The sequence below is a fragment of the Amycolatopsis sp. NPDC000009 genome (genome assembly GCF_055563465.1).
This window is the reverse complement of record NZ_JBVHDI010000036.1, coordinates 1-44,165: the sequence shown is the minus strand read 5'-3', so window position 1 is coordinate 44,165 and position 44,165 is coordinate 1. Positions and strand designations below refer to the sequence as shown.

The 44,165-nt window shown below is 70.4% G+C and carries 33 protein-coding genes; 20 read left to right on the top strand and 13 right to left on the bottom strand.

All coding sequences use genetic code 11. The annotated features are described in order from the left end of the window. Nucleotides 1–109: 109 nt before the first annotated feature. Both ACZ3HL_RS43900 and ACZ3HL_RS43895 read right to left on the bottom strand, forming a co-directional pair. Complete coding sequence (locus tag ACZ3HL_RS43900) at nucleotides 110–1,051, bottom strand: pseudouridine synthase (protein WP_465537857.1); 942 nt, start codon at nucleotides 1,049–1,051, stop codon at nucleotides 110–112. Nucleotides 1,052–1,223: 172 nt separating this feature from the next. Continuing rightward, nucleotides 1,224–1,622: a DUF5313 domain-containing protein gene (locus ACZ3HL_RS43895; protein ID WP_465537856.1), complete on the bottom strand. Its 399-nt coding sequence runs from the start codon at nucleotides 1,620–1,622 to the stop codon at nucleotides 1,224–1,226. 104 nt (nucleotides 1,623–1,726) lie between these two features. Here ACZ3HL_RS43895 and ACZ3HL_RS43890 point away from each other — a divergent pair, with 104 nt between their 5' ends. Continuing rightward, complete coding sequence (locus ACZ3HL_RS43890; RefSeq protein ID WP_465412532.1) at nucleotides 1,727–2,170, top strand: MarR family winged helix-turn-helix transcriptional regulator; 444 nt, start codon at nucleotides 1,727–1,729, stop codon at nucleotides 2,168–2,170. Nucleotides 2,171–2,270: 100 nt separating this feature from the next. Then, entirely contained in the window at nucleotides 2,271–2,702 is a 432-nt protein-coding gene (locus ACZ3HL_RS43885) for a DUF6292 family protein (protein ID WP_257487614.1), read from the top strand. Here the strand turns inward: ACZ3HL_RS43885 and ACZ3HL_RS43880 are convergent, their stop codons facing one another. Together ACZ3HL_RS43880 and ACZ3HL_RS43875 are read right to left on the bottom strand one after the other, a co-directional pair. Beyond that, nucleotides 2,703–3,215, bottom strand: a complete 513-nt coding sequence (locus ACZ3HL_RS43880) for a YceI family protein (RefSeq protein ID WP_465537854.1) — start codon at nucleotides 3,213–3,215, stop codon at nucleotides 2,703–2,705. Continuing rightward, nucleotides 3,212–3,808, bottom strand: a complete 597-nt coding sequence (locus ACZ3HL_RS43875; protein WP_465412464.1) for a hypothetical protein — start codon at nucleotides 3,806–3,808, stop codon at nucleotides 3,212–3,214. Before ACZ3HL_RS43875 ends, ACZ3HL_RS43880 begins: the two co-directional genes overlap by 4 nt. Before the next feature lie 111 nt (nucleotides 3,809–3,919). On the opposite strand from ACZ3HL_RS43875, the gene ACZ3HL_RS43870 reads away from it, so the two are divergent. Beyond that, nucleotides 3,920–6,631 carry an ATP-binding protein gene (locus ACZ3HL_RS43870; RefSeq protein ID WP_465537852.1) on the top strand — a complete coding sequence of 904 codons (2,712 nt, stop codon included), beginning with the start codon at nucleotides 3,920–3,922 and terminating at the stop codon, nucleotides 6,629–6,631. On the opposite strand, the gene ACZ3HL_RS43865 is transcribed toward ACZ3HL_RS43870, so the two are convergent. Continuing rightward, nucleotides 6,621–7,367 carry a thioesterase II family protein gene (locus tag ACZ3HL_RS43865; RefSeq protein ID WP_465537850.1) on the bottom strand — a complete coding sequence of 249 codons (747 nt, stop codon included), beginning with the start codon at nucleotides 7,365–7,367 and terminating at the stop codon, nucleotides 6,621–6,623. The genes ACZ3HL_RS43870 and ACZ3HL_RS43865 overlap by 11 nt on opposite strands. A gap of 121 nt (nucleotides 7,368–7,488) precedes the next feature. On the opposite strand from ACZ3HL_RS43865, the gene ACZ3HL_RS43860 reads away from it, so the two are divergent. Further along, complete coding sequence (locus tag ACZ3HL_RS43860; protein WP_465537848.1) at nucleotides 7,489–8,379, top strand: TIGR03854 family LLM class F420-dependent oxidoreductase; 891 nt, start codon at nucleotides 7,489–7,491, stop codon at nucleotides 8,377–8,379. Nucleotides 8,380–8,385: 6 nt separating this feature from the next. Here the strand turns inward: ACZ3HL_RS43860 and ACZ3HL_RS43855 are convergent, their stop codons facing one another. After that, entirely contained in the window at nucleotides 8,386–9,906 is a 1,521-nt protein-coding gene (locus tag ACZ3HL_RS43855) for an MDR family MFS transporter (protein WP_465412468.1), read from the bottom strand. Between the two features lie 111 nt (nucleotides 9,907–10,017). On the opposite strand from ACZ3HL_RS43855, the gene ACZ3HL_RS43850 reads away from it, so the two are divergent. The 3 genes from ACZ3HL_RS43850 to ligD are packed head-to-tail and all read left to right on the top strand — an operon-like array spanning nucleotide 10,018 to nucleotide 13,293. Beyond that, entirely contained in the window at nucleotides 10,018–11,169 is a 1,152-nt protein-coding gene (locus tag ACZ3HL_RS43850; RefSeq protein ID WP_465537847.1) for a DUF1015 family protein, read from the top strand. A 40-nt stretch (nucleotides 11,170–11,209) separates the two neighbouring features. Further along, nucleotides 11,210–12,289, top strand: coding sequence for an ATP-dependent DNA ligase (locus tag ACZ3HL_RS43845; RefSeq protein ID WP_465537845.1), 1,080 nt, complete (start codon nucleotides 11,210–11,212; stop codon nucleotides 12,287–12,289). Then, nucleotides 12,286–13,293, top strand: coding sequence for a non-homologous end-joining DNA ligase (ligD, locus tag ACZ3HL_RS43840; protein WP_465537843.1), 1,008 nt, complete (start codon nucleotides 12,286–12,288; stop codon nucleotides 13,291–13,293). The genes ACZ3HL_RS43845 and ligD overlap by 4 nt, the downstream gene beginning before the upstream one ends. A 60-nt stretch (nucleotides 13,294–13,353) precedes the next feature. Here ligD and ACZ3HL_RS43835 read toward each other — a convergent pair whose 3' ends face one another. Further along, a complete protein-coding gene (locus tag ACZ3HL_RS43835; RefSeq protein ID WP_465412472.1) occupies nucleotides 13,354–13,620 on the bottom strand; it encodes a hypothetical protein in 267 nt (88 codons plus the stop codon). A 146-nt stretch (nucleotides 13,621–13,766) separates the two neighbouring features. Continuing rightward, a complete protein-coding gene (locus tag ACZ3HL_RS43830) occupies nucleotides 13,767–14,783 on the bottom strand; it encodes a CobW family GTP-binding protein (RefSeq protein WP_465537842.1) in 1,017 nt (338 codons plus the stop codon). A gap of 378 nt (nucleotides 14,784–15,161) precedes the next feature. Here ACZ3HL_RS43830 and ACZ3HL_RS43825 point away from each other — a divergent pair, with 378 nt between their 5' ends. From ACZ3HL_RS43825 to ACZ3HL_RS43805, 5 genes are all read left to right on the top strand, one after another. Further along, nucleotides 15,162–16,370: a nitric oxide synthase oxygenase gene (locus tag ACZ3HL_RS43825; RefSeq protein ID WP_465537840.1), complete on the top strand. Its 1,209-nt coding sequence runs from the start codon at nucleotides 15,162–15,164 to the stop codon at nucleotides 16,368–16,370. A gap of 88 nt (nucleotides 16,371–16,458) precedes the next feature. After that, complete coding sequence (locus ACZ3HL_RS43820) at nucleotides 16,459–16,965, top strand: flavodoxin domain-containing protein (RefSeq protein ID WP_465537863.1); 507 nt, start codon at nucleotides 16,459–16,461, stop codon at nucleotides 16,963–16,965. A gap of 38 nt (nucleotides 16,966–17,003) precedes the next feature. After that, nucleotides 17,004–17,273: a DUF1905 domain-containing protein gene (locus ACZ3HL_RS43815; RefSeq protein WP_034322891.1), complete on the top strand. Its 270-nt coding sequence runs from the start codon at nucleotides 17,004–17,006 to the stop codon at nucleotides 17,271–17,273. Then, nucleotides 17,274–17,741 (top strand): hypothetical protein, encoded by a 468-nt coding sequence (locus tag ACZ3HL_RS43810; RefSeq protein WP_465412475.1) that lies wholly within the window; start codon nucleotides 17,274–17,276, stop codon nucleotides 17,739–17,741. Nucleotides 17,742–17,822: 81 nt separating this feature from the next. Beyond that, nucleotides 17,823–19,232, top strand: a complete 1,410-nt coding sequence (locus tag ACZ3HL_RS43805) for a DHA2 family efflux MFS transporter permease subunit (protein WP_465412476.1) — start codon at nucleotides 17,823–17,825, stop codon at nucleotides 19,230–19,232. Between the two features lie 201 nt (nucleotides 19,233–19,433). Here ACZ3HL_RS43805 and ACZ3HL_RS43800 read toward each other — a convergent pair whose 3' ends face one another. Continuing rightward, on the bottom strand, nucleotides 19,434–20,954 hold the full coding sequence (locus ACZ3HL_RS43800; RefSeq protein ID WP_465537839.1) for a sialidase family protein: 1,521 nt from the start codon (nucleotides 20,952–20,954) through the stop codon (nucleotides 19,434–19,436). A 341-nt stretch (nucleotides 20,955–21,295) separates the two neighbouring features. On the opposite strand from ACZ3HL_RS43800, the gene ACZ3HL_RS43795 reads away from it, so the two are divergent. Beyond that, nucleotides 21,296–21,856 carry a hypothetical protein gene (locus tag ACZ3HL_RS43795; protein WP_465537837.1) on the top strand — a complete coding sequence of 187 codons (561 nt, stop codon included), beginning with the start codon at nucleotides 21,296–21,298 and terminating at the stop codon, nucleotides 21,854–21,856. On the opposite strand, the gene ACZ3HL_RS43790 is transcribed toward ACZ3HL_RS43795, so the two are convergent. Next, a complete protein-coding gene (locus tag ACZ3HL_RS43790; RefSeq protein ID WP_465412479.1) occupies nucleotides 21,828–22,526 on the bottom strand; it encodes a Crp/Fnr family transcriptional regulator in 699 nt (232 codons plus the stop codon). The two genes, ACZ3HL_RS43795 and ACZ3HL_RS43790, sit on opposite strands and share 29 nt — an antisense overlap. Nucleotides 22,527–22,563: 37 nt before the next feature. After that, complete coding sequence (locus ACZ3HL_RS43785; RefSeq protein WP_465537835.1) at nucleotides 22,564–23,988, bottom strand: aminotransferase-like domain-containing protein; 1,425 nt, start codon at nucleotides 23,986–23,988, stop codon at nucleotides 22,564–22,566. Here ACZ3HL_RS43785 and ACZ3HL_RS43780 point away from each other — a divergent pair. Together ACZ3HL_RS43780 and ACZ3HL_RS43775 are read left to right on the top strand one after the other, a co-directional pair. After that, on the top strand, nucleotides 23,987–24,883 hold the full coding sequence (locus tag ACZ3HL_RS43780) for a DMT family transporter (protein ID WP_465412481.1): 897 nt from the start codon (nucleotides 23,987–23,989) through the stop codon (nucleotides 24,881–24,883). The two genes, ACZ3HL_RS43785 and ACZ3HL_RS43780, sit on opposite strands and share 2 nt — an antisense overlap. Nucleotides 24,884–24,939: 56 nt before the next feature. Beyond that, nucleotides 24,940–26,115, top strand: coding sequence for an MFS transporter (locus ACZ3HL_RS43775; protein WP_465537834.1), 1,176 nt, complete (start codon nucleotides 24,940–24,942; stop codon nucleotides 26,113–26,115). On the opposite strand, the gene ACZ3HL_RS43770 is transcribed toward ACZ3HL_RS43775, so the two are convergent. Then, the gene (locus tag ACZ3HL_RS43770) at nucleotides 26,093–27,082 is read right to left on the bottom strand and encodes a YeiH family protein (protein ID WP_465537832.1); all 990 of its coding nucleotides are present in this window, start codon (nucleotides 27,080–27,082) and stop codon (nucleotides 26,093–26,095) included. The genes ACZ3HL_RS43775 and ACZ3HL_RS43770 overlap by 23 nt on opposite strands. A 71-nt stretch (nucleotides 27,083–27,153) precedes the next feature. On the opposite strand from ACZ3HL_RS43770, the gene ACZ3HL_RS43765 reads away from it, so the two are divergent. The 5 genes from ACZ3HL_RS43765 (at nucleotide 27,154) to ACZ3HL_RS43745 (ending at nucleotide 36,896) form a co-directional block, all read left to right on the top strand. After that, nucleotides 27,154–28,059, top strand: a complete 906-nt coding sequence (locus ACZ3HL_RS43765; protein ID WP_465537830.1) for a LysR family transcriptional regulator — start codon at nucleotides 27,154–27,156, stop codon at nucleotides 28,057–28,059. Between the two features lie 431 nt (nucleotides 28,060–28,490). Then, nucleotides 28,491–30,068, top strand: coding sequence for an SDR family NAD(P)-dependent oxidoreductase (locus tag ACZ3HL_RS43760; protein WP_465537828.1), 1,578 nt, complete (start codon nucleotides 28,491–28,493; stop codon nucleotides 30,066–30,068). A 36-nt stretch (nucleotides 30,069–30,104) separates the two neighbouring features. Continuing rightward, entirely contained in the window at nucleotides 30,105–34,196 is a 4,092-nt protein-coding gene (locus tag ACZ3HL_RS43755; protein WP_465537861.1) for a beta-ketoacyl synthase N-terminal-like domain-containing protein, read from the top strand. A 385-nt stretch (nucleotides 34,197–34,581) separates the two neighbouring features. Then, complete coding sequence (ctaD, locus tag ACZ3HL_RS43750; RefSeq protein ID WP_465537859.1) at nucleotides 34,582–36,339, top strand: aa3-type cytochrome oxidase subunit I; 1,758 nt, start codon at nucleotides 34,582–34,584, stop codon at nucleotides 36,337–36,339. A gap of 23 nt (nucleotides 36,340–36,362) precedes the next feature. Further along, nucleotides 36,363–36,896, top strand: a complete 534-nt coding sequence (locus tag ACZ3HL_RS43745; RefSeq protein ID WP_465412487.1) for a bifunctional nuclease family protein — start codon at nucleotides 36,363–36,365, stop codon at nucleotides 36,894–36,896. A 50-nt stretch (nucleotides 36,897–36,946) separates the two neighbouring features. Here the strand turns inward: ACZ3HL_RS43745 and ACZ3HL_RS43740 are convergent, their stop codons facing one another. Further along, nucleotides 36,947–42,442, bottom strand: a complete 5,496-nt coding sequence (locus ACZ3HL_RS43740) for an ATP-binding protein (protein WP_465537827.1) — start codon at nucleotides 42,440–42,442, stop codon at nucleotides 36,947–36,949. Between the last annotated feature and the right edge of the window lie 1,723 nt (nucleotides 42,443–44,165).

Sequence of the window (44,165 nt, the reverse complement as noted above, 5' to 3'; positions counted from 1 at the left end):
CTCGCACAACCCAGGCCTCACGAGTGCTCACCCACCAGCAGCCACCACATCCAAGCCTGCCAAACCAGCCTGAACACAACCCATTAGGCCTCCTTCACTCAGGAGGCCTTCACGGCTGGGGCCCGCGGCGCCACGCGTCGGGGTCCGTCCACGCTTGTAGTGTCTGCCTGCTCTCGAACCGGCGGCGTTCCCCGGTGACCGGATCGGTGAACTCGAGGACCTTCGCCAGCAGTTGCAAGGGTTCGGTGAAGTCGTCGAGCGGGGTTTCGGTCAGCTCCGGGTAGAAGTCGTCGCCGAGGATCGGCAACCCGAGACCGCTCATGTGCAACCTGAGCTGGTGGGTGCGTCCGGTCGCGGGGATCAGGCGGTACCGGCCGAGGCCGTCGCGGTGCTCGATCAGCTCGACGCGCGTTTCGGCGTTGGGCGGCCCGTCGACCTCCTGTGCGGCGATGACCCCGCGTTCCTTGACGATGCGGCTGCTGATCTCACGCGGCAGCACGACATCGGGGTCGTATCGGGCGATCGCCTCGTATTCCTTGCGCACCAGGCGATCCCGGAACATCGTCTGGTACTTGCCCCGGACTTCGGGGGTGATCACGAACAGGACGAGCCCCGCGGTGACCCGGTCGAGCCGGTGGGCGGGGCTGAGCCGAGGAAGGTCGAGTTCGCGGCGCAGACGGACCAGCGCGGTCTGCAGAATGTGCCGACCGCGCGGGATCGTCGCGAGGAAATGCGGTTTGTCGGCGATCAGGAAATGCTCGTCGCGGTGCACGACCGAGACCTCGAACGGCACGTCGACCTCGTCGGGCAGGTCGCGATGGAACCAGATGAACGAATCCGGCACGAACGGGGAATCGACGCCCAGTGGTCCGTCGAGGCCGACGATGCGTTCCTCCCGGAGCATCTCCTCGATCCGCTCGGGCGCGACGCGGGGGAGCCGCTCGACGAGGTGCTCGCGCAACGTCGTCCACGGTCCCTCGGCGGGCATCTTGAGCCTCGCCGGGTCGAGCCCGTGACGGGGCGGGAGCGGCGGGCGGAGCTTGCGTCTCATCACCGCGCACTCTAGCCGCGAGGGCTCGTCTGTCCTGGTCGCGGGCGGCTTCCGCCGGGTGGTGTCTGGTGTCCCGGGCGTTGCGAAAGCCACTTTCGCAACCTTCAACGTTGCGAAAGTGGCTTTCGCAACGTTGGACGGCGGGCGAAGGAGGGCAAAGTGGCGGCAGGTGTCAGGAACCGGCCTGGTTCCGGTACCGCGCGAGGTACCGCTCGGTCACCTCGGCTTCCGCGACTGCGACGGCCTCCGCGCGCGTCCGGCGCCCGATACCCGGCGGGAAGCCGTTTTTCGCGAGCCGGTGCTCGATGCTCTCCTCCATGTACGCCATCGAGTAGAAGTACGCGACGAGCGCCGCCATCAGCACGATCGCCAGCCGCAGGGGGAGCGGGCCGGGCAGGAGCAGCCACACGGCGCAGAGCGGGGCGATCATCACCGTGCTGCGGGCGACGTGCCGCCAGCGCCAGCTTCCCGTGGTCGCGTCGTGGAGGATCCAGTCGTGGTAGCGCTCGGGCAGCCTGCCGCCGAGTGAGTACCACAGCCAGCGGAACAGGTCCGGGCGCTTGCGGGGCATCGGGCGACTCCTTCCGTCGATGTCGCCACAGTACACTAACGATTAGTACGCTAAACATTAGCGTCGCGGCTAGGATCGACGGCATGAACTCGAAGGGGCCGGAGATGAAGGCGATCGATCTGGGCGAGGATCCGCTCGCGCTGGAGCGTCAGGTGTGTTTCGCGCTGTCGGTCGCTTCGCGCAGTGTCATCGCCATCTACCGTCCGCTGCTGGAACCCCACGGGCTCACCCACCCGCAGTATCTCGTCATGCTGGCGCTGTGGGAGCGCGGTCCGCAGGCCGTCAAGGACCTGAGTGTCGCTCTGCGCGCCGAGCCCGCGACGCTGTCACCGCTGCTCAAGCGCCTGGAGACGATCGGGTACGTCACCCGCAGGCGCAGCTCCGAGGACGAGCGGCTGCTGACGGTCGAGCTGACGGAATCCGGTCGCGCGTTGCGCGCGGAGGCGGAAAAGATCCCGTACCGCGTCGTGGAGAAGCTCGGCATGGAGGTCTCCGAACTGGAGGCGCTGCACAAGGCACTGACCCGCGTCATCGAAGCCACGGCTTGAGCGAACCGAAACCGTGGTGTGACGAAATGAGGGTGTGAAGCCGCTCCGGGGTGGGTAATTCCCGTCACGCCAACTCAATGTGACAGGAAGATGAGGGACCGTGACCACCTCGACCCCCGCGCCCACGGAAGCAGGTCTGGAGCTCAAGACCAGGCTGAACGCCTACCTGGAGGACGTGGCCGCGGCACTGGGGATACGGATGGAGGCGTCCACGGTCGACCTCACCGGTCCGGTCACCGCCAGGATGAGGCTCAACTGGCGTCTTCCCGGCTTCCCCGAGCGCGACGTCGACCTGATGTGGCACGAGGAGCACGGCTGGTCGGCCGCCGTGGCGACCCATTCGGACGACGATCACCACGTCGTCGTCGCCTATCTCGGCGGCCGGACGGTGGCGTCGCAGCCGCGGCTGGTCGCCAGGTTCGCCGAAACCCTCCGCACCGGCGACCACCAGGACTGCTGGCCCGGCGCGCCGACGTTGCGCACCGCCGGCGGGCCGTCCGCGCTCGCCAAGGAACTTTCCGCCTGGGCCTGATCACCCTGGCGGCGCGAGGACGACGTCGAGCGCGATCGTGATCTCCCTGCCGATCAGGAACCTCGGCGCGCGGAGGCCGATCGCCCTCCGGTCGAAGACGGCGCCCGCGATCACCCGCCAGGTGCCGTCGCCGTTGTGCGCCGGCCCGCTCCCGGTCACGGTCACGGGACACGACTCGCCGCGCGCGCCGAGGGAGCCGTGGACCGACCACTCGTCCGGGCCGCCCTCGACGCGGTCGGCCGCGAAGGTCAGCACGGGATGCGCGTCGATCGCCAGCAGACCGGGTTTGCGCAGGTCGGCGTCGCGTTTGGCGTTACCGGTGTCGATGCCGTCGAGGTCGAGTGCGGCTTCGACGGCGGCCACACCGTCAGTGGAGACCCGCACCGAACCCAGGCTGACCGGGATCGAGCCGTGGACCACGCGGACGCCGAAGTTCCGGACGGTGAACGTGGCCGAGGTCCGGTCGACGAGCACGGTCCAGGTGCCGACGCGCGCGGACGTCCCGGCGGTCATCGCGGCTCACCCACCAGGCCGAGCGAGGGCAGGGACGTATGGAGCACGCGGTGGACGTCGATCCGGTCCGGGCCGGGCAGCAGCGCGGGATCCTCGCCGGGCAGCAGTTCCGTGCTCATGATCGTCTTCTGGACGGTTTCCATCGCCTCGATCGACTCCGTGAAGCCGAGGATGAGCATGGACCGGTCCTCGGCGGTCAGGACGTAGAAGCCGCCGAGCCCGTCGAGTCCCCGGACCGCGGGCCGGATCCGCTCGCGCCCGCCGAACCGCGCGGCGTCGGCCTGTGCCTGGGTGAGCGGCCGGTCGAACCAGGTCGCCTGGGCGATTTCGGGCTCGGCCGCGCCGCTTTCGACGTCGGAGACTTCGAAGACGCGGGCGTCGAAGGTGCCGGGGGTGCGGCGATCGGCGGCGGCGAGCGCGGATCCGCGGTCGCGCCACAACGCGACGACGAGCCCGGTCAGGCCGCCGATCTGGGCGAGGGTGCAGGTCCCCGGCGATCCGGTGCCGGGGTGGAGTTCGGCGGCGAGGGCGTGACCCCAGCCCGCGGACTCGCCGGCGTGCGAACGCCGGAACTGGTGGACGGTGGCGTACATGGGCTTTCCTTTCCGTCGGACACGCCGACTCTGCGCCCTCGGCCGCCGCCGGACATCAGTGCCAGTACGCAGTGCGGTACGGAATCGGGCCCGCGGAGCGATACTCCTTTCGTGAACCGGGAACCTTTCCTGGGCCGGGTGGCCGAACTGACGAGCCTGCGCGACAGGCTCGCCGACGCCGCCGCGGGTTCCGGTGGGCTCGTGCTCGTCTCGGGACCGCCCGGGATCGGCAAGACCCGGCTGGTCGAGGAGGCCGTGTCCGACGCGACCGCGGTCGTGTGGGGCCGGTGCGCCGACGATCCGGGAGCGCCGCCGCTGTGGCCGTGGCGGCGCGTCGTCGAGGCGCTGCCGTCGGTCGATTCGGCGGTCACGGCCGCGTTCGCCGAGACCGAGGGCGTGGCCGACGTCCAGGCCGCCCGGTTCCGGCTGGTCGCGGCCGCGTCGGACGCGCTGGTGGCCGCCGCCGAACCGGCGGGTCTGGTCGTCGTCCTGGAGGATCTGCACTGGGCCGACGAGGCGTCCCTGCGACTGCTGCGGCATCTGGCGGGGGAGCTGCGGCGCTCGAAGCTGGCCGTGATCGCGACACATCGGGACACCGGGCACACGCCCGCGCTGGACGCGGCCCTGCCGGATCTCCTGCGCCGTCCGGGCGCGCGGAGCATCTCCCTGCCGCCGTTGGCCGAGCCCGAGGCACGGAAGCTCCTCACCGGACTGGCGGAGGAGGAAGCGCGCGAGGCGTATCGCCGTTCCGGCGGGAATCCGCTCTATCTCGGCGCGATCGCGCGTTCGGCGGGCGGGGCGGAACTCGGCCACCTCGTGCGCGCCACGGTGGCGGCCCTCGGGCCGGAGGTGCGGCGGCTGCTCGCCATCGCGGCGGTGCTCGGCGAGGACGTCGAAGCGGCCCTCCTCGCGGAGGTGTCCGGCCTGCCGCTCGCAGAGGTGGCCGCCGGGCTCGATCAAGCCACGAAGGCCGGGGTGCTGGGCGACGGCCGGTTCGCGCACGCCGTCGTCCGCGACGGGATCTACGCGGATCTGGGGCAAGCCGAACGGGAGGCGTTGCACGGTCGCGCCGCGGCCGTGCTCGAAGAGCATGCCCGGCGCGATCCCGCGCTCGCCGGGACGGTCGCGGGGCACTGGCTGCGCTCGGCGACCGCGCCGGGGAAGACGGCGGAGTGGGCGGCGATCGCGGCCGCGGAAGCGAACCGGGCGCTGGCCTTCGACGAGGCCGCGCGCTTCCTCGCGATCGCGCTGGACGCCCGCGCGAAGGCCGGACTGTCCGAAGTGGACCGTGCCGGTCTGCTGCTCGACCTCGCCGTCGCCGAGTACCGGACCGGCCGGTTCGCCCGAAGTCTCGACCACGCCCGGCGCGCCGCCGACGCCGGGCTGCTCGCCCGCGCCGCGCTGGTGGTCCGCGATGTCGCGGCGCCGGATCTCCTGCCCGGCATCCGCGATCTGGCCGCCCGCGCGCTCGCGGCGGACGGCGTCGACCGGGCGACGCGGGCGCGTCTGCTGGCGCACAGCGCGTCGGTGGAAGCCGACTACGGCCGGTTCGCCGAAGCGGGGAAGCTCGCCGACGAGGCCTTCGTGCTCGCCGAGGAATCAGGTGATCCCGAAGCGCTGGTCGACGCCGTCCGCGCCCGGATGAAGGTCGCGCCCGAAAAGCTGCCGTTACCCGAAAGGCTGCGGCTCGGAGCGCTGGCGGCCGAACTGGGGGTCCGCACCGGGCAGCCGCTGGTTTCCTTGTGGGGGCACAAATGGCGGATCGACGCGGCACTGGAGGACGGGCGGATGGCGCTCGTCGACGACGAACTCGTCGCGGTGACGGCGCTGGCACGGCTGACGAGGCTGCCGCTGGTCCGCTGGCACGACCTGCGGCTGCGCAGTTCGGTGCTGGCGTTGCGCGGAGATCTGGCCGAGGCGCGCGAGCTCGACCTCGCGGCGGAGGAACTGGCGGACACCGAACTCGCGGACGACTTCTCCGCGAAAGGGATGTCCTACGCCTTCCGCACCCAGCTGGTGCTGCTCACGGGTGATCCCGGCGACCTCCGAGGGGATTACGCGAGTCTGCTCGAGCGGGCCCCGCATCTGCCGGTCACGCTGGTCTCGCGTCCGTTGCTGAGCCTGCTCATGGGTGATCTCGACGAGGCCCGGGTCCGGTACGAGCAGCTCGTCCCGCTGGTGCGGAGCCCGGAATTCGCCTTGCACACCACCGGCGCGCTGCCCAACCTGGTACCGCTGGTCGAAGCCTTCCACGACACCGAGATGGCGGAATACCTGTTGCGACGCCTCGAAGAAGTGCGGCCGATCGTGTCCGGCGGCGCCGGCGTCTTCTGTACCGGCTCGACCCTGGAGCAGCCTGCCCGCCTCAACGCCGTCCTGGGCCGCCACGACGAGGCTGTGCGGTTGTACGAGCGGACGATCGCCGTCAACGAAGGCATCGGCGCCCGGCCCGGCGTCGCCCAGGCGAGGTTGCTGCTCGCCGAAACGCTGGTCGCCCGGGGCGATCTCCTTCGCGCGCAAGGGATCGCGCGCGACGCGCTCGACGAGTTCCGGCGCCTGGCCCTGCCGGTACCGCTCGCGCGGGCCGCGGCGCTGCTCGACCGGATCCGCGCCGGACGCCGCGCCGCCGACCCGCTCACCGGGCGGGAGCGCGAGATCGTCGCCCTGCTCGCCGACGCGCTGAGCAACCGCCGGATCGCCGAGAAGCTGGTGCTTTCCGAACGCACGGTGGAAAGCCACGTCCGGAGCATCCTGGCGAAACTGGGCCTGACGAACCGGACCGAGGTCGTCGCTTGGGCGAGCAGGGAAGGCCTCAGGGACTGACGGTCAGCTTGCCGAGGATGCGCGCGGCGACGGCGTCGAGGTTGGCTTCGAGGAAGAAGTGACCGCCCTCGAACACCTCCATCTCGAACGAGCCGGTGGTGTGTTCGCGCCAGTTTTCGACGTCCGGCAAATGCAGGACCGGATCCGCGTTCCCGGCGAGTGCCACGATCGGGCAGCTCACGTCGGGGCCGGGCCGGTAGCGATAGGTCTCGACGGCCTTGTAGTCGCCGCGCAGCGCGGGCAACGCGAGCGCGCGGATGTCCGGGTCGGCGAAGATCGAGGGGTCCGTGCCGCCGAGACGGCTGACCTCGTCGAGGAAGGTGTCGTCGTCGGCGAGGTGGAGCGACTTCTCCTTCTGGATATCGGGACCACGGCGGGCCGAGACGAACAGCGCCGCCGGGACGATCCCGCGTGCTTCGAGCCGCCGGGCGACCTCGAAGCCGACGATCGCGCCCATGCTGTGCCCGAAGAGGGCGAAGGGTTCCGGGAACGCGGCGGCGACGTCCACCAGGTGCTCGGCCAGGACGTGGACGTCGTCGACGACCGGCTCGCCCATCCGGTCCTGCCGTCCCGGGTACTGGGCGATGTGCACCTCGATCGTGGGCGAGAGGGCCGCCGAAAACGCGCGGTACGCGCTCGCCGATCCGCCCGCGTGCGGGAAGGCGAGGAGCCGCATCCCGGCCGACGGTGCCCGGTGGAAGCAACGCGTCCAGCTGCTCGGAGCCTGTCCTGCCATCGAAAATCCCCCAATCCGTGCGGGAACGGCCCGCACGACACTGGAATGTACGGGGGTTCCGCGGAATGAGTCCATGCTTGTGCGGGGTTGTTCACGCTGGGAGCACGGGAAGGGAGCGAATGTGGCGGAGGACCTGAAGATCAGGATCGGTGCCGGGCTGGGGACCGGGACGGCACCAGGGGAGTTCGGGGCCGCGGTCGATCTGCTGGAGCGGGCGGGCATCGACTCGCTCTGGCTGCCCGAGGCGGTGTACTCGCCGAGGATCGACCCGGTCGTCGGGCTGACACACGCGCTCGCCCGTACCACGAAACTGAAGGTCGGCACCGGGGTGATGGTGCTGCCCGGTCGTGACCCCGTCCTGGTCGCCAAACAACTCGCCTCCCTCGCCGCGCTGGCGCCGAAGCGGGTCTTGCCGGTCTTCGGGCTGAAGCCCGCGCGCGACGCGGAACTGCCGTTGTTCCCGGTGCCGCCGGGCCGCCGGGCCGCGGTGTTCGACGAGTCGATACGGCTGATCAGGGCGTTGCTGGAACAGGAAGAGGTGACCTTCGAGGGCGAGTTCTTCCGCGTCGAGGGCACGGGTCTCGGCATGCCACCGGTCAAGCGGCTCGACCTCTGGCTCGGCGGGAAGGCGCCGGGCGCGCTGCGGCGGGTCGGCAGGCTCGCGGACGGCTGGCTGGCCAGTTTCCTCACGCCGGAGGAGGCGCGGGCCGGTCGCGAGGCGATCCAGGAGGCCGCGGCCGGGGCGGGCCGGGAAATCGAGGCCGACCATTTCGGCATCGGCATCCTCGTCGCGGAGGACGGGATCCCGGACGCCCTCGCGGCTTCGATCGCGGCCCGGTCCGGCTCGGACCCGTCCCGGCTGATCGCGGGCGGCTGGCGCGCCGCCCGCGACCTGATCGCCGAGTACGTCGACGCCGGGCTGAGCAAGTTCGTGCTGTACCCGGCCGGGCCGGAGCCGATCGAGCGGTTCGTCGAGAACTTCGTCGAGCACGCCGTCCCGCTGCAGAACTGAGCGGGTCTAGTCGAACTTCAGCTCTTCGGTGCGCCGCGGCATCAGCAACAGTGCGCCGACGCTGAGCACGGCGACCACCAGCATCGCCAGGAAGACGTGGTGCGTGGCGTCCGCGAGGGCGCCGCGCACGAACGTCGTCGTCGGGGTGTCCGGGCCGTGGCCCTCCAGGACGACACTGGTCGCGTCGACCCCGGACGGCAGCCCGGCGACCCCGGCGGGCGGGCTGGCGAAGCGGCTCGCCAGCGTGGCGTTCGCGATCGCGCCGAAGATCGCCACGCCCACGGCGCTGCCCAGCGACCGGCTGAACATGTTCGTCGCGGTGACGACGCCACGGCGTTCCCACCCGATCGTGGACTGCACGGCGATCAGCGTCGGGCTCGACGCCAGCCCCAGTCCCAGCCCGAGGACGAACGCGGCCGAGGCGGCCAGCCAGATCGACGACCCCGCGGTCAGGAACACCGTGAGCGCCGCGCCCGCGATGACGATCCCGCTGCCGATCAGTGCGGTGTCCCGGAACCCGATCCGCATGTAGACCCGGCCCGCCAGCGACGCCGAGATCGGCCAGCCGACGGTCAGCGCCGCCAGCGCGAATCCGGCGACGAGTGCGCCGGTGCCGAGCACGCCTTGGGAGAAGGTCGGCAGATACGAGGTAAGCCCCATCAGCAGCATGCCGACGACGACGGCGACCAGGTTCCCGCCGATCAGGGTCCGTTTGGTGAAGATCCACAGCGGCAGCACCGGCTCGTCGGCCTTGCGCTCCACGAACACGAACGCCACCAGCAGCACCACCGCGCCGCCGAAGATCGCCAGGCTCGGCGCGGACGCCCAGCCCCAGGCGACCCCGCCCTCCAGGAGGCCGAGGATCAGCAGCGAACAGCCGAGGGTGAGCAGCGTGGCGCCGAGGTAGTCGATGCGGTGCGAGCGGCGTTCGACGCGTTCGCGGAAGTTCCGGACCAGCATCCACGCCGCCAGCGCGCCGAGCGGCAGGTTGATGAAGAAGATCCAGCGCCAGTCGAGGTACTCGGCGAACACACCGCCCAGCGTCGGCCCGACCACCGACGAGATGGCCCACACGCTGGCGAGGTAGCCCTGCACCCTGGCGCGTTCCTCGACCGTGTACATGTCGCCGACCATGGTCAGCGCGATCGGCTGGATGGCGCCCGCCCCGATGCCCTGCACCGCGCGGGCGGCGATCAGCACCGGCATGCTCCAGGCCGCGCCGCAGAGCACCGAGCCCAGCAGGAACGCCGCGATCCCGAAGAACATCACCGGCCGCCTGCCGAGGACGTCGGCGAACTTGCCGTACAGCGGGACGGTGACCGCCTGGGTCAGCAGATAGATCGAGAACAGCCACGGGAACTGTGAGAACCCGCCCAGATCGGCGACCACCGACGGCACCGCCGTGGCGATGATGGTCGAGTCCAGCGCGATCAGGCCGGAACACAGCATCACGGCGATCAGGACGGGGCCGCGTTCGGACCGGAAACCGACCCCTTCCTTCGCGGTGACCGGGGCCGGGGTCGTCATCTGTGGCGGTCTCCTCAGGCTCATGAACGACGTCAACTACTTCGCATGGGTAAGCATTCCACGGAGACACCCGGTCATGGGACCGATTTTTTCCGTGAGCTATCCCGCAAAATGGATCGGATGAGCACCTGGATCCGCCCGATCGGCCGTGGCTGGGCCGTCCGCGACAACGTCCCGGGGCCCGACGTCGACGAGTTCGCCGACCCGGGCCGCGTCGAGGCCGCGCTCGCCGGAGCGCACGGCGACAGCCTGCTGGCGGTCCAGCATCCGGCGAGAACCCCGGCCGCGCTCGCGGGCGGCCTCTCGATCGAGGCGGCGTTACCACAGGCCAGGGCCACTTTCGAGCGGATCCGGGAGCGGCACTACCGCCCGGTCGCCGACGTCGTCGCGCCGTATCGCATCGACGGGCCGGACGGGGTCGCGCTGGGTGTGCTGTGCCTGGTCGATCCGGCCGCGGTCCGGGACGACGGGGTGACCCGGGTGCGGCACACCGAGGACGTCTATCCGGACGTCGTCGCGGAGCGGGCGGCGATGCTGGCCGGGCTCGGTGTCGCGACGAGTGCCGCGATGCTGGTCCCCGCGACCGGCGGCCGGGAGCTGACCGCGCTGATCGAACGGATCTGCCGGGGGCAGGTACCCAGCCTGTCCACAGTGGACGGCGTGGGGCGCAAGCACGAACTGTGGCTCGTCGGTCCCGGCGGGAACCAGGACGAACTGCTGACGACCCTGGACGGGCTGGATCTCCTGGTCGCGGACGGCAACCACCGGGTCGCGGCCGCCGCGGCTTCGGGACGCGGCGGGTTGCTCGCGCTGGTCACGGGCGGGCCGGGGCTGCGGATCGGGCCCATCCACCGGGTGCTCGCCGGCACCGGTCTCGCCCCGGCCACCCTGCTCCGGCGCTGGACGGAGGCGGGGTTCGACGTCCACCCCGGCCCGCCGGGACCGCCCGCCGAGCCGGGCGAGGTGACCGTGCTGGCGGGTGAGTCGGCGTTCCGGGTGCCGCTCGGCAAGGCGGGTGGCGACCACGCGGTGGTGGAGCAGGAGCTGCTTCGCGGGGCGCTCGGCGTCGATCCGGAAGGGCCGAACGTGCGTCCCTTGCTGCCGGGCACGCCGGTGCCCGAGGACGCGGACGCGGTAGTGCTGCTGGCCCCGGTCCCGTACGCGGAAGTACTCGCCGTGCACGCGGCCGGGTCGAGGATGCCGAGGAAGGCCACCTATTTCACGCCGAAACCGCGGAGCGGGCTCCTGCTGGCCGAGCTTTGACGTCGCGCTTTTGTCGGTGCCGCGGCCTAGGATCGGCGTCGTGGAACTGCCCGTGATGCCACCCGTCAAGCCGATGCTGGCCAAGGCCGTGCACGAACTGCCCCGCACGCCCGGGCTGTTGTACGAGCCGAAATGGGACGGCTTCCGGTGCGTGGTCTTCCGCGACGGCGACGAGGTCGTGCTGGGCTCGCGCAACGACAGGCCGCTCACGAGGTACTTCCCCGAGCTGGTCGAGCTGCTGAAGGACGCGCTGCCCGAGCGTTGTGTCGTCGACGGCGAGATCGTGCTGGTCACCGAGGGCGGGCTCGACTTCGAGACACTCCAGCTGCGCCTGCACCCGGCGGCGTCCCGGGTGAACAAGCTGGCCGCGGAGACGCCCGCCAGTTTCGTGGTGTTCGACCTGCTCGCGCTGGACGACCGGGATCTGACGCCCGAGCCGTTCGCGGAGCGGCGGAAGCTGCTCGAAGGCGTCGTCGACACGAAGCTCGCCCGGGTCCACCTCACCCCGCTGTCCGAGGATCCCGACGTCGCCCAGGACTGGTTCACCCGGTTCGAGGGCGCGGGTTTCGACGGTGTGATGGCCAAACCCGCCGACGCCCCGTACGAACAGGACAAGCGGGTGATGTGGAAGGTCAAGCACCAGCGGACGGCGGACTGCGTCGTCGCCGGATTCCGGTGGCACAAGGACGGTGCCGGGGTCGGGTCGCTGCTGCTCGGGCTCTACAACGAAGAAGGCGTCCTGCACAGTGTCGGCGTGGCCAGCAGTTTCACCGCCGCGCGGCGGCGGGAGCTGGTGGACGAGCTCGCGCCGCTGCGGGAGAACGCGCTGGAGAACCATCCGTGGCGCGAGTGGGCCGAGACCCACGAGGAGGCGGGCGGGCGCATGCCGGGCGCGGGAAGCCGATGGGCGCCGCAGAAGGACCTGAGCTGGGAGCCGCTCCGCGTCGAATGGGTCGCCGAAGTCCGCTATGAGCATGTCGAGGGCACGAGGTTCCGCCACGGCGGCAGGCTGGTGCGCTTCCGCCCCGACCGCGAACCCGCATCGTGCACGTACGCGCAGCTCGAAGAGGTTCCGCCCGCCGAGCTGGCCACCTTGTTCACCGAGCTGGGGGAAACATGAAGGCAGAGCCGGTCACTCTGGACCTCGACGGCGTCGAGTTCACGGTGTCCAATCCGGGCAAGGTCTACTTCCCGGAGAACGGCGAGACAAAGCTGGACCTCGTCGAGTACTACCGCGCCGTCTCGGTCCCGCTGCTGGCGCAACTCGGCGGCAGACCCCTGTTGCTGGAACGCTATCCCGACGGCGCGGGAGGGAAGTCGTGGTTCCAGAAGCGGGTCCCGAAGAACGCGCCCGCCTGGCTGACCACCACGGTGGTCTCCACCCCGAACGGCACCACCTCGGACGCGCTCGTGGCGAAGGACCTCGCGCACATCATCTGGGCGGTGAACCAGGGCTGCCTCGGTTTCCACGTCTGGCCGAACCGGGCCGACGCGCTGGACATCAGCGACCAGCTCCGCATCGACCTCGATCCGTCGCCGGGGATCGGGTTCCCCGAGTTGCGGCACGGCGCCGTCCTGTCGAAGGCGTTGCTCGAAGAGCTGGGCATCACCGCGCAGCTGAAGACCTCGGGCTCGCGAGGCCTGCATCTCTACGTGCCGCTGGAACCGAAGTGGGACGGCTACGAGGTCCGCGCGGCCGCCGTCGCGCTCGCCCGCGAGCTCGAACGCCGCCACCCGGACGAGATGACGGCACAGTGGTGGAAGGAAGAACGCGGCTCCCGCGTGTTCGTCGACTTCAACCAGAACGCGCCGCACCGGACGGTGTTCGGCGCGTGGTGTGTGCGGCCGCGGGTCGGCGGGCAGGTGTCGACGCCGATCGGGTGGGACGAACTGGAGACCGTCGAGCCGGACAAGCTCACCCTGTCCACTGTGCCCGCTCTGCTCGCCGAACGCGGGGACCCTTGGGAGGGAACGGAACCCCAGTCCATCGAGCCGCTGCTCGAAATGTCCAGAAAGGACATGGCGAACGGGCTGATGGACGCGCCCTGGCCGCCCGTCTACCCGAAGATGCCGAACGAGCCGCCCCGGGTCGCGCCGAGCCGCGCCAAGAAAGAAGGCATTTAGTCCTCTGAATGCGGTCCTTGCCCGCGCAACTACCGCATTCAGAGGACTAAATGCGGGGAGTCAGAGCGGCAGGTCGAAAGCGAGTTGCGTGTTCACGGCGGGTTCGGCCTTGCGGGTGGACCGGTGTCCGGGGAGGGTCGCGGCGCAACGGGGGCAGGGCGCGACGTCGGTGGTGGTGAGATCCACCGGCGTCCACAGCCGGGCTTCCTTGTCCCCGCAGGCGGAACGCCGGTAGCGGAGGTCTTCGGAGCGGGTCATCAGATGCGCGGCGGGGGAGTCCTCCGGCAGCGCGCCGACCAGGTACCAGCGTCCGGCGGTGTTCGTCATGGAACTGTCCTCCCGATACAGGTGGTCCAGCTCGAGATTCCTTCCGCAGGCCAGTGTCGGCGAGACACGCCGCGATTCCCGGTATTTCGGCCGTTCGGCGTGTCAAAGTAGGTCTGGACACGCGAGATCGGTTCTTGAGCGGCGCGTCAGTCCTGAATGAACCGCAGCACGCGCAACATGCCCCGGTCGTCGACGACTTCGGGATCGTCCGCGACGCATTCTTCGAGGCGCGCGGTGACGGCCTCGGTGTCGATCCCCGAACCGATCAGCACCAGTTCGCTCCGGCGCGGCAGGCCGGCGGGCCACGCCGAGCGCTCCAGCTGGATGAAGGAGCCGACGGTGTGCAGGCCGAACCGGGACCGCGGGCCGTTCGGGCCGAAGTCGAGGAAACCCTTGATCCGGTACAGGCCGCCGGGACGCTGTTCGAGGAAGTCCATCAGCCGTCGCGGGTCCAGCGGCCGTTCGGTGGTGAAGGCGACGCTGTCGTACGCGGTGTGGAAGTGGTGCTCGTGGTCGTGCTCCTCCTCGCGGAGGTCGTCGAACGACAGCTGGCCCACCCGTTCGCGCGGCCGGGCGTCGAAGAACAGGGTGGGGTCGATCCGGCCGTGGGAGGTCGCGATCACCGGCGTGCCGGGCGCGATCTCGTCGATCGTGCCGCGCAGTTTGGCCAGGGTGTCCCCGTCGGCGCGGTCGGTCTTGTTGAGCACGACCAGGTCGGCGAACCCGAGGTGCTCGTCCAGCTCCGGGTGCCGTTTCCTGGTCGACTCGAACTCGGCGGCGTCGACGAGCTCGACCAGGCCGCCGTAGGCGATGGCGGGGTTCTCGCTGGCGATCATCAGACGGATGAGGTCACGCGGTTCGGCGAGCCCGCTGGCTTCGATCACGATGACGTCGATCCCGGCCTCGGCCTCGGAGAGCTTCGCGAGCATGGCGTCGAGCCCGCTCGCGTCGACGGCGCAGCACAGGCAGCCGTTGCCGAACGACATCATGGTGTCGACCTGGCCGGAGACGGCCATCGCGTCGACCGCGATGCTGCCGAAGTCGTTGACCACGACCCCGATCCGCGCGCCCTGCCGGTTGGCCAGCAGGTGGTTGAGCAGGGTGGTCTTGCCGGAGCCGAGGAAGCCCGCGATCAGGATGACCGGAATCCGCCTGTCGACCACGATTTTCCTTTCCGCCGGGAGCTCCCCGCACTCTAGCGACGGCGGGAGCGGGCCAATACACCGGCACGGGGAAAGAGCAGAAGGGTTCGCCGTCGAATACGCTCGAAAGAGTGATTATGGGGCGATCATAAAGTGATCTTGGCCGCGTGTGATCATTTCGCGCGATCCATTTCGGTGAATATCCCGCGAAGTCTTACGCAATTCCAAATATTGTCGTCCGCAAGCTTTCTGCCTGCGAAAATGTCAGCGAGCGGGCGGCTTCTGCCATTTGGAGGATCGCGGCCGTCTTTTCGTGGGGTATCGTCTTTCGTCTGGTCAGGACCCGGCCGTCTCGCCGATCAGGCATGATCTCTCCGGGCATTTCCGAGTGCAGGAGGAATGGTGATCGTTCCCGCCGCCGGTGCCGGTGTCGAATTCGGAGAGTGGGAAGCCGAGGTGGCGACGGCCTCCATGCGGGTGACGGATATCCCTCGCTTGCCCCCGGAGACGGCGCCGCGGGAACGGAGCGTCGACGTGGCCGAGGCGGAGGACTTCTTCCGGCTCTTCCACGCCGAAACGGACGGTGGGCCCACGCGACCGCGCGAGCGGCTCGACCGGGTCCGCACCGAGATCGGTGAGACCGGCACGTACCGGCACACGACGGCCGAGGTCGAGTTCGGCGCGCGGGTGGCCTGGCGGAACTCCGCCCGGTGCATCGGCAGGCTGTACTGGCAGGGGCTGCGGGTGCGGGACCGGCGTGACGTCGTCGGAGCCGCCGCCATCGCCGAGGAGTGCGTCGCCCATTTGCGGGAGGCGACCAGGGGCGGCCGGATCCGCCCGACCATCACCGTGTTCGCGCCGGACGGTCCGGCGGGGCCCGGTCCGAAGATCCACAACGACCAGCTCGTCCGGTACGCCGGCTACCGGCTGAGCGACGGCTCGGTGCTGGGCGATCCGCGCTACGCCGGCTTCACCGAGACCGTCCAGGAGCACGGCTGGCGCCCGCCCGAGCGCAAGGGGTCCTTCGACGTCCTCCCGTTGCTCATCGAATCCAAGCCGGGGGAGCGGCGCCTGTTCCGGCTGCCGCCGGACGCCGTGCTGGAGGTCCCGTTGTCGCATCCCGACCACCGCTGGTTCGCCGGGCTCGGACTGCGCTGGCACGCGGTACCGGCGATCAGCGACATGCGGCTGGTCATCGGCGGGATCACCTATCCGGCCGCACCGTTCAACGGCTGGTATCTCGGCACCGAGATCGGCGCGCGCAACCTGGCCGACGCCGACCGCTACGACCTGCTGCCGGTGATCGCGGACCTGATGGGCCTGTCGACGAAGTCGGAACGCACCCTGTGGCGCGACCGCGCGCTCGTCGAACTGACGCTGGCCGTCCAGCACTCCTTCGACGCGGCGGGCGTGACCGTCGCCGACCACCACACCGAATCGCGGCGGTTCCTCGCGCATATCGCCAAGGAGGAGCGCGCGGGACGCCGTTGCCAGGCCGAGTGGAGCTGGATAGTCCCGCCGCTGTCCGGCGGCCAGACCGCCGTGTTCCATCGCTACTACGACGAACCCGATCCGGCGGCGAGACCGGCGTTCCTGCCTCCCGGGTAGCGCTCCGACGGGTGAAGGGGTGAGCCGAATGCGGCGTGTCGACGGGCCGGACGGTGGCGCGGCGGGCGGCCGCGCGGACAATGGCGGCATGACCGCAGTGCTCGTCGCCCACGCCGGCAGATCCGGCGGGACAAGGGAGATCGCCGAGGTGATCGCCGCCGAGCTGCGGGAGGGCGGGCTGACGGCCGATCTGCTGGACGCGGCCGAAGTCGAGGACGTCGAGCCGTACGGCGCGGTGATCGTCGGAAGCGCGCTGTACCACCGGCGCTGGCGCCCGGAGGCGGTGCGCCTGCTCACCGAGCACGAGGAAGCGCTCCGGAGCCGGCCGGTCTGGTTGTTCCACAGCGGGCCGTGCGGGCCACTCGCCGCGGGCAAACGGGTGAGTCTCCCGGCGGGTGTCGCCCTGCAGGCCGCGCGGATCGACGCCGAGCGCACGGCCACCTTCGGCGGCAGGCTCGTCCCGGCCACCGCCAGCGGCCTGTTCTGGAAGATCATGGCCGCGGGCCCGTGGGCGGGCGACTTCCGGGACTGGCCGTCGATCCGGGCCTGGGCCCGCGACGTCGGCCGCCGCGTCCGCACCCGCGTCGCACTCTGAAGGACCGTTTTGTCGGTGCCCTGCCGTAAGGTGCCCCCATGGACAAACGGTTCACTGCGACGCTGGTCAAGAGCCCGGAGAAGGGCGGCTGGACGTACGTGGTCATGCCCGGCTCGGCCGAATTCTTCGGCACCAAGGGGCTGGTGAAGGTCCGCGGCACCGTCGACGGGCACCCGTTCCGGAGCTCGTTCATGGCGCTGGGCGACGGCACCCACAAGCTCCCGGTGAAGGCCGACGTGCGCAAGGCGATCGGCAAGGAGGAGGGCGACACGGTGGAGGTCGTCCTGCTCGAACGGCTGGAGGGCTGAGTGGCCGCGGGCTGGAAGCCGTCCCCGGTCATCAAGATCTACGAGGCACTCGGCGCGGTCGCCGACGGCCGGGTCGAGGTCGACGGTGACACCGCGCGGGTCGCGTCGTCGGACAGGGCGAAGACGTACGACGTCCGCCACGATCCGGCGGCAGGATCGATCACGGCCAACGACAACGGGTCCTACTGGCAGGGCTATCTCGGGTACCCGGGCATCGCGTACCTGATGGAGTGCGGCGTGCTCGCCTACGACAGCGGTCTCACCGCCGGGCTGGCCGGTGTGCCGTGGAAGGAACTCGCCACCGAGTACCGCAACGACTGGGCGAAGGTCGAGAAGCACGTCCGCGAAGACCTGGCCGCCAAGGGAGTGGACCTGGACCGGTTCGACGCGGGGATCGCGGAGATCTCGAGCGGGCTGGAGAAGCTGGCGCTCACCAAGCTCTCCCCCCGGCAGCGCCCGCCGAAGTGATCTTCTCTTGACCTTGAGTTAAGTCGAGGTCTTAGCGTGAGCCAGGTCTAGATCCCTGGGGCACGTGAGGAGAACACTTCGATGGCTGTTTCGCTGGAACGGCGGGCGAAAGCGGTCCCGCCGCCGGACAAGGTTCCGGCCGAGGCCTGGCGGATGGCCTGGGTGATCGTGCTCGGCGCCTTCATGACCATGTTGGACACCACGGTCCTCGCGGTCGGAGCCGAGACGCTCACCCGTGAACTCGGCGCCGGAATCGCTTCCGTGCAATGGGTTTTCACCGCGTACCTGGTCGCGCTGGCGGTCGCGTTGCCGTTGTGCGGCTGGCTCAGCCGCCGGTTTGGCTCGGGCCGGGTCTGGCTGGCGTCGCTGGCGGCCTTCACCGTGGCTTCGGCGCTGTGCGCGCTCGCCGGGAACGTGGGCTGGCTGATCGGGCTGCGGGTGCTGCAGGGCCTCGCCGCCGGACTGCTCCTGCCCGCCGGGCAGACGGTGCTCGGCCAGGCGGTCGGGCCCGCCCGGCTCGGCCGCGTCATGGGGACGCTGGGCATCGTGATGAGCGTCGGCCCGACGTTCGGCCCGGTCCTCGGCGGTGTCCTGCTGCGCGGTCTCTCGTGGGAGTGGCTGTTCCTGATCAACATCCCGGTCGGCGTGATCGCGCTGGTACTCGGGCTGCGTTTGGTGCCTCGTGGCGAGAAGGGTGCGGCGACCCGGCCGGACTGGTTCGGCTTCGTCCTGGTGAGCGCGGGAATCCCGGCCCTGTTGTACGGGCTCACCACCTGGGGTGAAGGCGGTGAAGAGTTCGGTGCCGGGGTGCTGGTGCCGCTCGTCGCGGGGGTCGTGCTGCTGGCGCTGTTCGTCCGGCGGTCGTGGGGCAGGGAGAACCCGGTCATGGACCTGACGTTGCTCCGGAGCCGCGTCTACACCGCGGCGGTCGCGTTGTCCTTCTTCGCGGCGCCCGCGTTGTTCGGTGCGCTTTTCCTGCTGCCGCTGTACTTCCAGGTACTGGGTGGGAGCGGGGTCGTCGAAACGGGGCTGCTGCTGATGGGGCTCGGGGTCGGCACGGCGATCGCGTTGCCGATCTCCGGAAAGCTCACCGACCGCTACGGCGCGGGCCTGATCGCCGCCTGGGGGAGCGTCGCGACGCTCGCCACCACCGTCCCCTTCGCCATCGGCGGGTTCCCGCCCGACGGCGTCGTCGTGCAGATCCTGTTGGTGGCCAGGGGAATCGCCGTGGCGTTCCTGCTGATGCCCGCGACGACGGCCGGGTACGCGGCCGTCACCAAGGAACAGTTGCCCGACGCCGCCGCGCAGATCAACATCGTCAGCCGCGTCGGCGGCGCGGCCGGGACGGCCCTGTTCGCCGTCGTGCTGGCCAACCTGTTGCCCGCGGGCGCGGACGCGGCCTTCCGGGCGACGTTCTGGTGGCTCACCGCCGCGGCGGCGATCGCCGCGGTGCTGGGCGCGAGGCTCTGGTGGGTGACGCGCCGCCGGTGACGGTGTGCGGGCGGCGGTTTCGTGTGACTGACCGGACGACACACGTGATTGGACGGACGACACACGTGATTGGACGGACGACACGCGGCGGAGCCCCATCCGCGCGGTCGTGTCGTCCGGTCGGTCACGTGTGTCGTCCGGTTGGGTCTCGTGAGTGGTAAGGACGGTTCTAACCGTCCTTACCACTCACGAGCCCAGCGCTCAGCCGCAGTGTTCCGACGGGCTGTTGTACGACTTCCCGCCCGCGGAACCGCCCCACTTCACGCATTTGCCCGCCGCGGCCGCCCGCACCGGGCCGGCGAACCACGAGAACGACCCGGAGTCGGTGATCCGGGACGACCCCGCCACCTCGAGGTAGGCCGACGTCGCGGTCGCGGTGCCCACGGACTCGCTCTTCATCGTGCTGACACAGTTCTGCCCATTGGAAGCGTTGTAGGACAGGTAAACCGTGCCCGCCGTCCCGAGCGGGGCCGAGTCGATCACGCCGTATCCGCCGCCGCACACCGGGGCGCCGAGGGTCGTCTCGGTGACGGTCGAGAAGCGGATGGTCTCGTTGGCGTTCCCCGCCGGGCCCGCTTCGTACAGCACGCCGACCGAGCCCGAGGACAGCTGGACCATGTCGGAGTACGCGGCGTCACCGCTCCACACCAGCGTTCCGGCGGGCTTGCCCTGCCAGTTCGCGCCCTCGTCGAACGACGATCGCACGACGAGTTCCTTGCGGCGGTCGCAGACCGACGGCGCGGCGAACAGGATCCGGTTGTACTTGCCCGCCTTGTCGGTCGCGGTCATCCGTGCGGTCGAGGCCTGCACCACGGGGGTGATCAGATCCTCCTCGAAGGTGAATCTGGTGGAGAAGCTCGCCCCGCCGTCGGAGCTGATGGCGTAGGCACGGTTCTTGGCGCCACCGCTGAGACATTTGTCGTCGTTGTTGGCCTGGTTGCGCGCCGCGGCGTAGACCCGGCCGTCGAGCAGTTCGGTGACGCTGATCTCCTGCGGGTTCAGCCCGGCCGACGCCGCCGGGGTGTCGGTGGCGCCACGCTTCCACGTGACACCTTGGTCGTCGCTGTAGACGAGCGCGCCGCTGTTCTTGCCGTCGATGGTGTAACTCATCCCGGCGACGAGGCGGCCCGCGTGCGCGCCACGGGTCAGCACGATGCCGTGCGACGGCCCGGTCGCGAGCCAGCCGGGCGCGGTGCCGAACCCGAGCTGCGTGGTGAGCACCTTGGGCGCGGTCCAGGTCTTGCCGTGGTCGTCACTGATCGACACGCGCGGAATCCGGTTGCAGTCGGGGTTCTTGACGCATTCCATCACCGAGAGCAGCACGATCCGCCCGGTGGACGGGATCACGATCGGTGTCGGGTTTCCTTTGGTGTCACCGAAACCTTCGATGACGATCTTCGGGGCGCTCCAGGTTTTGCCGTTGTCGGCGGAGCGTTTCACGACGAGGTCGATGTCGCCGCGGTCGTTGCAGAAGCTGGCGCCGCCGTTGCGGCCTTCGGCGAACGCGAGCAGTTCACCGTTGTTCGCCTTGACGATGGCGGGGATTCTGAAACAGTCGTAACCTTCTGTTTTCTGTTTGTACACCAACGTGTTCCCGACCGCGGCGGCCGAGAACTGGTCGCCGGTGGCCGGCGCGGCGAGGGAGGTGGCCGGCGCTGCGCCGACCGCCGCGGTGGCGACGAGGGCCGCGAACAGGCCCTGTGCGACGCGGGAGATCTTCACGGGAGTGACTCCGTCCTGGATTCGGTTCAGGTGACGGGACATGAGAGTCCTTCCGGCTCGTACAAGACGCGTACAACCCGGTTTCGCGCTTTGTGTCAGGTGACACAGAACGACGAGGTGATCCCTGCCAGGCTCGTTCCCGCCGGACACGGCGCGAGATCGGAAGGGAGGGCCGATGACGGTGATCGATCCGGAGCGGGTGAGGGGCGGTCGGTCACCGGTTCGCGTCGTGGCGCCGGTGGGTCCGGCCAGGGGCGGGACCCACCGGCGGTTGCCGGCCGGGGGGAACGGCATCGGCCGCCGCTTCGTCGGAGAGCTGCACACCGATGAGGGGAAACGCGATGCGAGTGACCGACGCCGAGGGCGGGGAGTGGTTGATCGTGCGCCGGTTCGCGCCCTGGCTGCGCCGGATCCGCCCGCTCGCGATCGTCACCGAAAGCGAGCGCTACCGCGAAGTGTCGTTCACCCGGCACCGCGGCAGGTCCGCGGGGGAAGAACGCCTGGGCTTCGAGGACTGGCTGATGCTGGGAATCGCCGTCGGGCAGGCCGCCGGGGTGGCGCTGATCCTGTCGCCCGTCCTCCTGGCGGAACTGGTGGCCTGGACGATGACGGGCGCCGTTCTCCGGCTCCTGAGGCTGACCGGCGTGGTCCGTGCCCGGGTCGACCTCATCGCGCCACCGCCCGCGGTGCGCAGCCTCGCGCCGGTGCGGGTGCTGCTGGTGCCCGGGAAGTCCGTAGCCGGGCTCGTCCGCGAACTCGCGACGCTGATCGAGACCACACCGGACTTCGATCCGGAGAACGAGCCGCGGGTGCGGAAATTGTTCCTGTCCACCGGAGCGCGCGTGGAACGGCACTTCGGTCTGCCGTGGCGGCTCAGTGGTCGTCGGGCGCGAGCTGCCTGAGATCGTTCACGCTCCGCACCACCAGCCGCTGGCGGCCGGTGCTGAGCAACCCGTCGGCACGCAGGGTCCGCAGCGTCCTCGCGACGGCTTCCCGCGACGCGGACGCGAGCCCGGCCAGGTCGCGCTGGCTGATCCGCAGGGCGATCAGGGTGCCGTCGGCGACGGGCACGCCGTACCGCTCGGCGAGGTCGACGAGGATCGCGGCGATCCGTTCGGCCGCGGTGCTGTCCCCGAATTCGGTGCGGCGCGAGTTGGCGTAGCGCAGGCGGGAGGTGATGATGCGGAGCAGGACCACCGAGATGCCGGGATGCTCGCGGAGCACGGCGTTGAACGCGCGCGAGGACAGCCAAAGGCCGGTGACGGGCTCGACGGCGATCGCGGTGGCCGAGCGCAGGCTGCCGTCCATCGACGCCATCTCGCCGATGATGTCGCCCGGATCCCGGACGGCCAGCACGGCGTCGTAACCACCGGTGGACACCGACGTGATCTTGACCCGGCCGGTCATCAGGATCAGCACCCAGTCCGACCGGTCACCCTCGCGGATGATCACCGTGCCCGCCGGATACCGGCGCAGTTCGGCCTCGGCACGCAGCGCCTTGCGCTGGCCGTCGTCGAGCAGCTCCCAGAGCCTGCCGGGTGGATCGTGCGGCGCCGCCGCCGGCTGTGTCATCCCTTTTCGTCGCCTCCGTGCGCGATCGTACGAGATGTCAGCCGGGGATCTCCTGGTACGCCTGGGAAAGGCGCTGGACTCCTTCGCGCAGCTGCGTGCCGGTCGCGGCGCTGACGTAGCTCAGGCGCAGATACGGCCCCGGGGCCTCGGCCGCGAAGTACATCCTGCCGGGGGTGACCGCTACTCCGGCGCGGAAAGCGGCGCTGGTCAGCGCCACCTCGTCGACGAAGCCGGGGAGCGGCTGCCACAGGTGGTAACCGCCGGTCGGGACCGGGACGGCGGTCCAGGTGGGCAGGAACTCGCGCAGCGCCGAGACGGCGACGTCGCGGCGCTCCCGCAATGAGGCCGCGAGGCTCCGCAGGTGGCGGCCCCAGGCGGGAGAACTCACCAGTTCGAGGGCGGTTTCCTGCAGCGGGCGCGGCACGAAGAAGCTCTCGACGGCGTGGAGCCCGCGTAGGCGTTCCAGTGCCGGGCCACGCGCGGCCAGCGCGCTGATCCGCAGGCTCGGTGACGCCGGCTTCGTGAGCGAGCGGACGTGCACCACGACGCCGTCGGGGTCGTCCGCCACGAGCGGCGGCGGGGGAGCGGGGCTGCCGGGATGCGCCATCAGCCGGGCGAAATCGTCCTCGATGACGAAAGCGCCCGCGTCACGGGCGATCCGCAGGACCTCGGCGCGGCGTTCGGCGCACAGCACCGCGCCGGTCGGGTTCTGGAACGCGGGCTGGCAGACGAACAACCGGGCGCCGGTGTCACGGAAGGCGTCCGCGAGCAGCTCGGGCCGGACGCCGTCGCGGTCGATCGGCACCGGGACCGGCCGCAGCCCCGACGCCCGCGCGATGGCGAGCATCCCCGGATACGTCGGGGATTCCACCAGCACCGGCGCGCCGGGAGCGCCGAGCGCGCGCAGGGCCGTGGTCAGCGCGCTCTGCCCGCCCGAGGTGACCAGCACGTTCTCGACGTTCACGGGGCTGCCGATGTCGCGGGCGAACCAGGCCCGCAGTTCGGGCAGGCCGCAGATCGGGGGCCGTGTCCACGCGCCGGGGCGGCGTCCGGCGCGGGCCGACGCCGCCGCGAGTTCGCGTTCCGGCTGGAGGCTCGGATGCGTGTAGCCGCCGTTGAGGTCGATGACGCCCGAAGGCGGATCGCTCAGCGCCGTGAGCACGCCGGTCGCGTCGATCGCGCGGGTACCGGACTGCGAGCTCAGCGCCACCTCCTGCCACGACACGTCACCGGACACCGCCGCTTCACGAGGTGGCGGCGCGCGGAAGACACCGGCGCCAGGGCGGGTGATCACCAGTCCTTCGGCGGCCAGTGCGGCGATGGCGCGCGACACCGTCACCGGGCTCACCTTCAGCTCGCGGACCAGCTCCCGGCTGGACGGGAGCTTTCCATCGATCGGATAGCGCTCCAGAGTGGACCGCAGCTGTATGACCAGGCTGGTGACGCTGCTACCATCGGACATGAGACTGGATGATAGCGCTATCGCGGACCGGGCAGTAGCGGTCCGCTCCGGGACCGCGTTGGCGGCGTTGGGTGTCCTCGCCTTCTCGTTCACGTTCCCCGCCACCGTGTGGGCGCTCAAGGGTTTCGACCCGTGGACCGCCACCGGGCTGCGCAGCGTCCTGGCCGCGCTGGTCGCCGGCACCTGTCTTCGTGTCTTCCGGGTCCCGCTGCCGAGGCGCGACCAGTGGCGGGGCCTGGCCGTGGTCTCCCTCGGCTGCGTCCTCGCGTTCCCGATCCTCACCACGCTCGCGCTGACGACCTCGTCGACCGCGCATTCCGCGGTGGTGATCGGGCTGCTGCCGCTGGCCACCGCCGTCATCTCCTCGAAGCTGACCGGGAACCGGCCGTCCCGCCGGTTCTGGCTCGCGGCGGCGGTCGGCGCGAGCGCCGTCGTCGTGTTCACCGTGGCGCAGAGCGGCGGCGGACTGTCCACAGCGGACCTGTTCCTGTTCGGCGCGCTCGTGTTGTGCGCGTTCGGGTACGCCGAGGGCGGCAGGCTGGCCAGGGAGATGGCGGGCTGGCACGTGATCGCCTGGGCGCTGGTGATGGCGCTGCCGGTCACCGGAGCGTTCGCCGTCTTCGGGCTCGCGACCGAACCGCTGCACATCACCGGCGAGGGGATCGCCGGCCTGCTGTACGTCGCGCTCATCTCGCAGTTCGGCGGGTTTTTCGCCTGGTACCGGGGAATGGCCGAGATCGGTGTCGCGCGGGCGAGTCAGTTGCAGCTCGCCCAGCCGCTGCTGACCCTGGTCTGGGCGGTGCTGCTGCTCGGCGAGCATCTCCCGGCCGCCGCGCCGGTGACCGCGCTGATCGTCGTCGCCTGCATCGTGGTGACCCAGCGGTCCCGGACCTAGATCGACGTCGCGAATCCGCCAGACCGCGGTGCCCGCGCGGTGATGGGCTGAAGCACATGACCGCTTCGACCCTCGACACCTCCGCGCGGACCCCGCTGAAGGGATGGCTCGCCGTCCTCGCGGTGACGCTCGGGATCTTTTCCCTCGTCACCACGGAGATCCTGCCGATCGGCCTCCTGACCCCGATCGGCGAGGACTTCCGGATCACGCCGGGGACGGCGGGCCTGACCATGACCCTCCCCGGCTTCCTCGCCGCGCTCGCGGCCCCGGCCGTCACCGTCGCCGCCGGACGGCTCGACCGCCGGATCCTGCTGTGCGCGCTGATGGCGGTGCTGGCCTCGGCCGACGTCCTCGCGGCGACCGCGCCGGCGTACTGGGCGTTGCTGGTCTCGCGAGTCCTGGTCGGGCTGGTGATCGGCGCCTTCTGGGCGATCGGCTCCGGCCTCGCCGAACGGCTCGTCGGTCCGGACCGTGCGGGCAGGGCGACCGCGGTGATCTTCTCCGCCGTCCCGCTCGGCTCGGTGCTCGGGGTGCCGGCGGGAACGTTCCTCGGCGAACTCTTCGGCTGGCGGGCGGCTTTCGCCGTGATGGCGGTCTTCACGGTTGGCGTCCTCGCCGCGCTGGCGTGGGCGTTGCCTCCACTGCCGTCGGCAGGCGCGACCCGGCTCGGCGTCCTCCGCGGGATGACCCGCGAGCGGGCGACGCGGCTCGGCCTGCTCGTCACGGTGCTGGTCGTGCTCGCCCACTTCGGGACCTACACCTATGTCACGCCGCTCCTGCGCCAGCTGACACAGGTGAGCCCGGAACAGATCACCGTCTTCCTGTTCGTCTACGGCACCGCCGGGATCGCCGGCAATTTCCTGGCCGGGGCGGCGATCGCCCGCGATCTCCGGCGGACCTTCCTCGCCGCGGCGGGTTCGATCGGCGTCGTGACCTGCGCGTTGCCGTTTCTCGGCGACACGAAAACGGGCGCGCTCGCTCTGCTGGTGCTCTGGGGCTTCGCCTACGGTGCGGTCCCGGTCTGCTCGGGAACGTGGTTCGCGAGGGCGGCGCCGCACGCGCCCGAAGCGGCGTCGGTGCTGTTCACCTCGTCGTTCCAAGCGACCTTGTCGGCGGGCGCCTTGCTCGGCGGGCTGGTCGTCGACGCGGTCTCCGTCCCGGCCGTGATGGTCACCGGAGGCGTGGTCGCGCTGCTCGCGGCCGCCGTCCTCAGCCGAGTACGGTCAGCGTGACCAGCGCGGTGGTGCCGACCAGCAGCGTCGAGAGCAGGCCGAGCAGCAGGGCGCGGCCCCCGGTGCGGACGAGTTTGCCGATCCGGACCGCGCAGCCCAGCCCGAACAGCGCCCCGGCCAGCAGCAGGGTGCAGGCGACCTTCGCGACGTCGAGCGCGAAACCCGGCACGATCCCGGTGCTGCGCAGGGCGGCCATGGCCAGGAAACCGAGGACGAACAACGGGACCAGTGGCGGCCGCTTGCCGTCGACCGGCCGGTGCCGCTCGTGCACGCCGACCGCGGCGACCATCGGGGCCAGCAGGACCACCCGGCTGAGCTTGATCACGATCGCGACCGCGATGGCGGCGCTTCCGGCCGGGGTGGCCGCGGCGACGACCTGTGCGACCTCGTGCACGCTGAGGCCCGCCCACTCGCCGATCCGGGCCGCGTCGAGCCGCAGCCAGCCGCCGATCAGCGGGACCGCGGCGATGGCGAGCCCGCCGTAGAAGGTGACCAGGGCGACCGCGGTCGCGACGTCCGAGTCCTCGCGTTTCACGACGCCTTCCATGGCGGCGATGGCGGAGGCGCCGCAGATCGAGAACCCGGTCGCGACCAGGATCCCCAGGCCACGGGGCACGCCGAGGAGCCTGCCGAGACCGACCGTGCCGAGGAACGTGATCCCGACGGTGAGCACGACGGCGACCAGGGTCCCGGGGCCCAGCGCCAGGACGGCCGGGAGCGACAGTTGCAGACCGAGCAGGACGACACCGGCGCGAAGCAGCTTCTTGGTGATCCCGGCGATGGCCTTCCGGGTCCCGTCGGACAGCGAGGGCAGTGATCCGGTGACGATGCCGAGCACGACGGCGATGGTGAGCGCGCTGATGACCGGGAAAGCGGTGCCGACCAGGTACGCGGCGGCCACTCCGGCGCCGGTGATCGCGAAGGCGGTCAGGTAGGGCTTCGTCGGTCTCGCGTGCGTGGTGCTCATGGTTCGAGCTTCGCCCGGGCGGGGTGACCTCGGTAGCGGGGAATGAGAGGGGTAGGTCATACACTTGGGCTATGACCACACCCGATCTGGACTCCCTGCGCCTGCTGGTGCTCGTGGACGAGCTCGGCAGTATAGGGCAGGCCGCGGCCAGTCTCGGGATCGCGCAGCCGTCGGCGAGCAAACGACTGTCCACAGTCGAACGAAGGCTGGGGCTGGTGCTGGTCGACCGCACGCGGCGCGGTTCCGCGCTCACCCCCGACGGCCGGGTCATCGCCGGCTGGGCGCACCGCGTGCTGTCCGAACTCGACGGTCTGCTCGACGGCGCCGAAGCGTTGCGCACCCAGCACGAGGCGCATCTGCGGGTCGCCGCGAGCATGACACTGGCCGAGTATCTGGTGCCCGGCTGGATCGGCGAGCTCAAACGGGGTGACCCCGGGCTGTACCTCGGGCTGGAGGTCACCAACTCCGACCAGGCCGCCGAAATGGCGCGAGAGGGCAAGGTCGACCTCGGGTTCGTCGAGTCGCCCGGTTCGCTGCCAGGCCTCTCGTCCCGGCGGGTGGCCACCGACCGCCTGGTCCTCGTCGTACCCGCGAGCCATCCGTGGGCGCGCAAACGCCGTCCGCTGACGGCGGCCGAATTGGCGATCACGCCGCTCGTGGTCCGCGAACCGGGTTCAGGGACCAGGGAGACCGTCGACGAGGCGTTGCGCAAGGCCGGGGTCGGACCGGCGAAACCGTTGCTGGAGCTGGGTTCCGCCTCCGCCGTCCGCAACGCCGTGATCGCGGGCGCCGGACCGGCGGTGATCAGCGAACTCGCCATCGCCCGCGACGTCGCCGACCGCAGGCTCGTCCCGGTCGCGGTGGAAGGCGTCGACTTCGGCCGGGAACTGCGCGCGGTATGGCCCGCCGGGCGGCGGCTCGCCGGTCCGGCCGCGGAGCTGCTGAGTATCGCGGTCCGGAATGCGAAAGCCCGATGAGTCTTCTCACGTTCCCCTTCGTGATACCGAATCCGCCATCGGCGCGATACCGACGATAGGGCGAATCGCCGTCGATTTCCGGAAATAGGTGCGGACCACCATTCCCGGTGGTCCGATGAAAGCGGAATGGTGGACTCCGGGTAACAGGGCCGGATGGCGTACCGGACGCTGGGTCGACCGTTTCTTCCTTGCCACCGCGGGAAAACCGGGACATCGGTGCACGCGGAACACTGAATTCTTCGCCGCGTTATTCGCGTTTCGCGGGTCGGCGTTCCGCCATCCGGTTCCTGTGACCGGAAACCCTACTGTCGAGTATTGACGTGAGGCCCCGCCTGCGTTTAAGTACGCCCGGTAACCAAGTAACTCTTCCGTGTGCCGGCGGCTTCCCGTCACTGCCCTGCACCCGACCAGCGAATCCCACGGAGGCGATCGTGACTTCCCGGCCCGGCACCGATGGCGGCGAGGCGCTCATCTCGGAGTTCCTTCGCACCAGCCGTGAGATGATCGCCGCGCAACGGGACGTCCTGCTCGGCTACCTCGGTGCCGTTCCGGCCGCGCCCGAACCGGTGCCCGCCGAGCCCGCCGAGGAGCCCGACGTCGTCGTAGCGGCACCGAAGCGCTACCTGATGCGGGAATTCGACCTCGCCGACTCCGTCCCCGTCGACGAGGAACTGGCCGGGCTCCGCTTCGCCGTCGTCGGTGAAGGCCAGGTCGCCGACCTGCTCACCGCCCGGCTCGCCGGGTACGGCGCCGAAACCGAACTGGTCCAGGGCGCACCGCGGCAAGGCGCGGACGGCGTGTTCCACCTGTCCCCGTCGTTCCCCGACGACTTCGCGTTGTATCAGGCGGTTCTGGCGGGAGGGCCGCGCTGGCTCATCGCGAACGGACCCGCCGACGGTGCCCGCGGCTTCTTCCGGACGGTGGCGAGGGAGTATCCGGACACGGTCGCCCGGGTGGTCGAACAACCTCCTGAATCCACTGTGGACGATCAGGTGGAGGCTCTGCTCGCGGAGTTGTCCGCCGGGGACTGGGAGCCGGTCGTCGTCCGCCGCGACGGCGCGCGGCGCGGCCTGCGGCTGACGGAGGAAGGCCTCGACCCGCTCGGCGGCACGGACGCGGGTCCGGCGGGTGACGGGACGGCCGAAGCCGAGGCGCTGGGCCTGGACTCCGATTCGGTCGTCCTCCTCGTCGGCGGCGCCAGAGGCATCACCGCCCGGCTGGCCACCACGCTGGCCTCGGCGTCGCGCTGCCGCGTCGAACTGTTCGGCCGCACCGCCGTGCCCATCGACGGCGAGGAACCGGGGATCGCCACCGCCACGACGACGGAAGAACTGCGCGCGGCTCTGATCGGCGGCGGGCTGACCGAACCGGCCGAGGTCGAACGGGTCCTCCGGATCGTCGAGGCCGAACGGGAGGTCCGCGGGACGCTGCGGCGGATCGGCGACCTCGGCAGCCCGGTGCGCTACCACTCGGTGGACGTACTCGACGCGGAAGCCGTGCACCGCGCGGTCAAGGAGATCCACGCCGAACACGGGCGGATCGACGGAATCGTCTACGCGGCGGGCGCCGTCGAGGACGAGCTGATCGCGGCGAAGGACCCGGCGTCGTTCGACCGTGTCTTCGTCACCAAGGTCGAAGGGGCGAGCACCTTGCTCGCGGCGGTGGGTGAACTGCCGGAGGCACCGAAGTTCGCCGTCCTGTTCGGCAGTATCGCCGCGACACTGGGGAACCGTGGCCAGTCCGGCTACGCGGCGGCGAACGACGCGCTGGAGGCCCTGGGGCATCGATGGTCCACTGTGTACGGACGGCGCGGACTCACCGTCCACTGGGGACCATGGGCGCCCACCGGGGCAGGCGACCCGATGGCCGCCCCGGACCTGATGCGGGACTACGCCAGGCGCGGGATCGAGCTGATCGACCCCGAGGAAGGCACGTTGAGCCTGCTGCGCGAACTGGCATGGGGCGACGAGGGCCTCACGGCCGTCACCTACGCCGCGTCGGGGTGGTGACCGGTGGCCGGAACGCCCCCGATCGCGATCGTCGGGATGTCGGTGCTGTTCCCCGGCGCCCCCGATCTGGACACCTACTGGCGCAACATCGTCGACGGCGTCGACGCCATCACCGAAGTCCCGCCGGACCGCTGGGATCCGGGCTTCTACCAGCCCGACGCGCCACCGCGGGCGGACCGGATCTACTGCCGTCGCGGCGGTTTCGTCGGTGAGCCGGTCGAGGTGGACGTCACCGGTTCCGGGGTGCTGCCGTCGTCGATCCCGGGGACCGAACCTGACCAGCTGATCGCGTTGCGGGTGGCCGCGCAGGCCATCGCGGACGCGGGCGGCGAGCACCGGCTGCCCACCGACCGGCAGCGGACCGGTGTCATCCTCGGCCGCGGCGGCTACCTCACTCCCGGCCTGGTACGGCTCGACCAGCGGGTCCGCACGGCCACCCAGCTCGTCCGCACCCTCGGCGAACTGATGCCCGATCTCGGGGGTGAGCGGCTGGAGGAGGTTCGGCAGGCCTTCACCGACCGGCTCGGCCCCGAAGCCCCGGAAGCGGCGATCGGGCTCGTGCCCAACCTGGCCGCCTCCCGGCTGGCGAACCGGCTGGACCTGCGGGGACCCGCGTACACGGTGGACGCGGCCTGCGCCTCCTCGCTCGTCGCCGTCGACCACGCCGTCCGCGAACTGGCGACCGGGCGATGCGACGTCGTGCTGGCCGGTGGCGTCCACCATTGTCACGACGTCACCTTCTGGAGTGTGTTCTCGCAGCTGGGCGCGTTGTCACGCAGTCAGCGGATCCGGCCGTTCCACCGGGACGCGGACGGGGTGCTGATCGGTGAGGGCACCGGGGTCGTCGTGCTGAAGCGGCTCGCGGACGCCGAACGGGACGGGGACCGGGTCTACGCCGTCGTCACCGGAACCGGTGTGGCCAGCGACGGGCGGACCGCCGGACTGTGCCATCCGGACACCGCCGGGCAGGTCCGCGCGGTCCGGCAGGCGTGGACCGCGGCGGGTGCCGATCCCGCCACGATCGGGTTGCTCGAAGCGCACGGGACCGCGACCCCGGCGGGCGACGCGGCCGAACTCGCGACGATCGCGGAGGTCTTCGGGCGGGCGGACGAGCCGACGGCGGTGCTGGGCTCGGTCAAGTCGATGATCGGGCACACCATGCCGTCGGCGGGTGTCGCCGGGCTGGTCAAAGCCGCTTTGGCCGTGTACCACGGGGTTCTCCCGCCCACCTTGCACTGCGAGGACCCACATCCGGCGCTGGCGGCGACCCGGTTCGAGACGCTCGGTGCCGCGAAGGTCTGGGAGACCGACGACCGGCGGCCGGTGCGGCGGGCCGGGGTCAACGCCTTCGGCTTCGGCGGGATCAACGCCCACGTCGTGCTGGAACAGACCGCGACCCGGGCGGGCGCCGAGGTCTCCGAACCCGAACGCGTCCTGCGGCTCTCGGCGCCGACCGTCGCGGAGATGGGCTGCCTGCTCGACCGCGACGACGTCCTGAGCGGTGGCGACCCCGGCCGTGGCCGGGTGCGGCTCGGTCTCGTCGACCCGACGCCCAAACGGCTGAACCTGGCCAGGAAGGTGGTCGCGAAGGGCAGCCCCTGGCGCGGCCGCAACGACCTCTGGTTCGTTCCGGAACCGCTGCTCGGCGCGGGCGGCGGCAAACTCGCGTTCGTCTTTCCCGGGCTGGAGAACGAATTCGAGCCACACGCAGAGGACGTCGCCCGGCACGGCAAGGGCGTGTTCCAGCTGAGCAGGCTCCTCGACAAGGCGTTACGCGGCCTGCGCGTGACCCCGGACGCGCTCGCCGGGTACAGCCTGGGGGAGTGGACCGCCATGGCCGTCGCCGGGATCCACTCCGACCCGGAGGTCGACTCGTTCCTGGCTGGCATCGATCCCGGCGCGCTCGAGGTGCCGGGGCTGGCCCTCGCGGTGATCGGCGCGCCGGCGTCGTCGGTTCTCGAAGTCCTCAAAGGACAGTCCGAAGTGGTCCTTTCCCACGACGACGCGCCGAACCGGTCGATGATCTGCGGGCCGGCGGAGGCCGTCGAGGATTTCGTGCGTGGATTCCGCGCCGACGGCGTGATCTCCCAGGTGCTGCCGTCCCGGTCCGGGTTCCACACGCCGATGCTCACGCCGTATCTCGGCCCGATCCGCCACGCCGCCGAGCGCTGCCCGCCGCGGCCGGCGGAACTACCCGTTTGGTCGGCCACGACGGGACGGCGCTACCCGTCGCCGGACGCCGGACTGCGGGAACTGTTCGTGCGGCAGCTGCTGGAGCCGGTGCGGTTCCGCGCCCTCGTCGAGAACATGTACGCGGCGGGCTTCCGCGCGTTCGTGCAGGCGGGCGCGGGACAGCTCGGCTCGCTGATCGGGAACACCCTGCACGATCGCGAACACCTCGTCGTCGCCGCGCAGCGGCCCGGGCTCCCGCAGCTGTCGCGGGTGGTGACCGGGTTGTGGGCCGACGGTGCCGATCCGGCGTTCGAGCGCCTGCCGGGCCAAGGCGGCGTGAACCGCGGCCGGACGATCCGGCTCGACCTCGGCGGCGCCCTGGTGTCGCTCGACGAGGGTGTCCGGCGCGGCTTCAGGTCCTCCGGGGCGAAGAAGTCCACTTTGGACCGTATCGGGGAACGGAACCCTCAGGCTCCCCGGGCGCGGCCGTTGCGCACCGAACTCCGCGTCTCCGTCGAGACGATGCCGTATCTGCTCGACCACTGTCTCTTCAAACAGCCTCCCGGCGCGGATCCCGCCGACTCGTGGCCGGTCGTGCCCGCCACGACGGTGATCGGGCACCTGCTGGACTTCGCCGAACAGGCCGCGCCGGGCAGGCGCGCGGTCGCGCTGGAGGATGTCCGGCTGAACCAGTGGATGGCCGCGATCCCCGCGCTGGACGTCCCGGTGACCGTGGTGCCGCAAGGCGCTTCCCGGGTCGGCGTGTCTCTCGGCGACTATTCCAGGGCCGTCATCGACCTGGACGCCGGGTTCCCCGCCGATCCGCCCGGCCCCTGGTCCTTCCCGGCCGAACGGGAACGGATCCCGGATCTGCGCGCCGAGCAGCTGTACTCCGATCGGTGGATGTTCCACGGGCCGAAGTTCCAGGGCGTCGAGGAACTGGTCGCGGTGGGGGACCGGCACGTGCGCGGCGTGCTGCGGACCCCGGAGGCGCCGGGGGCGCTGCTGGACAACGCCGGACAGCTGCTCGGATACTGGATCATGTCGCGGCTGCCCGCCCGCACCACGGTGTTCCCGGTGGGGATGCGGCGGATCCGGTTCTACGGCGAGCATCCGTTACCGGGGGACCGGGTCGGCTGCGTCGTCCGCATCGTGTCGGTGACCGACGCGGAACTCGAGGCGGACGTCCAGCTGATCCGCGGCGACCGGGTCTGGGCCGAGGTCGAGGGCTGGCGCGATCGCCGCTTCGACAGCAATCCGGTGATCCGGGCGATGGACCGGCGGCCCGAACGCGCCACGCTGTCGGAAGAACGGCCCGGCGGCTGGGCGCTGGTCCGTGAGCAGTGGGCGGATCCGGCGACCCGAGATCTGATCATGCGGAACGTGCTGGCCGGTGAGGAAAGACAGGCGTACGCCGACCAGCCGACGCGCCGGAAGCGGGCCTGGCTGCTCGGCCGTATCGCGGCGAAGGACGCCATCCGTCGTCTATTGTGGACAAACGGTGAGGGGGACGTCTTCCCCGCCGAGCTCCGCGTCGGGAGCGACTCCTCGGGGGCGCCGAAGGTCTCGGGCGCCTACGGAAGGACGCTGCCGGACCTCACCGTCTCGATCGCCCACCGGGACGCGCTCGGCGTCGCCATCGCCCGCCCGGGACCGTGCGGAATCGACGTCGAAGCTGTCGAAGACCGGCCGGAGAGCACGGTCGCCGCGGTCCTCGGCGCGGCGGAACGTGCCCTGTTCGGTGAACCGGAAACCTTGTGGTTCACCAGATTCCGGGCCGCCAAGGAAGCCGTCGCGAAACGGCTCCGCACCGGCCCGCACGGTTTCACCGTCGTCGGCGTGGACGACGGGCGGCTCACCGTCGCGGCGAACGGTGCCCGGTATCCGGTATGGCACACCACGATCACCACTCCGGAGAAGGATTACGTCGTGGCTTGGACGGAGAACGAAGAATGACCGCTTGAACCTGGGTGCCCGGAGGTCGTCCGGTGGCTCGCCGGCTCGACCCGGCGGTGTCGACCGTGTTCGTCACCTCCGGCACCGTGGGGCCGGTGGGGACAAGGGGCTCGTGGTGCCCCACGTGCCCCGGATGGCGCTCCTGGCACACGTGGCCGCCGCCGTCCGCGAAAGTCTGTGGCACGGAGTGCCACTCGCGGTCGACGCGGGGAAGCTCTCCTGAGCGGCTGAAGGGGCCTTTCCCCGCATCGCACGCGGTGAAGGGCGCGTTCACCTCATCAGACGCGGGCATGGTCCCCTTCGGCCTCTTGAAAAGCTCGCGTGTAGGGACTCTCCTGGAGGGGTACCAGCCTTCAGAAGGTGCGTCCTCGTGCTGGGAGTCGCCATGACCGCGGTGAAGACCTCGCCCCGCCCGGAGGCCGTCCGTTTCGGCGGGCGGCGCCGGGCGCCCAAGGGCAGCGTGTTCCTCAAGATCGTCCGCACCACCGACCACAAGACCATCGGCGTGCTCTACCTGAGCACCTCGTTCGCGTTCTTCCTCGTCGGTGGCTTCATGGCACTGCTGATGCGCGGCGAACTGGGCAGGCCGGGGATGCAGTTCCTCTCCCAGGAGCAGTACAACCAGCTGTTCACCATGCACGGCCTCATCATGCTGCTGCTGTACGCGACACCGAACCTCTTCGCGTTCGCCAACTACATCCTGCCGCTGCAGATCGGGTCCCCGGACGTCGCCTTCCCGCGGCTGAACGCGTTCTCCTACTGGTTGTATCTCTTCGGCGGGCTGATGACGCTCAGCGCGTTCCTCACGCCGAGCGGGGCGCCCGACTTCGGGTGGACGATGTACACGCCGCTGTCCAACGCCGCACACACCCCGGGCGTCGGCGCCGATCTGGTGATCATGGGCCTGATCGTCTCCGGGCTCGGGACGATCCTGGGCGCGGTCAACATGGTCACCACGATCCTCTGCCTGCGCGCGCCGGGGATGACCATGTGGCGGTTACCGCTGTTCACCTGGAACATCCTGTTCACCACGATCCTGATCCTGGCGGTCTTCCCGATCCTCACCGCGGCCCTGTTCGGGCTGATGGCCGACCGGCGGCTGGGCGCGCACGTGTTCGATCCGGCCAACGGCGGGGCGATCCTGTTCCAGCACCTGTTCTGGTTCTTCGGCCATCCCGAGGTCTACATCGTCGCGTTGCCGTACTTCGGCATCATCACCGAGATCGTGCCGGTGTTCAGCCGGAAACCGCTCTTCGGCTACAAGCTCATGGTGTTCGCGACGATCGCGATCACCGCGCTGTCCTTCGCCGTGTGGGCGCACCACATGTTCGCCACCGGCGCGGTGCTGTTGCCGTTCTTCTCCATCATGACCTTCCTCATCGCGGTGCCGACCGGGATCAAGTTCTTCAACTGGATCGGCACGATGTGGAAGGGGCAGCTCACCTTCGAATCACCGATGCTGTGGTCGATCGGGTTCATGGTGACGTTCCTGCTCGGCGGGCTGACCGGGATCATCCTGGCCGCGCCGCCGCTGGACTTCCACATCCACGACACCTATTTCGTGGTGGCGCACTTCCACTACGTGCTGTTCGGCACCATCGTGTTCGCCACGTTCGCCGGGATCTACTTCTGGTTCCCCAAGATGACCGGGCGGATGCTCGACGAGCGGCTCGCGAAGCTCCATTTCTGGACCACGTTCATCGGCTTCCACACGACGTTCCTCGTGCAGCACTGGCTCGGCAACGAAGGAATGCCGCGCCGCTACGCCGACTACCTGAGCACCGACGGATTCACCCTGCTGCACACCATTTCCACGATCGGTGCCTTCCTGCTCGGCGCTTCGGTGCTGCCGTTCCTGTGGAACGTCGTCCGCAGCTACCGGTTCGGGGAGGTCGTGGAAGTGGACGATCCGTGGGGACACGGGAATTCCCTGGAATGGGCGACGACCTGTCCGCCACCCCGGCACAACTTCCTCGATCTCCCGAGGATCCGGTCCGAACGCCCGGCGTTCGAACTCCACTACCCCCACATGATCCCCAGGCTGCGCGCCGAGGGGCATACGACCCCGTTCCAGCGTCGAGACCAGGCCACCCCGTCGGAAGTGGTGGCGGACAAGGCACTGAAGGACGACGACACGGCCTGAGGAGAGGGAATGAGGTACCGCGCATGATCCCCATGGATGTCGAAGGGATGGCAGTCCTGGCTCCGGAAGCGGCCCCGGTGATGTTGCTGCGGGAGCGGCAGGGCGAACGACGCTGGCTGGCGATCACGATCGGCGGCCCCGAGGCGAGCGCGGTGGCGCTCGCGCAGGAGCGGATCCGGCTGCCGCGGCCGGGCACGATCGAACTGATCGGCCAGGTGGTCGAGTCGTTCGGGCACCGGGTCACCGGGGTCCAGGTCACCGCGCTGCGGGACGGCATCTTCTTCGCCGACCTGGTGCTCGATTCCGGTATCCGCGTCTCGGCGCGGCCGAGCGACGCGGTCGCGATCGGGTTGCGCGCCGGGGTCGGGATCGAGGTGGCCGATGCGGTGCTGGAGGTCGCTTCCGTGCGGGTCGAGATCGTCGGTGCCGGCCCGGACGCGGAACTGCCCGCGGTGCCGTCGGACCCGGTCGCGCAGGAACGGGCGGTCGAGGAGTTCCGGGAGGCGCTGGACAAGATCGCGCCGGAGGATTTCGGGGAACCTCCGCCCGACCAGTGAGCCGAAGGGGCCCTTCGGCGCGAAATTCGCGCTGAAAGGCCCCCTTCGGCTCAGTTGGCGTGCTTCGCCAGGCCCTGCTCGATCGCCTCGATGATGCGCGGCCGCATCTCGGCGGCGCTGATGATCGCGTCCACCGAACCGACCTTCACCGCACGCTCGATGCTGTGCACGCCGTCGAACTCCGCCGCGACCGCGCCCAGCTTCTCGGCCCGCACCGACGCCTGGACCTCGGCCAGTTCCGCCGCGAGCGCGGCGCGTTCGGCACCGGTCGCCCCGCTGAGCTTCTCGTTGAGCGACCGCACCCGCTGATCCGCCGCCGTCCGCGCGTTGACCTCACCGGCGAACACGACCGCCGCGGCGGGCGCGCCGCCGAGCACCGAGGCGAACGAGCCTTCCAGCGCCAGCACCGTCATGTTCGGGTTCAGCGCCTTCGAGAAGACCACGAACGCGCCGCCGTGGTACCGCGAGATCACGGTGAACACGATCGGGCCTTCGAAGTTGACGATCGCCCGGCCGATCTCCGCGCCGTACTCCAGCTGGAGCTTCCGCATCGACTCCGGCGAGCCGTCGAAGCCGGACAGGTTCGCCAGCACCACCAGCGGCCGGTTGCCGCTGGCCGCGTTGATCGCCCGCGCCGCCTTCTTCGACGACCGCGGGAACAGCGTGCCCGCGGTGTAGGTGTCCGGGCCGTCGGTGGGCGGGAAACCGCGGCGCGGCACCGAACGGGACTCGATCCCGAGCAGGCACACCGGCCGCCCGCCGAGGTGCACGTCCTGCACGGCCGCGGTCTCCGCGTCCGCCATGCCCGGCCAGCGCTCCAGTACCGGGTGGTCCTGGTCCGACAGCGCGCGCATCACGGTGCGGATGTCGAACGGCTTCTTGCGGTCGGGGTTGGCCTCCCGCGAGAAGATCTGGCCCACCGTGGTGAAGTCGCTGTCGACCGCCGCGTGCGGGAACGACGAGATGTCCCGGTCGATCGGGTCGTTCGTGACCGCCTTGCGGGGACCGGGCTCGCCCGGCGCCACGTAGGTGTGGTCGTAGTGCGACATCAGCACGTCACGCGCCGCGGCGAGGTTCGGCGCCCAGTACTGCGCCTGGCCGTTCGGGCCCATCACGCGGTCGTAGCCGCCGATGCCGAAGTTGTCCTCCGCCGACACGCCACCGGAGAAGTCGAGCGACTGCTTGCCGGTCAGCACCATCGCGGAATCCGGCGTCATCACCAGGATTCCCTTGGTGTGCATGAGCATCGTCGCTTCGGCGTTCCAGTACGGCTGGGCGCCGACGTTGATCCCGGCGACGACGATGTTGATCTCGCCGCCGTTCTGGGTGAAGTGCACGATCCGCTTGAGGGCGGCCGCGACCCAGTCCATGTTCTCGGTGCCGGACTCCATCGAGATCCGGGCGCCCGCCGAGAGCGCGTACCACTCCAGCGGGACCCGCAGCCGCTCGGCGAGGTCCAGCGCCGCGATCACCCGCGAGCATTCCGGCTCCGACAGCGCGCCGAGCGCCTTCGTCGGGTCGCCGAGCAGCACCACGCGCTTGACGCCTTCCGGGTGCCGTTCGGTCGGCGTGGTGACCACACCGGCGACGATCGCCGCCTTGTTGCGGCCCTTCTTCCGGTCGACCGGGACGAGGGTGTTCGTGTCGTCCATGTCGTACTCGGTGAACGAACCGAGCATCTCGGTCAGCTCGTACGGGTACACCGTGTCGCGGCGACGGGCGCGCAGAACGTTCTGGCGGTAGTCGTCGAGCGGCAGGATCGGCTCGGTGGTGGGCTCGGACAGCGACATCTGCACGCCGCCGCTGACGTCGTAGCCGATCCGCACGGCGACCTCTTTGACCTCGCCGGTCGCGCGGTCGCGCTGCCTGCCGAGGAACTGGACCTCTTCGAGACCCGCGCCCGCCGTCGACGGCTGTACACGCTGCGCGACCGTGTCCAGCTCCTCGCCGGTGAGCTCGCTGGTCGGCCAGACGTACAGCATGATCCGGTTGGTGTCGAAGCGTTTCCTCGGCGGAAGCTTCGCCTGCACCTCGCGGATCGCGTCGAGGCAGCCCGCCAGCGTCCCTTCGACCGCGGGCAGGGCCAGCAGCTTGCCGTCGTTGTCCCGCAACGGCGTCAGGTCGCGGACCTGGGCGAGCGCGACCAGCCGCTGGTCCGACGGGTTCATCGGCGAGACGCACTTGAACAGGTAGACGTCCTCGTCGCCCGATGGCAGGCGCGTCAGGTCGAAGTTCGCCAGCCGCTGCAACTGCATCCGCTGGGCGATCAGCGGGTGGAGGCCGCGGATCAGCCGCTCTTCGCTGAACCCGGTCGAGGACGGGCGGAAGGTGAAGTGGTGGTGCATCACCGCGCCGCCGTGCCCGGCGACGGTGGTGGTGATCCGGCGGATCCGGCTCGGCAGCGACCCGGCCATGAGGACCTCGCGCAGCCCGGCGGCCATCGTGTCGTCGTCGGCGGACTCGTCGTCCCAGGTCAGGTAGAGGTCCGCCTCGACGTCGGTGTCGGCGGGCAGCTTCGCGGCGAGATCGGCGACCGCCTTGATCGCCCCGGGGAGCCCGGCGCGGTCGAGGGCGGTGGTGGCCATGTGGAACCGCTCGTCGTCGTCGGTGTAGTCACCGGTGACGAAGGTGCAGCCACCGACGGTGACCTGCTGGACACCGGTGAGCGCGCGGTTGCCGTAGTAGCGGCGGCTCAGCACTTCCAGCAGCGGGGTGTGATCGGTGCCGGGGCGGCCGATCCGCTGCCCGAGCAGGCGGACCAGCGGCTGCGCGCTGGCCAGCATGCTCGCGATCCGCTCGGCGCGGTCCGGCGAATCCGGGTGCAGGTCGAGGTGACGCAGATGCTTGCGGACCTCGCTGTACACCTCGGCGCGGGTGCGGCGGAGCAGCGGCTGGGCGAACCAGCGGAACACCACGCTGCGCGCCAGGTCGCCGACCACCGGGAAACGGAGCTGGGTGGCGGCGATCAGCGCCTCCAGCGCCTTGCCCGCCGGCTCGCGCATCGACTCGAACGGCTGCGGCTCGGTGAGCCACTGCCGCAGCAACGCGGTGACGACCGCGACGTCGGACGAGGTCCGCTGCTGGGCGAGGAAGATGCGGAAGACCGCCTCTTCCAGTTCCGGCGTGCGCTCCAGGTCCTCGATGCCGTAGTGCGACAGCACCTTCTTGAGCTTGTTCTGGAACGACTCCGACAGCCCGGCGCGTTCGACGTCGAGGCTCTGCAGATAGGCGTGGAAGAACTCGCGGGAGCTGTGCACCCGGGTGTCCGTCTTGGCGTCTTCGCGCGCCGGCTTGTTGCGCATCAGCTCGGAGAGGTCCGCGAACACGGTCAGCAGCTCGACCTCGCCCTCCAGCGGGCGGTCGCCGTTGCCCTCCAGTTCGGCACGGGCGGCGAGGTACGTGCTGAGCGTGCGGCGCTCGTCGTGCGGGTCCACGTCGAAGCCGAGCAGGAGACTGCGCAGATCCTGCTGGCCACGGGTGATCCGCTGCGCGGCCGAGGTGTCGTCCGGCTCCGCGGGCAGTTCGATCTCGACACTGCCCGTGTCCTCGGCGACCTCCGCCCCTTCCTCCGCCAGCGGCTCGAGCCGCAACAGGGGAGCACCGGTCTCGACCTGACTGCCCACCGAGACGACGCACTCACGCAGCTTCGCGCGGAAGGGCGCGCGGAGCACCGTCTCCATCTTCATGCTTTCCAGTACCAGCACGGGCGCGCCGGCCTCGACCTCCGCGCCGACCTCCAACGGGGTCGCGACGACGAGCGCCGGCGCGGGGGAGCGGACGACGCCGCCCTCGTCCCGGCTGACGCGGTGGGTGACGCCGTCGACCTCGACCAGGTGGATCGGCCCGTGCGTGCCGGTGACCAGGCGGAACCGGGTGCCGTTGACGGTGATCTGGCCGGTGTGCTCGTCGAACCGGTCGACCTCGACGTCGGCGGGGTGGATGTCGCCGCCGCCCGCCGAGACACCGACGCGGAACCGGCGGTGGCCGATCCGGGCGACGCTCACGCGGTACGCGGCGCCGCGCAGCTTGAGATCGAGCGGACGGCCGCTCTCGTGCTGGACCTGCGGGCGGCCGCCGTGCGCGGTGGAGAGAAGCCGTTGGCGCTCAACGGCTTCCTCGTCCTCGTATGCCTCGATCGCGGCGGCCGCGAGCGCGATCGCCGAATGGCGGTGCGTGACCAGCTTGCCTTCGCCGCGGACGCGGTCGATCCAGCCGGTGTCCGCGCTGCCGTCGATCACCTCGGGCTGGTCGAGCAGGTCGAGGACGAAACTCTTGTTGGTCGCGCCGCCCTCGATGATGACCGTGGTCTGGGCCATCGCGCGGCGCAGACGGCCGAGCGCCTCGTCACGGTCGCGGCCGTAGGCGATGATCTTCGCGATCATCGAGTCGAAGTCGGCCGGGATCGTGTCGCCTTCGCTGACCCCGGTGTCGACCCGGATGCCGGGGCCGGCGGGCAGGTCCAGGCGCGCGATGCGGCCGGGCGACGGTGCGAAGTCGCGGTCCGGGTCCTCGGCGTTGAGCCGCGCCTCGACGGCGTGACCGAATTCGGCGGGCTGGACGCCTTCGAGCTTGCCGCCGGAAGCGACGTGCAGCTGGGCCTTGACCAGGTCCATGCCGGTGGTCAGCTCGGTGATCGGGTGCTCGACCTGCAGGCGGGTGTTGACCTCGAGGAACGCGAACAGCTTGTCGCCGGGGTGGTAGAGGAACTCGACCGTGCCGGCGCCGCGGTAATCGACCGCGAGCGCGAGCCGCTCGGCCGACCGCTTGAGCTCGTCGGCCTGCTCGGGCGCCAGCACCGGGGAGGCGGACTCCTCGATGATCTTCTGGTTGCGGCGCTGCACCGAACAGTCGCGGACGCCGAGCGCCCACGCGGTGCCCTGGCCGTCGGCGATGACCTGGACCTCGACGTGCCGGGCGCCGGTGACCAGGCGCTCCAGGAAGACGACGCCGCTGCCGAAGGCGCGCTCGGCCTCCAGACTGGTGCGCTCGTAGGCGTCCTCGAGCTCGTCGGGGGAGGTGATGACGCGGATACCGCGGCCGCCGCCGCCCGCGGTCGCCTTGAGCATCAGCGGGTAGCCGATCTCGCCGGCGGCCTTGATGGCGGCGTCGAGATCCGCGACGGCGCCGCGGCTCCACGGGGCGACCGGGACGCCGACCTCTTCGGCGATCAGCTTCGCGCCGATCTTGTCGCCGAGCTTGCGCATGGCGTCCGCGCTCGGGCCGATGAAGGTGACGCCCAGCCGTTCACACAACTCGGCGAAGGCCGGATCCTCGGCCACGAACCCCCATCCGACCCAGGCCGCGTCGGCCCCGGTCTCGGTCAACGCCCGCTCCAGCACGGCGAAATCCAGATACGGACGCGCCGACGCGGGGCCGAGGTTGTAGCTGATGTCGGCTTCCCGCACGAACGTCGCCGACCGGTCCGCGTCCGTGAAGAGCGCGACGGTCTCGATCCGCCGTCCGGTCTCCGCCGAAAGCTCGCGGACGGCGTGGATGAGCCGCATCGCGGCTTCTCCGCGGTTGACGATGGCGACACGACTGAACACCGACTGAGCCTCCCAAGTGCGCGACACCGCCCCGCCGGATCACGGGCGGGACAGTCTTCTGTTCCTGTCCAACAGCCTGCCTCTTACCGGCCGGTACGAGAATGTCGTCGGTGGCGCATGCCGAGGGCCGGGTGTTGTAGGAACCCGCCAAAAAGTGTCCTGGAACACCTAGTGGAGGGGGCTGATGACGTGATGAAGTGGACAACTGGGGGTCGGGGTTGGTAGCCGGGTTCGCGAGGTGTCATCCGGTGTTCACGCCGGTTTCATCGGGCATGTCGTGGCTGGCGGGTGTGGCTGTTGCCCTGGGGCGTCGTGGCCGGTTTTCGGCGAGCGGCGGTGCCGTGGCGGCATGATGCCGTAGCTGTTTCCCGGCGACGGATCTGGGCTGGGTGGCGGCTGCCGGGTGGCGGCGTTGGTCGTCGCTGTGGTCTGGGGATGTCGCGGTGGGGTGTCGGCGAGTGTCGGGTGTGGTGATTCCGGGCAGCTCGCCGGCAGGTGGGTGACGCCCTCGATCTGGTTGTGGCCGTTTTGCGGCAACGGGTGGCGTTGCCCTCGCGGGTCGTGGTCGTTTTTCGGCGACGGTTGGGGGTTGGGCTGTTGGCTGTGTGGGTGTCGTGGTCGTTTTCTGGCGATGGCCCCTCGGGCGCGTGGCTTGGGGTGGTGGACGGTAGTTGTATGGCGGCCGCAGCTGCGAGACGCCACCGCATGGCACACCTGACCCGGCTCCGTCGCCGAATCTCTAGGCGTGGGTGCCGTGGTCGTTTTTCGGCGACGGTGGGGTTTGGGGTGGCGGTTGTTAGCTGTATGACGGGCACAGCCACCGCATGGTGCACCGGCGCCTGACTCCGTGGCCGAAATCCGGTAAGGAACCCAGGCATGGTGTCGTGGCCGTTTTCTGGCGACGGCCCCTCGGGCGCGTGGCTTGGGGTGGTGGAGGTTGGTTGTGGTGGGGGCGGCTATGAGGTGTGAGGCGCTGCCGTGTGGTGCGCGGTTTTTGGGCTGTGGCCGGATTGCGGCAACGAATCCAGGCATGGGTGCCGTGGCCGTTTTCTGGCGACGGCGTGGGGTCGACCTCGGGGCGGCTAGGGGCAGTGGATGGTAGCTGTATGACGGATGCGGCCTCGGAGCGTCACCGCATGGCACACAGGCCCGGCTCCGTCGCCGAATCTAAACCTGGGTGCCGTGGCCGTTTTTCGGCGACGGTGGGGTTTGGGGTGGCGGTTGTTAGCTGTATGACGGGCACAGCCACCGCATGTTGCACCGGCCCTGACTCCGTGGCCGAAATCCGGTAAGGAACCCAGGCATGGTGCCGTGGTCGTTTTCTGGCGACGGGCGTGGGGCCGGCCTCGGGGCGGCTAGGGGCAGTAGACGGTAGCTGTATGGCGGGCGCGGCCACGGGGCGCCACCGTATGGCACACCGACCTCGGCACCGTGGCCGAAATCCGGCAACGAAGCCAAACCTGAGGGCCGTCGCCGTTTTCTGGCGACGTTCCAGGGCTTGCCTCAAGCGCGAGTCCAAGGGGTGGCTGACGTCAGCCTTATGCTTGGTTCCGTAGCCGGACTCCGGCAACCCGCCCAGACGCGGGCCCTGTGGTCGTTTTCCGGCGACAGACCTCGGGGCCAGGGACGCTAGGGCCTGTATCGAAGTAGTTCAGAGCCACTCGTTGATCGCGGCGATGTGCGCGGTGGCTTCGTAGCGGACGGCGAGTTTGTCGTAGCGGGT

Bases quoted from the DNA above. Each gene is read 5' to 3' on its own strand.
- ACZ3HL_RS43900 (WP_465537857.1), bottom strand. From the start codon at position 1,051: ATGAGACGCAAGCTCCGCCCGCCGCTCCCGCCCCGTCACGGGCTCGAC.
- ACZ3HL_RS43895 (WP_465537856.1), bottom strand. From the start codon at position 1,622: ATGCCCCGCAAGCGCCCGGACCTGTTCCGCTGGCTGTGGTACTCACTC.
- ACZ3HL_RS43890 (WP_465412532.1), top strand. From the start codon at position 1,727: ATGAAGGCGATCGATCTGGGCGAGGATCCGCTCGCGCTGGAGCGTCAG.
- ACZ3HL_RS43880 (WP_465537854.1), bottom strand. From the start codon at position 3,215: ATGACCGCCGGGACGTCCGCGCGCGTCGGCACCTGGACCGTGCTCGTC.
- ACZ3HL_RS43875 (WP_465412464.1), bottom strand. From the start codon at position 3,808: ATGTACGCCACCGTCCACCAGTTCCGGCGTTCGCACGCCGGCGAGTCC.
- ACZ3HL_RS43865 (WP_465537850.1), bottom strand. From the start codon at position 7,367: ATGGCAGGACAGGCTCCGAGCAGCTGGACGCGTTGCTTCCACCGGGCA.
- ACZ3HL_RS43855 (WP_465412468.1), bottom strand. From the start codon at position 9,906: ATGACGACCCCGGCCCCGGTCACCGCGAAGGAAGGGGTCGGTTTCCGG.
- ACZ3HL_RS43850 (WP_465537847.1), top strand. From the start codon at position 10,018: ATGGATCGGATGAGCACCTGGATCCGCCCGATCGGCCGTGGCTGGGCC.
- ligD (WP_465537843.1), top strand. From the start codon at position 12,286: ATGAAGGCAGAGCCGGTCACTCTGGACCTCGACGGCGTCGAGTTCACG.
- ACZ3HL_RS43835 (WP_465412472.1), bottom strand. From the start codon at position 13,620: ATGACGAACACCGCCGGACGCTGGTACCTGGTCGGCGCGCTGCCGGAG.
- ACZ3HL_RS43825 (WP_465537840.1), top strand. From the start codon at position 15,162: ATGGTGATCGTTCCCGCCGCCGGTGCCGGTGTCGAATTCGGAGAGTGG.
- ACZ3HL_RS43820 (WP_465537863.1), top strand. From the start codon at position 16,459: ATGACCGCAGTGCTCGTCGCCCACGCCGGCAGATCCGGCGGGACAAGG.
- ACZ3HL_RS43815 (WP_034322891.1), top strand. From the start codon at position 17,004: ATGGACAAACGGTTCACTGCGACGCTGGTCAAGAGCCCGGAGAAGGGC.
- ACZ3HL_RS43805 (WP_465412476.1), top strand. From the start codon at position 17,823: ATGGCTGTTTCGCTGGAACGGCGGGCGAAAGCGGTCCCGCCGCCGGAC.
- ACZ3HL_RS43795 (WP_465537837.1), top strand. From the start codon at position 21,296: ATGCGAGTGACCGACGCCGAGGGCGGGGAGTGGTTGATCGTGCGCCGG.
- ACZ3HL_RS43790 (WP_465412479.1), bottom strand. From the start codon at position 22,526: ATGACACAGCCGGCGGCGGCGCCGCACGATCCACCCGGCAGGCTCTGG.
- ACZ3HL_RS43780 (WP_465412481.1), top strand. From the start codon at position 23,987: ATGAGACTGGATGATAGCGCTATCGCGGACCGGGCAGTAGCGGTCCGC.
- ACZ3HL_RS43785 (WP_465537835.1), bottom strand. From the start codon at position 23,988: ATGTCCGATGGTAGCAGCGTCACCAGCCTGGTCATACAGCTGCGGTCC.
- ACZ3HL_RS43775 (WP_465537834.1), top strand. From the start codon at position 24,940: ATGACCGCTTCGACCCTCGACACCTCCGCGCGGACCCCGCTGAAGGGA.
- ACZ3HL_RS43770 (WP_465537832.1), bottom strand. From the start codon at position 27,082: ATGAGCACCACGCACGCGAGACCGACGAAGCCCTACCTGACCGCCTTC.
- ACZ3HL_RS43765 (WP_465537830.1), top strand. From the start codon at position 27,154: ATGACCACACCCGATCTGGACTCCCTGCGCCTGCTGGTGCTCGTGGAC.
- ACZ3HL_RS43755 (WP_465537861.1), top strand. From the start codon at position 30,105: ATGTCGGTGCTGTTCCCCGGCGCCCCCGATCTGGACACCTACTGGCGC.
- ctaD (WP_465537859.1), top strand. From the start codon at position 34,582: ATGACCGCGGTGAAGACCTCGCCCCGCCCGGAGGCCGTCCGTTTCGGC.
- ACZ3HL_RS43745 (WP_465412487.1), top strand. From the start codon at position 36,363: ATGATCCCCATGGATGTCGAAGGGATGGCAGTCCTGGCTCCGGAAGCG.